The organism is Streptomyces sp. NPDC050528, from assembly GCF_044457795.1.
Taxonomy (GTDB): Bacteria; Actinomycetota; Actinomycetes; order Streptomycetales; family Streptomycetaceae; genus Streptomyces.
Genome location: NZ_JBITHH010000006.1, coordinates 57,672 through 114,475, shown reverse-complemented (window position 1 = coordinate 114,475; position 56,804 = coordinate 57,672). Strand labels below are relative to the sequence as shown.

Annotated in this window: 50 protein-coding genes and 1 pseudogene (1 of these 51 only partly in view); 27 read left to right on the top strand and 24 right to left on the bottom strand. The window is 70.4% G+C overall.

Translation table 11 applies throughout. From position 1 onward, the window contains the following. The 3 genes in view from ACIBK4_RS22080 to ACIBK4_RS22070 are tightly spaced (at most 10 nt apart) and all read left to right on the top strand, a layout consistent with a single transcriptional unit that may run on beyond the window. A protein-coding gene (locus ACIBK4_RS22080) for a ferric reductase-like transmembrane domain-containing protein (protein ID WP_398996640.1) crosses the window boundary here: on the top strand, positions 1-600 show its end. It extends 738 nt beyond the left edge of the window; the window shows 600 of its 1,338 coding nt (coding positions 739-1,338); its start codon lies off the left edge, out of view; it ends in the stop codon at positions 598-600. A 10-nt stretch (positions 601-610) separates the two neighbouring features. Continuing rightward, complete coding sequence (locus tag ACIBK4_RS22075) at positions 611-1,057, top strand: FMN-binding protein (RefSeq protein WP_398996638.1); 447 nt, start codon at positions 611-613, stop codon at positions 1,055-1,057. Between the two features lies 1 nt (position 1,058). Beyond that, entirely contained in the window at positions 1,059-1,790 is a 732-nt protein-coding gene (locus ACIBK4_RS22070) for an FAD:protein FMN transferase (protein WP_398996636.1), read from the top strand. Positions 1,791-1,869: 79 nt separating this feature from the next. On the opposite strand, the gene ACIBK4_RS22065 is transcribed toward ACIBK4_RS22070, so the two are convergent. Both ACIBK4_RS22065 and ACIBK4_RS22060 read right to left on the bottom strand, forming a co-directional pair. Beyond that, a complete protein-coding gene (locus ACIBK4_RS22065; RefSeq protein WP_398996634.1) occupies positions 1,870-4,020 on the bottom strand; it encodes an ArnT family glycosyltransferase in 2,151 nt (716 codons plus the stop codon). Next, positions 4,017-4,859, bottom strand: a complete 843-nt coding sequence (locus ACIBK4_RS22060) for a dolichyl-phosphate beta-glucosyltransferase (protein WP_398996632.1) — start codon at positions 4,857-4,859, stop codon at positions 4,017-4,019. The genes ACIBK4_RS22065 and ACIBK4_RS22060 overlap by 4 nt, the downstream gene beginning before the upstream one ends. A 244-nt stretch (positions 4,860-5,103) precedes the next feature. On the opposite strand from ACIBK4_RS22060, the gene ACIBK4_RS22055 reads away from it, so the two are divergent. Genes ACIBK4_RS22055 through ACIBK4_RS22045 form a run of 3 tightly spaced genes read left to right on the top strand, consistent with a single transcriptional unit; the run spans position 5,104 to position 7,606 of the window. After that, a complete protein-coding gene (locus ACIBK4_RS22055; RefSeq protein ID WP_398996630.1) occupies positions 5,104-6,234 on the top strand; it encodes an ABC transporter ATP-binding protein in 1,131 nt (376 codons plus the stop codon). Further along, entirely contained in the window at positions 6,231-6,941 is a 711-nt protein-coding gene (locus ACIBK4_RS22050; RefSeq protein ID WP_033281458.1) for an ABC transporter permease, read from the top strand. The genes ACIBK4_RS22055 and ACIBK4_RS22050 overlap by 4 nt, the downstream gene beginning before the upstream one ends. Continuing rightward, on the top strand, positions 6,938-7,606 hold the full coding sequence (locus ACIBK4_RS22045; RefSeq protein ID WP_366429404.1) for an ABC transporter permease: 669 nt from the start codon (positions 6,938-6,940) through the stop codon (positions 7,604-7,606). The genes ACIBK4_RS22050 and ACIBK4_RS22045 overlap by 4 nt, the downstream gene beginning before the upstream one ends. A 77-nt stretch (positions 7,607-7,683) precedes the next feature. On the opposite strand, the gene ACIBK4_RS22040 is transcribed toward ACIBK4_RS22045, so the two are convergent. The 4 genes from ACIBK4_RS22040 to ACIBK4_RS22025 are packed head-to-tail and all read right to left on the bottom strand — an operon-like array spanning position 7,684 to position 11,748. Continuing rightward, positions 7,684-8,283, bottom strand: a complete 600-nt coding sequence (locus ACIBK4_RS22040; protein ID WP_033281460.1) for an ATP/GTP-binding protein — start codon at positions 8,281-8,283, stop codon at positions 7,684-7,686. Beyond that, positions 8,270-8,725: a DUF742 domain-containing protein gene (locus ACIBK4_RS22035; RefSeq protein ID WP_365303741.1), complete on the bottom strand. Its 456-nt coding sequence runs from the start codon at positions 8,723-8,725 to the stop codon at positions 8,270-8,272. The genes ACIBK4_RS22040 and ACIBK4_RS22035 overlap by 14 nt, the downstream gene beginning before the upstream one ends. A 36-nt stretch (positions 8,726-8,761) precedes the next feature. After that, positions 8,762-9,238 carry a roadblock/LC7 domain-containing protein gene (locus ACIBK4_RS22030; protein ID WP_019062808.1) on the bottom strand — a complete coding sequence of 159 codons (477 nt, stop codon included), beginning with the start codon at positions 9,236-9,238 and terminating at the stop codon, positions 8,762-8,764. Next, positions 9,235-11,748: an ATP-binding protein gene (locus ACIBK4_RS22025; protein WP_398996626.1), complete on the bottom strand. Its 2,514-nt coding sequence runs from the start codon at positions 11,746-11,748 to the stop codon at positions 9,235-9,237. The genes ACIBK4_RS22030 and ACIBK4_RS22025 overlap by 4 nt, the downstream gene beginning before the upstream one ends. A 364-nt stretch (positions 11,749-12,112) precedes the next feature. On the opposite strand from ACIBK4_RS22025, the gene ACIBK4_RS22020 reads away from it, so the two are divergent. Continuing rightward, positions 12,113-13,075, top strand: coding sequence for an ABC transporter substrate-binding protein (locus tag ACIBK4_RS22020; RefSeq protein WP_366429406.1), 963 nt, complete (start codon positions 12,113-12,115; stop codon positions 13,073-13,075). A gap of 70 nt (positions 13,076-13,145) precedes the next feature. Here ACIBK4_RS22020 and ACIBK4_RS22015 read toward each other — a convergent pair whose 3' ends face one another. The 6 genes from ACIBK4_RS22015 to ACIBK4_RS21990 all read right to left on the bottom strand — a co-directional run bounded on the left by ACIBK4_RS22015 (position 13,146) and on the right by ACIBK4_RS21990 (position 20,877). Further along, positions 13,146-14,543, bottom strand: coding sequence for a glycoside hydrolase family 43 protein (locus ACIBK4_RS22015; protein WP_398996623.1), 1,398 nt, complete (start codon positions 14,541-14,543; stop codon positions 13,146-13,148). Between the two features lie 154 nt (positions 14,544-14,697). Then, positions 14,698-15,633, bottom strand: a complete 936-nt coding sequence (locus ACIBK4_RS22010) for an ROK family protein (RefSeq protein ID WP_398996621.1) — start codon at positions 15,631-15,633, stop codon at positions 14,698-14,700. Then, positions 15,630-17,285 carry a dipeptide ABC transporter ATP-binding protein gene (locus ACIBK4_RS22005; RefSeq protein WP_398996619.1) on the bottom strand — a complete coding sequence of 552 codons (1,656 nt, stop codon included), beginning with the start codon at positions 17,283-17,285 and terminating at the stop codon, positions 15,630-15,632. The genes ACIBK4_RS22010 and ACIBK4_RS22005 overlap by 4 nt, the downstream gene beginning before the upstream one ends. Further along, a complete protein-coding gene (locus ACIBK4_RS22000) occupies positions 17,282-18,130 on the bottom strand; it encodes an ABC transporter permease (protein ID WP_398997289.1) in 849 nt (282 codons plus the stop codon). The genes ACIBK4_RS22005 and ACIBK4_RS22000 overlap by 4 nt, the downstream gene beginning before the upstream one ends. Before the next feature lie 26 nt (positions 18,131-18,156). Continuing rightward, positions 18,157-19,116, bottom strand: coding sequence for an ABC transporter permease (locus ACIBK4_RS21995; RefSeq protein ID WP_366429410.1), 960 nt, complete (start codon positions 19,114-19,116; stop codon positions 18,157-18,159). 3 nt (positions 19,117-19,119) lie between these two features. Beyond that, positions 19,120-20,877 carry a peptide ABC transporter substrate-binding protein gene (locus tag ACIBK4_RS21990; protein ID WP_398996616.1) on the bottom strand — a complete coding sequence of 586 codons (1,758 nt, stop codon included), beginning with the start codon at positions 20,875-20,877 and terminating at the stop codon, positions 19,120-19,122. A 180-nt stretch (positions 20,878-21,057) separates the two neighbouring features. Between ACIBK4_RS21990 and ACIBK4_RS21985 the strand changes: the two genes are divergently transcribed. Further along, positions 21,058-22,257, top strand: a complete 1,200-nt coding sequence (locus ACIBK4_RS21985; RefSeq protein WP_398996614.1) for an ROK family protein — start codon at positions 21,058-21,060, stop codon at positions 22,255-22,257. A 72-nt stretch (positions 22,258-22,329) separates the two neighbouring features. Continuing rightward, positions 22,330-23,838 carry a M81 family metallopeptidase gene (locus ACIBK4_RS21980; RefSeq protein ID WP_398996612.1) on the top strand — a complete coding sequence of 503 codons (1,509 nt, stop codon included), beginning with the start codon at positions 22,330-22,332 and terminating at the stop codon, positions 23,836-23,838. On the opposite strand, the gene ACIBK4_RS21975 is transcribed toward ACIBK4_RS21980, so the two are convergent. The 6 genes from ACIBK4_RS21975 to ACIBK4_RS21950 form a co-directional block, all read right to left on the bottom strand. After that, positions 23,819-24,436, bottom strand: coding sequence for an ATP/GTP-binding protein (locus ACIBK4_RS21975; protein ID WP_019062797.1), 618 nt, complete (start codon positions 24,434-24,436; stop codon positions 23,819-23,821). The genes ACIBK4_RS21980 and ACIBK4_RS21975 overlap by 20 nt on opposite strands. Further along, positions 24,423-24,782, bottom strand: coding sequence for a DUF742 domain-containing protein (locus ACIBK4_RS21970; RefSeq protein WP_398996610.1), 360 nt, complete (start codon positions 24,780-24,782; stop codon positions 24,423-24,425). The genes ACIBK4_RS21975 and ACIBK4_RS21970 overlap by 14 nt, the downstream gene beginning before the upstream one ends. 1 nt (position 24,783) lies before the next feature. Next, the gene (locus tag ACIBK4_RS21965) at positions 24,784-25,215 is read right to left on the bottom strand and encodes a roadblock/LC7 domain-containing protein (protein ID WP_362974363.1); all 432 of its coding nucleotides are present in this window, start codon (positions 25,213-25,215) and stop codon (positions 24,784-24,786) included. 11 nt (positions 25,216-25,226) lie between these two features. Beyond that, the gene (locus ACIBK4_RS21960; protein ID WP_398996607.1) at positions 25,227-27,626 is read right to left on the bottom strand and encodes a nitrate- and nitrite sensing domain-containing protein; all 2,400 of its coding nucleotides are present in this window, start codon (positions 27,624-27,626) and stop codon (positions 25,227-25,229) included. 39 nt (positions 27,627-27,665) lie between these two features. After that, positions 27,666-28,679, bottom strand: coding sequence for a substrate-binding domain-containing protein (locus ACIBK4_RS21955; RefSeq protein ID WP_398996605.1), 1,014 nt, complete (start codon positions 28,677-28,679; stop codon positions 27,666-27,668). Positions 28,680-28,941: 262 nt separating this feature from the next. Then, a complete protein-coding gene (locus ACIBK4_RS21950) occupies positions 28,942-29,397 on the bottom strand; it encodes a tellurite resistance TerB family protein (RefSeq protein WP_033281474.1) in 456 nt (151 codons plus the stop codon). A gap of 147 nt (positions 29,398-29,544) precedes the next feature. On the opposite strand from ACIBK4_RS21950, the gene ACIBK4_RS21945 reads away from it, so the two are divergent. The 3 genes from ACIBK4_RS21945 to tatA are packed head-to-tail and all read left to right on the top strand — an operon-like array spanning position 29,545 to position 32,672. After that, a complete protein-coding gene (locus tag ACIBK4_RS21945) occupies positions 29,545-29,901 on the top strand; it encodes an ArsR/SmtB family transcription factor (protein WP_398996602.1) in 357 nt (118 codons plus the stop codon). Then, a complete protein-coding gene (locus tag ACIBK4_RS21940) occupies positions 29,891-32,368 on the top strand; it encodes an HAD-IC family P-type ATPase (protein ID WP_398996600.1) in 2,478 nt (825 codons plus the stop codon). Before ACIBK4_RS21945 ends, ACIBK4_RS21940 begins: the two co-directional genes overlap by 11 nt. A gap of 31 nt (positions 32,369-32,399) precedes the next feature. After that, positions 32,400-32,672, top strand: coding sequence for a Sec-independent protein translocase subunit TatA (tatA, locus tag ACIBK4_RS21935; RefSeq protein WP_398996598.1), 273 nt, complete (start codon positions 32,400-32,402; stop codon positions 32,670-32,672). A 226-nt stretch (positions 32,673-32,898) separates the two neighbouring features. On the opposite strand, the gene ACIBK4_RS21930 is transcribed toward tatA, so the two are convergent. Continuing rightward, positions 32,899-33,354: a DUF6114 domain-containing protein gene (locus ACIBK4_RS21930; protein ID WP_398996596.1), complete on the bottom strand. Its 456-nt coding sequence runs from the start codon at positions 33,352-33,354 to the stop codon at positions 32,899-32,901. Continuing rightward, on the bottom strand, positions 33,354-34,052 hold the full coding sequence (locus ACIBK4_RS21925; RefSeq protein WP_398996594.1) for a DUF6230 family protein: 699 nt from the start codon (positions 34,050-34,052) through the stop codon (positions 33,354-33,356). Before ACIBK4_RS21925 ends, ACIBK4_RS21930 begins: the two co-directional genes overlap by 1 nt. Positions 34,053-34,764: 712 nt before the next feature. On the opposite strand from ACIBK4_RS21925, the gene ACIBK4_RS21920 reads away from it, so the two are divergent. Further along, complete coding sequence (locus ACIBK4_RS21920) at positions 34,765-35,415, top strand: Tat pathway signal sequence domain protein (protein WP_398996592.1); 651 nt, start codon at positions 34,765-34,767, stop codon at positions 35,413-35,415. Positions 35,416-35,481: 66 nt separating this feature from the next. Here ACIBK4_RS21920 and ACIBK4_RS21915 read toward each other — a convergent pair whose 3' ends face one another. Continuing rightward, positions 35,482-36,426, bottom strand: coding sequence for a lytic polysaccharide monooxygenase (locus ACIBK4_RS21915; RefSeq protein WP_398996590.1), 945 nt, complete (start codon positions 36,424-36,426; stop codon positions 35,482-35,484). Between the two features lie 338 nt (positions 36,427-36,764). Here ACIBK4_RS21915 and ACIBK4_RS21910 point away from each other — a divergent pair. From ACIBK4_RS21910 to ACIBK4_RS21870, 9 genes and pseudogenes are all read left to right on the top strand, one after another. Continuing rightward, positions 36,765-38,228 (top strand): annotated as a pseudogene (locus ACIBK4_RS21910) (S8 family peptidase); the annotation flags it as partial. A 337-nt stretch (positions 38,229-38,565) separates the two neighbouring features. Continuing rightward, positions 38,566-39,213, top strand: coding sequence for a ScbR family autoregulator-binding transcription factor (locus tag ACIBK4_RS21905; RefSeq protein ID WP_398996588.1), 648 nt, complete (start codon positions 38,566-38,568; stop codon positions 39,211-39,213). A 22-nt stretch (positions 39,214-39,235) separates the two neighbouring features. After that, entirely contained in the window at positions 39,236-40,432 is a 1,197-nt protein-coding gene (locus ACIBK4_RS21900) for a damage-control phosphatase ARMT1 family protein (protein ID WP_398996586.1), read from the top strand. Between the two features lie 48 nt (positions 40,433-40,480). Further along, the gene (locus ACIBK4_RS21895; RefSeq protein ID WP_398996584.1) at positions 40,481-41,341 is read left to right on the top strand and encodes an LLM class flavin-dependent oxidoreductase; all 861 of its coding nucleotides are present in this window, start codon (positions 40,481-40,483) and stop codon (positions 41,339-41,341) included. Between the two features lie 57 nt (positions 41,342-41,398). Next, positions 41,399-42,373 carry an ABC transporter substrate-binding protein gene (locus ACIBK4_RS21890; RefSeq protein ID WP_398996582.1) on the top strand — a complete coding sequence of 325 codons (975 nt, stop codon included), beginning with the start codon at positions 41,399-41,401 and terminating at the stop codon, positions 42,371-42,373. Beyond that, positions 42,370-43,434 (top strand): ABC transporter permease, encoded by a 1,065-nt coding sequence (locus ACIBK4_RS21885; RefSeq protein ID WP_398996580.1) that lies wholly within the window; start codon positions 42,370-42,372, stop codon positions 43,432-43,434. Before ACIBK4_RS21890 ends, ACIBK4_RS21885 begins: the two co-directional genes overlap by 4 nt. Further along, positions 43,431-44,297 carry an ABC transporter permease gene (locus ACIBK4_RS21880; RefSeq protein WP_398996578.1) on the top strand — a complete coding sequence of 289 codons (867 nt, stop codon included), beginning with the start codon at positions 43,431-43,433 and terminating at the stop codon, positions 44,295-44,297. The genes ACIBK4_RS21885 and ACIBK4_RS21880 overlap by 4 nt, the downstream gene beginning before the upstream one ends. Beyond that, positions 44,294-45,907, top strand: a complete 1,614-nt coding sequence (mdlC, locus tag ACIBK4_RS21875; protein WP_398996576.1) for a benzoylformate decarboxylase — start codon at positions 44,294-44,296, stop codon at positions 45,905-45,907. Before ACIBK4_RS21880 ends, mdlC begins: the two co-directional genes overlap by 4 nt. A gap of 9 nt (positions 45,908-45,916) precedes the next feature. Continuing rightward, positions 45,917-46,708 carry an ABC transporter ATP-binding protein gene (locus tag ACIBK4_RS21870; RefSeq protein WP_398996574.1) on the top strand — a complete coding sequence of 264 codons (792 nt, stop codon included), beginning with the start codon at positions 45,917-45,919 and terminating at the stop codon, positions 46,706-46,708. Here the strand turns inward: ACIBK4_RS21870 and ACIBK4_RS21865 are convergent. Next, the gene (locus ACIBK4_RS21865; protein WP_398996572.1) at positions 46,662-47,909 is read right to left on the bottom strand and encodes an endonuclease/exonuclease/phosphatase family protein; all 1,248 of its coding nucleotides are present in this window, start codon (positions 47,907-47,909) and stop codon (positions 46,662-46,664) included. The genes ACIBK4_RS21870 and ACIBK4_RS21865 overlap by 47 nt on opposite strands. A gap of 169 nt (positions 47,910-48,078) precedes the next feature. Between ACIBK4_RS21865 and cyc2 the strand changes: the two genes are divergently transcribed. Beyond that, complete coding sequence (gene cyc2, locus ACIBK4_RS21860; RefSeq protein ID WP_398996570.1) at positions 48,079-50,232, top strand: germacradienol/geosmin synthase Cyc2; 2,154 nt, start codon at positions 48,079-48,081, stop codon at positions 50,230-50,232. Between the two features lie 283 nt (positions 50,233-50,515). Here the strand turns inward: cyc2 and ACIBK4_RS21855 are convergent, their stop codons facing one another. Together ACIBK4_RS21855 and ACIBK4_RS21850 are read right to left on the bottom strand one after the other, a co-directional pair. Further along, complete coding sequence (locus tag ACIBK4_RS21855) at positions 50,516-52,048, bottom strand: hypothetical protein (protein WP_398996568.1); 1,533 nt, start codon at positions 52,046-52,048, stop codon at positions 50,516-50,518. Between the two features lie 73 nt (positions 52,049-52,121). After that, a complete protein-coding gene (locus ACIBK4_RS21850; RefSeq protein ID WP_398996566.1) occupies positions 52,122-52,865 on the bottom strand; it encodes a hypothetical protein in 744 nt (247 codons plus the stop codon). Between the two features lie 117 nt (positions 52,866-52,982). Here ACIBK4_RS21850 and ACIBK4_RS21845 point away from each other — a divergent pair, with 117 nt between their 5' ends. The 4 genes from ACIBK4_RS21845 to ACIBK4_RS21830 all read left to right on the top strand — a co-directional run bounded on the left by ACIBK4_RS21845 (position 52,983) and on the right by ACIBK4_RS21830 (position 56,804). After that, positions 52,983-53,849 carry a LysR family transcriptional regulator gene (locus ACIBK4_RS21845; RefSeq protein ID WP_398996564.1) on the top strand — a complete coding sequence of 289 codons (867 nt, stop codon included), beginning with the start codon at positions 52,983-52,985 and terminating at the stop codon, positions 53,847-53,849. A gap of 138 nt (positions 53,850-53,987) precedes the next feature. Then, positions 53,988-54,566 carry a PDZ domain-containing protein gene (locus ACIBK4_RS21840; RefSeq protein WP_398996562.1) on the top strand — a complete coding sequence of 193 codons (579 nt, stop codon included), beginning with the start codon at positions 53,988-53,990 and terminating at the stop codon, positions 54,564-54,566. Positions 54,567-54,693: 127 nt separating this feature from the next. Next, positions 54,694-55,821 (top strand): aminopeptidase P family protein, encoded by a 1,128-nt coding sequence (locus ACIBK4_RS21835; RefSeq protein WP_398996560.1) that lies wholly within the window; start codon positions 54,694-54,696, stop codon positions 55,819-55,821. Positions 55,822-55,865: 44 nt separating this feature from the next. Further along, entirely contained in the window at positions 55,866-56,804 is a 939-nt protein-coding gene (locus ACIBK4_RS21830) for a phosphotransferase family protein (RefSeq protein WP_398996558.1), read from the top strand.

Genomic DNA, 56,804 nt, shown 5'->3' with positions numbered 1-56,804 from the left:
CGCGACCTCCACCAACTCCCGGCCCAGGCAGGTCAGTTCTTCCTCTGGCGGTTCCTGACGAAGGACCGCTGGTGGCAGGCCAACCCGTTCTCCCTCTCGGCCGCCCCCGACGGCACCCGCCTCCGCCTCACCGCCAAGACGGCCGGCGCCGGCACGGCAGCCCTGCGCCACCTCAAGCCCGGCACCCGCGTCTTCGCCGAGGGCCCCTACGGCGCCTTCACCACCCTGCACCGCACGAAGCCGGAGTCCCTGCTCATCGCGGGCGGCGTCGGCGTCACCCCGATCCGCGCCCTGCTGGAGGACCTGGAGGGCCATGCGGTCGTCCTCTACCGCGTCTCCGCCGAACGCGACGCCGTCCTCTACGACGAGCTGGCCGAACTGGCCCGGGCCAAGGGCGCCCAGCTCCACCTGGTCACCGGCCCGCCCGTCCCCGACAAGCTCGCCCCGCGCGAACTCGCCCGCCTGGTACCGGACATCGCCGACCGCGACGTCTTCCTCTGCGGACCGCCGCCGATGATGAACGCGGTGCTGCGCAGCCTCGGCGACATGGGCGTGCCCAAGCAGCAGATCCACTTCGAACGCTTCAGCCTGGCGGGATGAGAGACATATCGTGAAGCGAGTCATACCTGTCCTGGTGCTGTCCGTCGCGGGCCTGATCCCCGTGTGGCGCTACGAGCCGTCGATCGGGACGACGACGAGTTCGGCGAGTACGCCGACCACGGAGGCGGTCTCGACACCGACCCCTACGGCCACCTCCTCGTCGTCGGGCTCCGCGTCGACCCCCTCCACGTCCGCGAAGAAGGTCGTCCAGGGCACCGCGATCAACACCTCCAAGGGCACCGTGCAGGTGCAGGTGACCTTCGAGGGCGACAAGATCAGCTCCGTGAGCATGCTCCAGCAGCCGGACCACCCGCAGACCACGGCGGCCGTCCCGGTACTGATCGAGGAGACCCTCAAGGCGCAGAGTTCGAAGATCGACACGGTGTCCGGCGCCACGATCACGAGCGACGCCTACGTCCAGTCGCTCCAGGCCGCGATCGACGCCAAGGGCGCGTGAGATGCGCCGAGTTGAGCACGTGATGGGTTTCCCGGTGTCGTTGCGCGTCGACGACGAGGGCATCGGGGACGAGGTGGCGGACGCCCTTTTCGCCTGGCTGCGCGAGGTCGACGCCCGCTTCAGCCCGTTCCGCCCGGACAGCGAGGTCTGCCGCTACGACCGGGGCGAGCTGCAACTCCGGGACCTCAGCACGGACTTGACCGAGGTGCTGGACCTCTGCGAGCAGTACCGGCTCGCGACCGGCGGCGCCTTCGACGTCCGGCTGCCCGGCCGGCCCCTCGACCCCTGCGCGGTGGTCAAGGGCTGGTCGGTGCAGCGGGCTGCGGAACTCCTCACCGCCGCCGGTGCCCGGCGCTTCATCCTCAACGCCGGTGGCGACGTGGTCGTGGCCGGCGGTCCGTGGCGGGTGGGCGTACGGCACCCCGAGCACGCCGATCAGCTGTGCACGGTCCTGGAGTTGACCGACGGGGCGGTGGCGACCTCCGCGCGTTACGAGCGCGGCGACCACATCGTCGACGGCCGCACCGGCGAACCCGCGACCGGCCTGCTCAGCATCTCCGTCGTGGCCGCTTCACTGACGGAGGCGGACGCCACGGCCACCGCGGCCTTCGCGATGGGCCCGGAGGGCGTCGACTGGGCCGCCGCCCGGCCCGGCTGCGAGGTGTTCGCGGTCGACGCGGAGCGCCGGGTCCGCCGTACACCGGGATTCCCGGTCGCGACGGTGGCTGCTTAGCGGCTCTCCTCACCCACGACAAGCGGAAGGGCCGCCGGGTTGCCGGCGGCCCTTCCTGTCGGGAAATGTGGCTGGTGGATCAGCTGACGTCGGAGGCGTCCAGGCGGTACAGGCCGCTGCTCGTCGAGGAAGAGGAGCTCGATGAACTGGAGCTGTACGCCGAGGACTTGACCGCCGTGCCGTGGGCCTTGACCCAGGCCGTGATCGCGGAGTTGGTGCCCTGGCCGCCGTCGCTGCTGACGATGATGTAGTGCAACTTGCCTGACTTCACCAGGGACTTGAGCTTGGCGAGGGTCATCGCGTTGTCGCTGCCGGACCAGCCGCCCATGGAGATCACGGGCTGACCCGACTCCAGGATGATCGAGGACGCCGTCTGGTCGGTGGAGACCGCCAGCAGCCAAGTCGCCCCGTCCTGGTGCTTCTTGAGGTAGGCGATCATCTCGGACGAGACCTGGGTGCCGCCGCCCATACCGCCACCGCCACCGGCCTGCTGCGTACCGGACTCGGAACCGGACTCCGAGGAAGTGGAGGAGTTCGAGGAGGTGGAGGAGTTCGAGCTGGACGAAGGCGCCGAACCAGTGCCCGAGGGCCGGGTGCCGGACGGGGCCGAACCACTGGGCTTCGTACCGGACTTGGTGCCGCTCGGCGCGCCGCCCATACCGCCACCGCCGCCGCCACCCATGCCGCCGCCCGTGCTCGGACCGGCCGTCGGGTTCGTGCCGTTGGTCGAAGATGTCGCCGCCGAGACCGAGTAGGCCGCGGGACCGGCGAGCAGGGCGACGACTGCCGCCAACGCCGCGAAGCCCATCAGGCGGTGGCGCTTGGTGAACCGGCCCACCAGCAGGCCCAGGACAGAAGCAATGCCTGCCGCGGCGACCACGATCTCCGCGACCGTGTACACCGTGCCGGAGCCGGAGACCCGCTGGAGCAGGACGACCGCCCAGATGGAGCTGGCCGCGATCGCCGCCGGGAGGACCCAGGCCCACTTGGCCGCCGAACCCTCACGGAAGGCGCGGTAGAGCAGGACCCCGCCTGCACCGGCCAGGGCCGCGATACCGGGTGCCATGGCGGTGACGTAGTACGGGTGGAACGTGCCCTCGGCGAGCGAGAACGTCAGGAAGTGGAGGACGAACCAGCCGCCCCAGAGCATCAGCGCGGCACGCTTGGCGTCCGTGCGGGGAGCGCGGCCGCGCAGGACCAGGCCGCCGACGAGGGCGATCGCCGCGAAGGGGATCAGCCAGGAGATCTGGCCGCCCATGATCTCGTTGAACATCCGGTACAGGCCCGAACTGCCGCCGAACGACGCCCCGTTGCCCTGCGAGCCGACCGAGGAGCTGGCGCCGAAGATGCGGCCGAAGCCGTTGTAGCCGATGACCAGGTCCCACACCGTGTTGTCGGTGGAGCCGCCGATGTAGGGGCGGGAGGACGCGGGGATCAGGTCGACGATCACCATCCACCAGGCGCTGGAGACGACCAGCGCGACGGTGGCGACGGCGAGGTTGCGGATGCGCTTGCCGAGGGAGACGTTCGTGGCCCAGAGGTAGACGAGGAAGAACGCGGGCAGGACGACGTACGCCTGCATCATCTTGGTGTTGAACGCGAAGCCGATCGCGACCGCCGACCAGACCAGCGGCATCAACTTGCCGTTGCGGACCGCCTTCATGAGGGCCGCGGCGCCGAGCATCATCAGCAGGACGAGGATCGGGTCCGGGTTGGTGTCCCGCGTGATGGCGACCGTGATCGGGGTGAGGGTGAGGACGATCGCCGAGATCGTGCCCGCCACCGCTCCGAAGTCCCGCTTCACCTGGCGGTAGAGGAGGGCGACCGAACCCGTGCCCGCCGCGACCATCGGCAGCATCAACTGCCAGGTGCCGTAACCGAATACGCGGGCGGAGAGGCCCATCACCCACAGGGCGAACGGTGGCTTGTCGACCGTGATGAAGCTGCCGGAGTCGAGCGCGCCGAAGAAGAACGCCTTCCAGCTCTTGGTGCCGCTGTAGACGGCCGCGTCGTAGAAGGTGTTGCCGGTGATCGAGGTGAGGTTCCAGGCGTAGAGGGCAGTGGCGAGGAGCAGGATCGCCCACAGGGCCGGGCGGGCCCAGCGCGGGTCGTCCTCCGGGCCCGTGAAGAGCCTTCTGGCACGGGAGTTGAGGCCGCCGTCGGCGGGCGGGCCCGCGCGGTGCGAGCGGCGGGCGCTCTCCTGACTGGGGGGCGGGGCGAGGGTCGTCATGACGCGTACTCCAGGTGTTCCGCGGAAGAGGCGGGCGCCCCGACGGGCAGGACAGGGGTGGTGGTGCGGGTGCGGCGGGGTACGGCGGCGATGCGGGCGCGGCCGGTGACGGACTTCTTGAACATGCGGCGCATGCCCTTGAGGTCGTCGAGGGCGGTGCGGACGATGTCGACACGGCTGTCGGGGTCGTCGGTCCAGTCGACCGGGACCTCGTGGATACGGAGCTTGTTGCGCTGAGCGAGGACGAGGAGTTCGGTGTCGAAGAACCAGGCGGTGTCCTCGATGTGCGGGGCGAGCGCCAGGAACACGTCGGTGCGGACGGCCTTGAAACCGCACTGCGCGTCCGAGAAGCGGGCCGCGAGCCCTGCCTTGAGGAGGAGGTTGTAGGAGCGGGAGATGAACTCCCGCTTGGCGCCGCGCCGTACGGCCGACTGCCGGTGCAGCCGGCTGCCGATCGCCACGTCGCTGTGGCCGGAGAGAAGGGGAGCGACCAGGGGCAGGAACCCTTCGAGGCCGGTGGACAGGTCGACGTCCATGTACGCGACCACGTCCGCTCCGGAGCGACTCCACACGTGCTTCAGCGCGCGGCCCCGGCCCTTGGCGTCGAGGTGCACGGCGTGCACGTGCGGCAGCCGCTGGGTGAGGGCGAGCGCCTCCTCCCAGGTGGAGTCGGTGCTCGCGTTGTCCGCCACGGTGATCGTGAACGGGAACGGGAAGGACGTTTCGAGGTATGCGTGGAGACGGCCGACACTGCCGGCGAGGACGTGCGCCTCGTTGTACACCGGCACCACGATCTCGACCGACCGCTGCCGGACGCCTCCCGCGTTCTGTTCGTTCATGACGGTGACTTTCCGGGCCCTGGCTAGGGCGTTCCTGTGCCTTCGCTGAACGGTCGATGAGAATCAGCGGACTCACAGGAAGGGCACAGTCGATCCGCGTCGAACCCCTAGACAACGGCACCGAAAAGCCCTCAGGTGCCCGCCAAGTTCCCGCAACACAAGCCGTCTAGACTCTCCCCTCAACGGCCAGAGACAGCGGTCAGGAACGGGCAGTTTCTGCCACATCCGAAGGGTATTCGGCGTTTTGATACGGATAGATTCAGTCACCAAGCGGTACCCGGACGGCACGGTGGCGGTCGACCAACTGTCCTTGGACATACCGGACCGCTCGATCACCGTCCTCGTCGGCCCCTCCGGCTGCGGCAAGACGACCACCCTGCGCATGATCAACCGGATGATCGACCCCAGCGAGGGCACGATCTCCCTGGACGGCGCGGACATCACCAAGCAGCCGGTCAACACGCTGCGCCGGTCCATGGGTTACGTCATCCAGAACGCCGGGCTCTTCCAGCACCGCACGATCGTCGACAACATCGCGACCGTGCCCCGCATGCTCGGCTGGGGCAAGGAGAAGGCCAGGGCGCGGGCCACCGAACTCATGGCGCGGGTGGGCCTCGACAGCTCGCTGGCCAAGCGGTACCCGTACCAGCTCTCCGGCGGCCAGCAGCAGCGCGTCGGTGTCGCCCGCGCTCTCGCCGCAGACCCGCCGGTGCTGCTGATGGACGAGCCGTTCTCCGCCGTCGACCCCGTCGTCCGCAAGGGTCTTCAGGACGAACTCCTGCGCCTCCAGGAGGAGTTGGGCAAGACCATCGTCTTCGTCACCCACGACATCGACGAGGCGATCAAGCTCGGCACGATGGTCGCGGTGCTGCGCACCGGCGGCAAGCTCGCCCAATTCGCCCCGCCCGCCGAGCTGTTGTCCGACCCGGCGGACGCTTTCGTGGAGGACTTCCTCGGCACCGACCGGGGCATCCGCCGCCTCTCCTTCTTCTCCTCGGCGGGCCTCGACCTCAAGACGTCCCCCATCGTCGCCGTCGACTCCACCGCCGAGCAGATCGCCGAACGCACCACCCCCGACGTGCCGTACCTCCTCGTCACCGACCTGGACGGCAGGCCGCTCGGCTGGAGCGAGCCCGGCGCGCTGACCGCCGGAGCCGTCGACACCGCCCAACTCCTCGCCTACGGCCGCCCGTTCGAAGCCGGCAAGGACTCGCTGCGGGCCGCGCTGGACGGGGCGGTGCTGTCGCCGACCGGGTGGGCGGTCGGCGTGGACGGCACCGGGCGCGTGGTCGGTGTCGTGTCGCAGGGGGCGGTGGGCGAGGCGATCCGCAGCGCCCACGCGGCGGGCCGCGACGGCACGAAGGCCCTCGGATGAACGACTGGTTCCGCATCCCCAGCGACCTCCAGAACAGCTACCTCGGCCTGATCGGCCTGCACCTGCGCGAGGCCGTCATCCCGGTCCTCGTCGGCCTGGTGGTCGCGCTGCCCATCGCCCAACTCTGCGTGCGGCTGCGCTGGTTGTACCCGCCGGTGCTCTGGGTGACGACCGTGCTCTACGCGATTCCCTCGCTGGCGTTCTTCGTCGTCCTCATCGACTACACCGGCCAGACCGAGACCACCGTGATGATCCCGCTCGGCGTCTACAGCCTCGTGGTGTTCGTCCCGGCGATCGTGGACGGCGTCCGCTCGGTGCCCCAGGAGACCCTGGACGCGGCCACCGCGATGGGCCTCGGGCCCGTACGCCGGTATCTCCAGGTGCAGTTGCCGATCGCCGTGCCCGCGATCATCGCCGGGCTGCGGGTGGCGACCGTGTCCAGCATCTCCCTCGTCAGCGTCGGCATGCTGATCGGCAACCAGGGAGCCCTCGGCAACCTGCTGAACGACGGCCAGATCTACCACCAGCCACGCCTGATCTGGCTCTCCGTGATCACCACGGCCGTCCTCGCCATCGTCGTGGACGCCGTCCTGGTCGGCGTACGGCTGCTCCTCACGCCCTGGATGCCGCGCGGCACCCGCAAGGCCCGCCCCGCCGAGGACCGGCCGGAACCGGCCGAACCCGTACTGGAGGACGCAGCCCGGTGAACGTACTCCACTACATCAACCTGTTCTTCAGCGACAGCAGTCACTGGCACGGCTACGACGGCATCCCCACCCGGCTCGTCGAGCACGTCCGGTACTCGCTGATCGCGCTCGCCATCGCCTCCGCCATCGGCCTCCCCATCGGTCTGCTGACCGGCCACACCGGACGCGGCGGCAACACCCTCTCGCTCATCGCCACCGCCGCCCGCGCCCTGCCGAGCTTCGGGCTGCTGGTGCTGATGTTCGTGCTGATCGGCTTCGGCCTGGTCCCGGTGATGATCCCGCTGGTCGTCCTCGCCGTACCGCCGATCCTGGTCACCACGTACGAGGCGATGCGCTCCGTCGACCCGTCCCCGGTCGACGCGGCCCGCGGCATGGGCATGAACGAGACGAGCGTCCTGTTCCAGGTGGAACTCCCGGTCGCCCTCCCGCTGATCCTCAGCGGCCTGCGCTCGGCCGCCATCCAGATCGTCTCCACGGCCACCATCGCGGCCTACGTCAGCCTCGGCGGCCTCGGCCGCTACATCATCGACGGCCTCTACCAGAAGAACTACGAGAAGGTCGTCGGCGGCGCCACCCTGGTCGCCGGCATGGCGCTGATCACGCTCGGCGTCTTCTGGGGCATCGCACGGCTCGCGGTGTCACCCGGGGTCCGTAGGAGCAACTGAGCCACTGAACACCCGTACACGCAAAGGGAGATGGGGAGGACCCGCGACGGTCCTCCCCATCTCCCTTTCCGCTGCCGTCAGTTCTCCGTGCGCGCCAGCGCCAGCTCCAGCACGACCAGCAACGCGTCCCGCACCGAGCCGCGTTCGCGGGCGTCGAAGGCGAGGACCGGGACGCGTTCGTTGACGTCCAGGGCCCAGCGGACCTCGTCGAGGGAGTGCTCGATCTTGCCGTCGAAGGCGTTCAGGGCGACCGCGAACGGGATCTGCTTGTGCTCGAAGTAGTCGACCGCCGCGTAGCAGTCGTCGAGGCGCCGGGTGTCGACGATGACGAGGCCGCCGACCGCGCCCTCCACGATGTCGTCCCACATGAAGCCGAACCGGTCCTGCCCGGGCGTACCGAACAGATACAGCTTCAGCGTCGGGTCGATGGTGATGCAGCCGAAGTCCATCGCCACCGTGGTGGTGGTCTTGCGCGGGGTGTGGGACAGGTCGTCCACGCCCGCCGCGACCTCGGTGATGGCGGCCTCGGTGGTGAGCGGCTCGATCTCGGAGATCGCGCCCACCGTGGTGGTCTTGCCCACGCCGAAGCCGCCCGCGACGACCATCTTGACCGGCAGCGGCGGTCGTACGACGGTCTGCGCAGCCGCACCGCGGGCGACCGGTTCAGTCGGTGTCACGGAGTACTCCCCGGGAGTTGGGGATGGCGCGGAGGCCATCGATGACCCTTCGCAGGACGGTTGCGTCATGGGTGATGTCGGAGTTGGGCACGTGCACCGTCAACTGCCCGGCGGCACGCAGGTCTTCGGCGAGCACCCGCACCACGTTCAGGTGCAGCCGCAGCCGGGCCGCGATCTCCGCGAGGGACTGCGGCTGCCGGCACGCGGCGACGATGTCGTGCTGCTCGAAGGAGAGCCGGTCGAGCACTTCCAGCCCGGCGGCCGTGGCCACCACCTGGGTCTCGACCGGGATCGGCCGGCCGGAGGCGGCGGCGTCCGCGCCCGCCACCCGGCCCGCGGTGACCAGGAACGGCCGTACGGCGGAAGGCGTGCGCACCGGATCGCGACCCGGGGGTGTGGCCCCGTCCGCGCCGGCACCGCTCGGAGTGCGGCCGTCGGGCATGAGTGGCTGTTCCTCTCTCGACCGGTCGGGGACCGGTCACCGAGCCGAAGCGGCGCCGACGCTGTTCTTCAGCTGGAGCACCAGCTGGGGGTTGAGCGCGGAACCGGCACGGTTGGCGAACAGCGTCATCTCGTAGGCGATGTTGCCGAGCTTGGCCTCCTTGTCGGTGACGACGCCGAGGACGGCGCCGCTGCCGATCGCGGAGACGAGGACGTGACCGCCCTCCAGGTCGATGATGACCTTGTTCAGGCCACCGAGACCGTAGTTGCCGGAGGCTCCGGCGGCGAGGCTGGTGATGCCGGAGACGATGGCCCCGAGCCGCTCCGAGTGGGCGTGTTCACGCAGTTCGGCCACGGCGATCAGCAGGCCGTCGGAGGACACCGCGATGGCGTCGACGACACCCGCGGTCTCCGTCGCGAAACGGTTGAGCAGCCAGTTGAAATCGGCCGCGGCTGCCTGCAGATCGGCCGGCGTGGTGCCCCCCGTGGGAGTGTCACCTGTCGACGTACTCACTGCTCCGCTCCTTTCGGGAGGTGGTTCTGGTCGTGCGGGTGGTTCGCGTCCGGCGCGCGCAGCCCCGTGAGGGTGTCACTGTCGCGATGCGCCTGTTCTACGGCGGCCTCGAACTCTTCGAGGGCCGAGCGGACGGCGTCCGCGTCGGCGGGCCGGGGGGCCTGCCGTGCGGCTTGCTGGGCGGCGGCGTCGGCGCCCGTACGAAGGGTGGCACCCCTGACCCGGCGCCGCAGCGGCCGGGAGCCCCCGGGGGCGTTGTCGGGGGCGTCGGCGGACTCGTCCGCCGGGGAGTACGTGCGCGCCGGTTCCGCCGGGGCCGCTGCGGGGGGCGACTCGTACCGGGAGACCCGGCGGGGGAGCGGGGTGGGCTCGTCGTCGGCGCGCATGTGCTCGGACCCGGTCGGCTCGGGCCTGCTCAGAGTGATCGCCGGGCGCGGACCGGAGTCCGAGGTGGCCCAGGAGGGCGCCGGACGCGGATCGGGGTTCGCGGCGGCGGAGGGCACAAGAGCCTTGTCCGCCACGGCAGTTGACCCGGCGCCCGACCCCAACTCCGTGTAACCGGTGTGGGCGGCCGGACCGGTGGAGGCCAGCGCGCTCATGCGCAGCAACAGGGTCGCCGGGATGGTGATCTCCGCCGTCACACCACCGCCGGGCGTGCGGGCGAGGGTGACGTCGATGTCCCAGCGGCGGGCGAGCGTGCCGACCACGAACAGGCCCAGCACCTTCGTCGGCACCAGGTCGAGACGCTCACGGCGGATCAGCCGGGCGTTCTCCTCGGCGATCCGGTCGGCGCTCATCCCGAGTCCGTGGTCCGCGACGACGATCAGCGCGTCGTCGCCGTCGGTCCGTACGACCACCTCGACGGGGCTGCCCGCAGGCGAGAACGAGACCGCGTTCTCCAGGAGTTCGGCCACCATCAGCGTGAGGTCGCCGATGATGTCGGGCTCCACCATGACCTCGGTGACGGCCCGCAGACTCACCCGCTGGAAGCCCTCGATCTGGCCGAGCGCGGCCCGTACGACGTTGGTGAGCTCGGTGGGTCCGCCGTCCAGCACGGTCTCGCGGATGCCGGCGAGCAGCATCAGGCTGTCCGCGTTGCGGCGCAGACGGACGGCGATGTGGTCGATGGAGTAGAGGCGTTCCAGCAGTGCCGGGTCGGTCTCGCCGCGCTCCACCGCGTCGATCAGGGCGAGTTGACGGGTCGTCAGGTTGCTGACGCGGCGGCCGACGTTGCCGAACATCTCGGCGACGTTGCGGCGGCTGACCACCTGGCGGGCCAGCAGCGCGGCGGCCGTGGTCTGCACATGGTTGAAGGCCTCGGCGAGGTCGCCGATCTCGTCCTTCGCGGTGACCGGCATGTCCCGCAGCAGCGGCGGTCCGTCGTCCTCGGCGTCGTCGTCGGCCACACGAGCCAGCTCACGGCCCGCGACCTCGGCGACCTGCTTGGCGGCGCCCGTGAGGGCCTGCACCGGACGGACCACCGAGCGGCGCACGATCACCACGAAGGCGATCCACAGCGCGAAGGCGAGCAGCGAGAGGTTCAGCAGCAGCCCGGCGCGCCAGGAGGCGGAGCTGGACGCGCTGTCGGCGTGGGTGGCGATCTGGCCGATGAGCGAGGTGGTGATCTTCAGCCGGCTCGCGGCCTGCTGCGGGTAGGAGGGGTAGTCGCTCATGGCGTCCGCGAAGGCCTTGCGGATGGCGCCGGGCGACTCCGCCTGCAGCCCGCTGGGGTCGATCTGCAGCTCGGCGTAGGCCTCGGCGATCAGCCGCTGCGCCGGGGTGTGCTCGATGCCGGAGAGCTGGTCGGCCTGGTCCTCGGTGGCGAACCGGGCGAACCTGGCGGCCTGGTAGGTGTAGAGGTCGTAGGAGCCGACCGCGTTGTTGAACTCGATGAGCGCGTTGCTGTCACCGGTCGTCGCGGAGAACACGCTGGTCTCGAACGAGCTGTGGGCGGCATCGGCCCGCAGCACGGAGTCCAGCAGGTTGCCGGTGAAGGTGGTGGCGAGGTTCGCGTTGTGTTCGAGGTCGAGCCCGTCGATCAGACCGTCGGAGGCGCTGGTGTACGCCGGGTCGATGTTGTCGGCGGGCAGATAGCTCTGCTCGACGGTGTCGCGCAGCGTCTCCAGGCCGTTGATCTCCTTCAGGGCCTGGGCCTCGCTGGCCGGCAACCGGTCGCCGAAGGTGTCGCGCACCTTGTCGACCTGCTTGTCCACGGCCAACTGGGCGGCCCGGTAGGCGCTCTGCGAGGGGGTGCCGCCGTCGTTGGTGGCCTCGAAACGGACGGAGAGCAGGATGGCCTGCTGGTGCTCCGCCTCCACGAGGTTCACCAGCCTGGCGACCTGCCCGCTGTCGCGGACGAGTTGGGCCGCGTCGCTCGCATCCGTCGACTGCCCGATCTCGTCCGAGATGAGATACGCCAGCAGCGCCGCGACCACCGCGAGCGGCACGCCGACCAGCAGATTGAGCTTGCGCCTGAAGGGCCAACGGTCTGCGAAGCCCCGTATGGACACCAGGCCTCCTTCGTGGGGTGTTGTCACGGAACACGTAGCGACGCGCGTGACTGTTTTTGATCCAAGCGGCCCCCGCACACCGCTGTGACCGACGCCAACTCCGGGGAGACTACCGCCTCTTTGAACGATCAAGTGCGTCGCCCTACGTCAAGAATCAATTACAAAGCGCCTGTGTTCGTGACCGGTCTGTTTACGTTGCCTTCACAACTGGGCACCCATTGAGGCCAATCGGTGACCAGAGTTCTCTTGACTGACCAAGAACCGGCTGGATTGGATCAGCGGAGTGCGGCGTTCACGCCCCGCGCGTCGACGCCACCGCCATGCCTGCACGCCTGTGCCAACATCCGAGCCCGGAACGGGAATTGTGACTTCTAAAGCGAAGAACAGCTGGTCCAGCACTAGGTACCCCGGCGCGGCCGCCATCGCGCTCGCCGCGACGGCTGCGCTTGTCACGGGATGTGGTTCGTCCTCCGACAGCAAGTCCGACAACCCCCTCTCGGGCGGCAAGGCGAGCGGCGACACCGTCGTCGTCGGCTCCAACAACTTCGCCGAGAGCATCCTGATCGCCGACATCTACGGCGAGGCCCTCAAGGCCAAGGGCGTCAAGGTCACTTACAAGCCGAACATCGGCAGCCGTGAGACGACCTACGGCCTGCTCAAGAACGGCACGATCACCGTGCTGCCCGAGTACAACGGCGCGCTGCTGGCCTACCTCGACCCGAAGGCCACCCCGGCGACCCTCGCCGCGACCACGGCCGCGATCAACGCCAAGCTGGACACCAAGCTGACGCTGCTGGACCCGGCGGCCGCGGAGGACAAGGACACGGTCACGCTCAACGCGGAGACCGCGAAGAAGTACAACCTCACGTCCGACTCCTCCATCGCGGACCTCAAGTCCATCGCGAAGGACCTGGTCATCGGCGCCTCGCCGGAGTTCCAGACCCGGCAGCAGGGCCTGCTGGGCCTGAAGTCCGTCTACGGCCTGGAGTTCAAGTCCTTCAAGGCGCTGGACGCGGGCGGCCCGCTGACGGCGGCCGCGCTGAAGAAGAACACGGTGCAGGCGGCCGACCTCTTCAGCACGGACCCGACCATCGTCAAGGAGAAGCACGTCACGCTCCAGGACCCGAAGAAGCTCTTCGGTTTCGAGAACGTGCAGCCCCTCGTCTACAAGAGCGGCCTCTCCGCGGCCGGCGTAGCAGCGTTGAACGCGGTCTCCGCGAAGCTCGACACGGCGACCCTGCTGGACCTCGACACCCAGGTGCAGTCCCAGAACAAGGACCCGCTGGACGTCGCGAAGGCCTGGCTGAAGACGGCCGGCCTGAGCTGACCTCCTCCGACACCGACGCGGGTGCCTCCGTTTCTCCGGGAGACACCCGCGTCGGCGTGTCCGTCGGGCTTCAGTACCCGACGTAGAACGTCGCGTCCTGCTGATCCGTGGCCGTGGAGATCGGGTCGATCCGCAGGACGTAGTTGGAGTGCCGGATGTAGCGCGTCGGATTGTTGTACGACCGGAACGACGCCCAGGAGGAGTCCGCGAGCCCCGCGGTCCGGTAGAACGTCGCGTCCCCGGCGAACGTCGACGTGCCGTCGTTCACGTCGAGTTGGAGCGCGTAGTCGTAGTGCCGCAGATACCGGGTCGGGTAGTTGACCGACTGGAAGGACACCCCGGTCGAGTCCGCGAGACCCGGCACCAGGGTCCACTGCGAGTCGGTGTACGGGTCGAAGGCGTACTCGTCGATCCGCCCGACGAAATTCGAGTGCCGGACGTAACGCGCCGGATAGTTGTAGGACTTGAGCCGGTTCCAGGCCGGAGTGCCCCACTTGGCGATGAGGTTGTTGTACTCGGCCGTGGTGATCGGCTGGATGCCGCAGTGCTTGGAGTTGAGCGGCTGGGTGTAGAGCTTCTGGTCGACGGCCGTCCAGGTACCGGCGGCGAGACTGCTGGACTGCCAGGCGTAGAAGACACCGTTCGGATCCCAGGTATCACCCCAAAGGAACCAAGTACCGCTCGACGCAAGGGACTTGACCAACGTCGGCGCCTCGGTGCCGTTGTGCGAGACCGCCGTGCTGAACTCGGTGAAACTACCCGGGTCCAGTGAGTTGGAGCGGGCACCGACCAGCGTCGAATTCTTCTTGAAGTAGAGGTAGTTGACCCCGTTCACACCCACGGCGAGGTCACCGTCGATGACGTCGTACCCGGGGTCGAAGAACACCTGCGGATCACCGGCGGTCACGAAGTCGCTGGTGTAGTTGACCATGATGACGTTGTGGCCGCTGTCGTTGACGGCCGAGTAGATCACCCCGTACTGCCCGCGCCCCGCGTCCCAGAACGACTCCGGCGCCCAGGCGTGGGTGTCCAGGTCGTGCACCTTCATCCGCCGGTACCCGGTGAAGGTACGCAGATCGGCGGAGTCCCAGACATGGATGTACTGGCTGACGTACGACCAGTCGGTGCCGTTGAGGTCGGTCGCGAGGACCACGAACGTGCCGTCCTGCTTGCGCAGGATGAACGGGTCGCGCAGGCCCAGGGAGCCCGCGGTGGGGGTCGCGACGGGGGCGTTCTGGTTGAGCGGGGTCCACTGCAGACCGTCGGGGCTGACGGCCAGGTGCAGGCCGTAGTTGGCGCCCAGGAACGTCGGCGACTCGGTGAAGTAGCACATGACGTAAGCCGAGTTGGTCGCGGCCTGCGCGCTGCCCGCGCCGAGCGTGAGCGCGCCGGTGGCCGCGAGCGGCACGGTCGCGGCCATGCCGAGGAAGAGCCGGCGGGACGGGTGGGGGAGAGGGGGGACGGCCATGTGTTCTCCAGGGGGTGACGAGCGGCCCGATACTTCCTGTCGTTCGACTTATCGAACGGGGTTCGGTAAGTCGATCAGAAGGTAGAGATGAGGCGTGTGCGCGTCAATCACACGGTCGTGCTTGGCCGGTTCTCGTCGTTCACGTAGGTGTCCGCTACGAGCCTCCTGTGTGGATCGGCAGTTCCGCCCGCGCCCGGGCCGCAGCCCCGATCGCCACCGCGTCCCCGCCCAGCAGTGCCGGCAACACCCGCACCGGATGACCACTCACCGGCGGCTCCAGCGCCAACGTCTCCTGTACGGCGGCCTCGACCAGCGCCCACGAGCGGCTGACACCCCCGCCGATCACGCAGGTCGTGACATCCAGCAGCCCCGCCGTGATCAGCAGCGCACGGGCGACTCCTTGCCCCACCGCCGCGTACACGGCACCCGCGTCCGGATCACCGAGCCGGGCCGCCTCGGCGACCTCACGGGCGGTCCGCCGACGCCCCGTCCGCTCCTCGTACCGCGCGGCGATCGACCGCCCCGAGGCCAGCGTCTCCAGATGCCCTCGTCCCCCACACGTACACGGCAGTTCACCGAACCCGGGCACGTGGCCGATCTCGCCCGCGGCCCCGCGCGGCCCGTCGTAAAGGGCGCCATTCAGCCACAGTGCGCCGCCCACGCCGGTGCCGAGGGTCATCCCGAGCACGTTCTCCTCACCCGCGACCGCACCTCGTGCCACTTCCCCGCGCAGAAACGCGTTGACGTCGTTGTCGAGGAACGCCGGTACGCCCAGGGCCTGTTGGACTCCGGCCGTCACCTCGAACCCGGCCCAGTCGCGAAAGGAGTCGCTCGCCACGAGAATCCGCCCGGCCCGCACATCCACGAGCCCGGCCGCACCGACACCGACGCCGAGCAACCGGGCGGGCGTACGGTCCAGCAGCAGCCGTAGCGCGGAGAGGGCGGCGGCGAGCATGGCAGCACCGCCCTCACTCGCCGGGGTCGGCACCTCCGTCCGGTCCAGGACGTCGAGTCGGTCCGTGCACAGCACGACCTGGGTGGTCGTGCCGCCGATGTCGACGCCGACGACCACCTGGGGAGCGTCGCTCACGCGCCGGCCCCCGTCCCCAACGCCAACCGGCGCTCTCTGCGCTCCCGTTGGACCACCGGATCGGGTACGGGCACGGCGGCGATGAGCCGACGCGTGTACGCGGTCTCCGGGTGCAGCAACGTGCGCATGGTCGGCCCCTGTTCCTCGACCCGTCCGCCCCGCATCACGACGACCCGCCCCGCGAACCGCTGCACGACGGCGAGGTCGTGCGAGACGAAGAGACAGGCGAACCCGAGTTCCTTCTGCAACTCGGCGATCACTTCCAACACGGTCTGCTGCACACTCACGTCCAGCGCGCTGGTCGGCTCGTCCGCGACCAGCAGCCGGGGTTCGAGGACGAGGGCCCGCGCGAGACTGACGCGCTGCCGCTGCCCGCCGGACAGTTCACGCGGCCCACGCCGAGCCAACTCCCGTGGCAACCGCACCAGTTCAAGAACGTCGGCAACCCGCTCGCGCCGCTCGGCGGCACCCATCCCACGCCGGTGCACCCGCAACGGCTCGGCCACACACTCCGCGACACTCATCCGCGCGTCCAACGAGGCCACCGGATCCTGCAACACCACACCGACCCCGGCCAACAGCGCCCGACGGGCCCGCCCCCGCGCCTTGCGCAGATCGGCCCCGAAGAGCGAAACACTTCCAGAGTCCGGCGCGACGAGCCCGAGAGCCACCCGGGCCGCAGTGGACTTCCCCGACCCGGACTCCCCGACAAGCCCCACGGTCTCGCCGGCCCGCACGGTGAGGGACACCTCCTCCAACGCCCGCACGGCATGGGGCCCACGCCCGAACCGCACGCTGACATCCCGCAGTTCGACCACAGCAGCCGTGGCGGCGGGCTCACGCACCGCGGCACCCACCGGCTCACTCACGGCCAACCGAGGCACAGCGGCCAGCAATCGCCGCGTGTACTCATGCGTGGGCCGCAACAACACGTCCTCCACCGCCCCCGTCTCCACGACCTCCCCCTCCAGCATCACAGCGACCCGATCGGCGAAGTCCGCGACGACCCCCATGTTGTGCGTGACCAGCAGCACGCCGGTTCCCGAGTCGGCGGCCAACGCCCGCAACAGATCAAGGATTTCGGCCTGCACGGTGACGTCGAGCGCGGTGGTCGGCTCATCCGCCACGAGCAACCCGGGCGAGTTGGCGATGGCCATGGCGATGACAACCCGCTGCCGCTGCCCACCGGACAACTGAAACGGAAAGGCGGAGGCCCGCCGCTCAGGCTCGGGAATCCCGACCCGACGCAACAAGGCGACGGCTTCAACCGCCGCCTCCTGCCGGGAGACGTCCCGATGATTCCGCACAACTTCCGCTATCTGCTCGCCGATTCGGGTCAGCGGATCCAGCGCGGTGGCCGGCTCCTGGAACACCATCGAGGCGGTACGCCCCCGCAGCCGAGCGAGTTCGGCCTCACCGGCGCCCACGACATCCGTACCGCCGACCGAAACGCCCCCGGAAGCACGGGAGTTGCCGGGCAACAACCCGAGCGCGGCAAGCGCCACGGTCGACTTCCCGGACCCTGACTCCCCGACGAGGGCAAGGGTCTCGCCGGGCGCGACCCGCAGCGAAACTCCACGCACGGCGGGCACATCACCGCTCTCGGTGGAAAAGACGACACCCAGATTCTCTATCTCAAGGATGCTGTTCATCCCCGTCCCTTCACGTCGAACGCGTCACGAAGCCCGTCACCGATCGCGTTGAACGCACACACGACGAGAATGATCGCGAGCCCCGGCGGAACGATCAGCCACCAGCGCCCCGAATAGGCGGCCGTCAGCCCCGCCGAGAGCATGCCGCCCCAGTCGGTCGACGGCGGCTGAACTCCCAGCCCCAGATAGGACACATAGGCGACGAGCAGAATCGCGTCGGCGACTTGAAAGGTGGCCGCGACGACGATCGTAGACACGGAATTGGGCAGGATATGCCGAGCGATGGCCCGCCCATGCGTACCGCCGATGGCCCGCAAGGTCAGCACATAATCCCGGTTTTTCAAGGTCAAGGTCTCCGCCCGCACCAACCGCGAAGGCACCAGCCAGGACACCACCCCGAGAATCACAATCAGCCCGGGCACACCAGGCGTGGTGATGGCAGACACGACGAGCAGAATGAACAACGCGGGAATCGCGATCCCGGCATCCACCACCCGCATCATCACGGCGTCGACCCACCCACCCGCATACCCGGCGACAGCCCCCCAGAGCGTCCCGATCACGGTGGCAAGCACACCGGCGGCCAGCCCAACGAGCAACGACACCTTCCCGCCGTACATGAGCCGCCCCAACTCATCATGCCCAACGGCATCGGTACCGAGCCAATGCGCTCCGCTGGGATGGAGATTGACCTGCGTGAGGTCGGTGTGTATCTGATCGGTGGAGTAAAGAAGCGGCCCCACAAAGCAGAACAGAAAAAAGAGGATGACGACTAGAAGTCCGGCAACAGCGAGTTTATTGCGCGCGAAGCGCGCTTTCAGGGGCGCGGGGAACTGCGCGAGCAACCCCCACCGGCCGGCACTTTGAACACTCACGCCCGACCCCCCTTGACCCGAGGATCAACAACCCTCTGAACGACATCCGCGAGCAGTGTCCCCACCACAGTAGCGACGGAAATAACGAGCACACATCCCAGCAACACCGGGTAATCCGAAGACTGGGCCGCACTCCAGAACAACAGCCCCATCCCGGGGTAGTTGAACAGCTGCTCAACAACCAGCGCACCCCCGAACAACACCGGCACGTAATACCCCAACATCGCAATCACCGGCGTAAGCGAGTTACGGAAAACGTGCTTGAAAAGAATCGCCCGCTGCCGAGAACCCCCCGCCCGAGCAGTCCGCACATAGTCCTCGGACAGATTCTCCAACGTCGAAGCCCGCATGTACCGACTGAACACGGCAACCATCGAGGCCGCCCCGGTCACCACAGGCAGCACCAACGCGACCGGATCCGCGAAGACTTGAGCCACGGTGTCCCCTTGCGGCGCCTGCGAAGGAAACCACCGCAACACCTGAGTGAAGACCAGCACGAGCACAAGTCCCAGGAAGTACACGGGAGTCGAGTACGCGACGAAGCTCAAGGTCGTGATGACATAGTCGGCCGGCTTGTTCCGCCGAACGGCCTGCCACATGCCCAACGGAATCGCGAGCACCAGCCCGAGAACCGCGGACAACACGGTCAACACCAGTGTCTTCGGCAGCCGTTGCTCGATGAGCCGGGACACCGCCTCGTTGAGCGTGTACGACGTCCCGAGGTCCCCGTGCAGCAACTGCCGCAAGTAGTACAGGTACTGCACGGGCAGCGGCCGATCGAGCCCCTGATCGTGGTTGAACAGCGTGATCTGCTGAGGCGTGGCCTGCGGCCCGAGGATCCCGCGCGCGGGACCCCCCGGCAGCGCGTGCAGCAGACCGAACACCACGACCGTCACGATGAGGATCACGACCAGCGCCTGCGCGATCCGCCGGGTCAGATACAGAAGGGTGTCCATGCCTCAGCTGGTCCACTTCCACTGGGCCGGGTGGAAGTTGGCGAGCGGGTCCTGCGAGAAGCCGCCGAGGCCGTTCTTGACGACGGAGATCTGGTAGTCCGGCTCGGGCAGCCAGATCACCGGCAGATCCTTGGCGAGAGCCGCGCTGTACTCCTGGATCTCCTTCGTCGAACTCGACGTCGTGGACGAGGAGATGAGCTTGTCGACGTCCGCGTTGGAGTAGTTGCCGAAGTTCGCGCCGCCCTTCGTCTGGAAGAGCGAGTCACCGGTCGGGAAGGCGGGGAAGTACCAACTGCCCGCCGTACCGAAGAAGGACAGCTGCCACTTGCAGATCGACTGCGAGGCCGTGCACTGCGGTGTCTGCGACAGCACGGAGTTGACCGGCGCGGTCTTGATGGAGAACTTGATGCCGGTCTTCGCGAGCGAGGACTGGATCGCGCTCATCATGTTGTCGGTCACCGTCGAACCGGACTGCGACAGCACCTGCATCTGGAACTTCGTCCCCTTGGCGACCCCGTCACCGCACTGCGCGGCACCCGTGCCCGGGCTGGTGCAGGTCATGACCCCACCCTGCTCGCTCCAACCATGGCTGCTCAGAAGGGACTTGGCGGCCGAGGTCGAGAACGGATACGGGTCGGACTTCTGCGTGGCCGACAGGAACGACGACGTCTGCGCCTGCGGGATCGGCCCGTACCCGGGCACCGCCGTACCGTTGAAGATGACCTTCGCCAACGAGCTCTGGTCGATGGACTTCTGCACGGCCTGCCGGGCGTAGAGCTGCTTGAACACGGCACCCATGGAAGGGTTGTTGAAGTTGTAGGGCATGTAGGTGATCGCCCAGCCCGACCACGGCTTCACGGTGTAGCCCTGCGCGGTGAAGCTCGCCTTCTGGTCGAGGTCGGTCGCCTCGATGTAGCCGTAGTCGACGCTCCCGGACCGCAGCGCGTTCTTCTCGGCGTCCGCCGTCGTGAAGGGGAGGAGGTTCACGGTGGGGATGCCGGGCTTCTCGCCGCCGTCGTACTTCGCGTTGGCGGTCAGGACGACCTTGCCGGCCGTGGAGAAGGACTTCACGGTGTACGGGCCGCTGACCGTCTTCCACAGGGCGTTCGTCGCGTAACCGCTGATGTTCTTGGCCGCGTTGTTGAGGTACGTCCAGTCCTTCTCGGCGTCCCCGGCCTTGTCCCAGACGTGCTGGGGGAGCGGGTTGATCTGGCTCAACTCGTTGGCCAGCATCCACTGCGGGTTGTAGGCCTTGTCGAAGGTGATCGTGAAGTGCGTGGCGTCCACGGTCTTGAAGGAAGTCCAGTTGTCCGGCGCCTTGCCGGGGTTGTAGCCCGCCCACTGCGCCTTGTTCGCCTTGATGAGGTCGAACCAGAACTTCACGTCGGCGGAGGTGATCGGCTTCCCGTCGCTCCAGTGCCGGTCGCCGAGGGTGATCGTGACGCTCTTGTTGTCGGCCGCGAAGTCGGCGGCGGTCGCCACCGAGCCCTTCTTGTTCCAGCCCATGCTGCCGGTCGAGCCGTCGTAGGCGATCAGCGGCTCCCACAGCGTGCTCGCGATGGCGACGTTGTTGCTGTTGAGGTGGGCCGCGGTGCCGATCGGGAGGATCCAGTTCGGGGTGAAGTTCGCGGGCAGCGCGTAGTTGATCGAGTCGTGCGACCCGGACGACGACGTGCCGCTCGACCCGGAACAGCCCGCGAGCAGCAGCGAGGCCGCGGTCAGGGAGGCACCGGCGAGGAGTCTCGTGCGAACAGGGGACATGGTTCTCCTCGGAAAAAGAGGGGCGGAGGCGGGAGTGAGGACAGTCAACGACTCCTGGTGTCGAAGAAACAGGCGTGCCGCTGTAAAAAGCCTGTTTCTGCTGTTCTGAAAAAAGCGGACAGGGCATCCGAGTGACTTACGCTCGTCGCCTCGATCGCCGATCCGGAAGTAACTTCCTCTATGCCTGAAAAAAGTGCGCACCGCCGGAAGAGCAGCTCGGGCGTCTCCTCACTGGCCGAGCACGTCCTCGAACTCCTCGCCTCCGGGCAGGCCGCCACCCGCACCGAACTCGCCGAACTGCTCGGCGCCGCGCCCTCGACGATCTCCCTCGCCGTCGGCCAGCTGGTGTCCCTCGGGCTGGTCGCCGAGCACGGCACGCGTTCCTCCACCGGCGGCCGCCCGCGCAAGGTGCTCCGGCTGGGCGGCAGCGACGGGTTCGCGGTGGCGGCCGAGCTGGGCGGGAAGCACGCGCACGTGGGGGTCGTACTCCCCGGCGGAGGCCTCACCGACGTCTCGACCGTGCCCTTCCCCACGGCGGACGGCCCCGAGGCCGCGCTGCCGGGCCTCGCCGAGACACTCACCGCCCTCGCCGACCGACACGGGCGCGAACGACTCCGGGGTGTGGGCCTGTGCCTGCCCGGCCCGGTCGACATCGCCTCCGGAACCGTCACGCTGCCCGCCCGCATGCCCGGCTGGAACAAGTTCCCCATCCGCGACTGGCTCACCGACCGCTTCGAGGTCCCGGCCGCCGTCGAGAACGACGCCAACTGCATGGCCGTGGGCGAACACACCGTCCAGCCCGCCGAACGCCGCCAGTCGATCATGGTCAAGGTCGGCACCGGCATCGGCGCGGGCGTCATCGCCGACGGCCGCCTGTACCGCGGCGGCACGGGCGCGGCAGGCGAGATCACCCACGTCCGCGTCGAGGCCGCCCAGGACACCCCTTGCTCCTGCGGCAACACCGGCTGCCTGGAAACCGTCGCGTCGGGCGCCGCCCTGGTCCGCATCCTGCGCGGCCACGGCCTGGACGTGACGACCACGGAGGACGTCGTACGCCTGGCCACCGACGCCCACCCCGAGACAACCCGAGCAGTCCGCCAGGCCGGCCGCTACCTGGGCCAAGTCCTCGCAGCCAACGTCAACTTCTTCAACCCCGACGCCGTGTACCTCGGCGGCATCCTCTCCACCCTGGAACCTTTCGTAGCGGCAGTACGCAGCCAGCTCTACGAGGGCTGCCACCCCCTGGTCACCGAGCACCTGGTGATCGAACGCGCGAGCCTGGGTGCGGACGCGGGCCTGGTGGGCGCAGGCCAGTTCGCCCTACAGAGGGCTTTGGCGCAGGCATTGCAGACGGTCACAGACAAACCGGGGACGCGCTAGGTCTTTAGGGGCGCGGGGAACTGCGCGACCAGCCACAACGAATCCGCAGACAACACACGACTTGGAGAACCCGTGCCTTCATCCCGCCCCACCATCGCAATCGCCGGCCTAGGCATCGAGTCCTCAACCTTTTCCCCAGCCCGCACAGAAGCCCCGGCCTTCCACCCCCAACGCGGCCCCGAAGTCCTCACCCGCTACCCCTTCCTGGCCCCCGGCACCCCCCTCCGGGAAGCCGCGGACTGGCAAGGCGCCCTCGTAGGCAAGGCCCTCCCCGGCGGCACAGTAACGGCAGCCGCGTACACAGAGCTCACCGACGAACTCATCGCACGGCTACGGCAGTTGGGTCCGGTAGACGGCCTCTGGTACGACATCCACGGCGCGATGACAGTAGAGGGCATAGACGACGCCGAAGCCCTCCTCCTCACCCGCATCCGAGAGACCGTAGGTCCAGAAACCCGCGTGTCCACCTCCATGGACCTGCACGGCAACGTCTCCCGAGAACTGGTCCACCAGAGCGACCTGATCACCTGCTACCGCATGGCCCCCCACGAGGACGCCATGGACACAAAGGAACGCGCCGCCCGCAACCTCGTAGCCCTCCTGACAAGCGGCGCCCCCCGCCCGGTCAAGGCCTGGATCCCGGTCCCGGTACTCCTCGCAGGCGAACAGACCTCCACCCGCATCGAACCGGCGAAGAGCGTCTACGCGGCCGTGGAAAAAGTAGAAGCAACCGAGGGAGTCACCGACGCGGCGATCTGGGTCGGCTACGCCTGGGCGGACGAGCCCCGCAACCGCGCCGCAGTCGTCGTGACCGGCCCGTCAGAGCCCCAAGTCCGAGCCGGCGCAGAACAGTTGGCCCGCGGCTTCTGGGAGGCAAGGCACGACTTCGAGTTCGTGGCCCCGACCGGCACCCTGACCGACTGCCTGGACGAGGCCCTCGCTTCCCTCGCCCGCCCGTACTTCATCAGCGACACCGGCGACAACCCAACGGCCGGCGGCGCGGGCGACGTCACCTGGGGCCTCCAACAGGTCCTGGAACGCCCGGAGTTCAAGGACGAGAGCGGCCCTACGGTCATCTACGCGTCGCTGCCCGGCCCGGCCGCCGTAGCCACCGCCGTAGAAGCCGGTGTGGGCGCCACCGTCACCGTCACAGCGGGCGCCGAGGTGGACGACCGCCACGCAAGCCCCCTCACCCTCACCGGAGTTGTCCACTCGATCCGGCACGGCGACCGGGACGCGGAGACCGAGGTGGTCCTCAGAGTGGGGAGCGTGCACGTCGTCCTGACCCGGCTCCGGAAGCCGTACCACCACGAACACGACTTCACCGACCTGGAGTTGGACCCGCGCAACGCCGACCTCGTGCTCGTCAAGATCGGCTATCTCGAACCCGAACTCTTCGCCATGGCCGCCGACTGGAAGATGGCGCTCACCCCGGGAGGGGTGGACCAGGACCTGACCCGGCTCGGCCATCACCGCATCCGGCGGCCGATGTTCCCCTTCGACCGGGACATGCCCGACCCGGACCTCACGGCCCGGGTCGTCGCCGCGTCCGACGAGCCGCTCACCGGGGCGGACGAGTGAGCTTGCCGCCGCCCCCGTCCTCGATGGCGGCGGCTATCAACTGGTCGAGCAGCGCGATCAGTACGTTCCGGCACGAGTCGCGCTCACGGGCGTCGCAGAGCAGCACGCGGACGTCCTCGGGGAGGGCCAGCGCCTCGCGCACCGCCTCCGCGGGGTAGGGGTGTTCGCCGTAGAAGCCGTTCACGCCCACCACGAACGGGATGCCACGGCGTTCGAAGAAGTCGACGGCCGCGAAGCTGGACTTCGGGCGGCGGACGTCGATCAGGACGACCGCGCCCAGCGCGCCGAGGGCGAGGTCGTTCCACATGAACCAGAAGCGCTGCTGGCCCGGGGTGCCGAACAGGTAGAGCACCAGGTCCTGGCCGATGGTGATGCGGCCGAAGTCCAGGGCCACGGTGGTGGCCCGTTTCTCCTCGATGCCGTCGAGGTCGTCGACGGCGAGGCCCGCCACGGTCAGCGGTTCCTCGGTGCGCAGCGGCGCGATCTCGCTCACCGAACCGACCATGGTGGTCTTGCCGACGCCGAAGCCCCCCGCGATCAGGATCTTGACCGTCTCCGGCGGCGCGGGTGCCGGAGCGATGGTGTCAGAGCCGGCCAAGGCCCTCCCTCACTTTCTGCAGCAGGTCCATGTCCGGGCTGGTACGGGAGACCGGGTGCGGTGGCCGGGCCGTGATCAGGCCCGCCTCCAGCAGATCGCAAAGCATGATCACTACCACGCTCACCGGAAGGTCGACAAGAGCGGCGACCTCCGCCACCGCCAGCGGCTCGGCGCACAACCGCAGGATGCGGGCCTGCTCCGGCTGTGGCCGGGGTGCCCGCGTGGGCGCCGGATCGACCGCGGTCACCGTGGTGATGAGGGTGAAATCGGCGCGGCTGGGCCGGGTTCTGCCACCGGTCAGCGTGAACGGCCGTACGAGCCGCCCCGCCGCGTCGCCACCGCTCACCTCACTCGCCGGAGCCGGCCGCGGGGCCGACGTTGGCCCGCGGTGCGGCGCTGAGATGCTCGCCTATCTTCTTCACCAGCATGTTCATCTGGTACGCCACGACCCCGACGTCCGCGCCCGGACCGGTCAGGACGACCAGATGGGCGCCGGGGCCCGCCGCGGTGAGGATCAGATAGCTGTTCGCCATCTCGATCAGCGCCTGGCGCACCGGACCGCCCCGGAAGTCCATGCTGACCCCCTTGCTGAGGCTCATCAGCCCGGACGCGGTGGCCGCGAGCCGCTCGGCGTCGTCGCGCAGGAACCCGGTGGACTTGCTGACGACCAGCCCGTCCTCGGACAGCACGACGGCCTGGTTCACCTCGGCCACCCGGTCCACGAGTCCGGTGAGCAACTGGTCGAGCTGGGTGTGCGTGGCGGGGACGGGTCGTGTCATGGCGGAGTCCTTCATGAGCGGTCGGCGGGCGGATTGGGGGAGGCTGCTGCTTCCTCCCGGTCGTACTGCGAGGGCGCGTCGTCGTCGATGGAGTCCCGCGCCTGGAACGTGCCGCGCTGGAACCCGGCCAGCGAGGAGGCCGCACGCTCCGCGGTGAAGTCTTCCAGCTCCGTGTCCTCCTCGACCGCCCCGGCCTCCTCCCGCAACTCACTGGCCAGACTGGTCTGCGGCACCCGCCGCGGCAATGGGGTCAGCCCGCCCAATCCGGCGGTGACCGGTTCGGGCTCGGGCGAGCGGGCCGGGGGAATGCCCGGCAGGCTCTCGGCCACCGGACTCGGCACCCTGCCCGCCCGCTCGGCCAACGCCGCGGCCTTCTTCGCCGCCCCGGCCCCGGTGCCGCCCGCGACCTCGTCGGCTTCGGTGGCGTCGACGTTCCGTGCGGCACCCGGCGCGGACTCGTCGGCCGGCTCGGGTACGACGATGTCGTGCGGGATGAGCACGATCGCGGTCGTGCCGCCGTACGGCGAGGAGCGCAGGGTCACCGCGATGCGGTGCCGGGTGGCGAGCCGGGAGATCACGAACATGCCGAGCCGCAGGTCGTCGGCGAGGGCGACCACGTCGAACTGCGGGGCCACCGCCAGCTGTTCGTTGAGCGAGGCGTAGTCCTCCTCCGACATGCCGAGGCCGCGGTCCTCGACCTCGATGACGAGTCCCTTGGCGACCATGGCCGCCCGCACCCCGACCGGGCTCGGCGCGGGGGAGTACACGGTCGCGTTGTCGATCAGCTCGGCCAGCAGGTGGATCACGTCCGCGACCGCGGGCGGCGCCAGGCACACCTCCTCCTCGGTGTGCACCTCCACCCGCTGGTACTCGGCGACCTCACCGACGGCGCTGCGCAGGATGTCGATCAGCGCGACCGGCTCGGTCCAGCTGCGGCGCGGCTGCTCGCCGCTGATGACGACGAGGTTCTCCTCGTAGCGGCGCAACTGGCTTGCGGTGGAGTCCAGTTCGTACAGGCCGCGCAGGACCTCGGGGTCGTCGTGCCGGCGCTCCAGCTGGTCGAGCTTGGTGAGCTGGAGGTTGACCAGGTTCTGGCTCTGTCGCGCGATGCCGAGGATGACCTTCTGGAAACCCCGCCGGGTGTCGGCGAGTTCGACCGCGGTGTGCACGGCGGTGCGCTGCGCGGTGTTGAACGCCTGGGCCACCTGGCCGAGTTCGTCGTTTCCGTAGTCCAGGGGCGGGGTCGCCGACTCGACGTCGATCTTCTCGCCCCGGTTCAACCGGGCGACCACATCGGGGAGTCGGTCCTCGGCGAGGCCCAGGGTGGCGATCTTCAGGCCGCGCAGCCGGCGGGACAGGGAGCGGGTGATCCGCCAGGACATGCCCACGCACAGCAGCAGGGCGGCGAGTCCGCCGGCGCTCAGCGAGGCGGCCGTGACGAGCAGGTTGTGGGCCTTGTCGGAGCTGCGGTCGAGGAGTCCGGACGTCTGCTGGCGGATCAACGCCGTGTACTGGTCGGCGACTTGGGACAGGGCCGCGTTCCACTGCTTCTGCTCGGCGGGCAGCGCGATCCGGCCGGCCGAGCCGTCGTCGGGATCGGCCTTGCCCGCCGTACCGGCCCGGAGCACCGCGTCCTCCACGGACTCCAGGGTGCTCCACTCGACGCTCTGCAGAACGTGCTCGATCTTCGTCTTGGTGGCGCCCTGGAACCCGGTGGCGATCTGGTCCTCGACCAACCAGCGCCGGGCGTGCACCAGTTGGGCGAACCGTTCCCACGACTCGTTGTCGAGGTGCCCGGAGTGCCAGGCCAGCGTCAGCTGCGCGTCCTCCTGGGAGACCAGCTCGGCGCCGTGCTCCAGGGCGACGAGCGGTTCCGCCTGCGAGGTGAGGTCGCCGTCGTCGACCTGGGACAGCTCCTGGAAGGCCTGGATCTGGTCGTCGATGATCGCGGTGTACTGGTCCAGCACCTGCTGGGCCGTGATGTCGGTGGGCTTGTCCACCTGGCTGCGGTAGTACTCCAGGCTGTCGACCGACGCGACGACCGAGTACATCCGGTCCCTGATGCGGGTGGGCGCCTTCTTGATCGCGCCCGACTGGCCCACGAGTTGGGCCACCGCCTTGTCCGTCGCCGTGCGCTGGGCCTCCAACGCCGCTTCGGAGCCATGGGGGTTGGCCATCCACGCCGCCGAGAGGCTGCGCTCCTTCTGGAGCGCCAGCGCGGCCTCGGTGCCCATGGCGCCGGTCGACCTGCTCAACTCCGTCTGGGAGCGCAGCCGTAGACCCTCCGCGAACATCTGGGTCGTCGTCACGCCCCACATGGCGGCCAGCGTGACGCTGGGGACCAGGGCGAGCAGGATCAGGGAAAGACGTATGGAACCGACGCGGCGCCGGGCACCTGTCCGTGGAGACATCGTGGTCGTCCTCGCTACATCCTCGTACGAAGTGTCCGGTCAGCGCGTTCCGTTGGCCGCGAACTTCGCGACCGCGCCGACGTTCGTCTTCGTCACGAACGCCGGGCCGGTGAGCACGGGAGCCGCCCCGCCGCCACTGATGTTGCCGTTGGTCTTGTACAGCCACAACGAGTCCACGGCCAGATAGCCTTGCAGATACGGCTGTTGATCGACGGCGAACTGAATGTTCCCGTTCTGCACGGCCCTGACCAGGTCCTGGTTGAGGTCGAAGGTCGCGACCTTGGCCTTGCTGCCCGCCGCCTTCACGGACTTGACCGCCGCCAGTGCGAAATCGGCGCCCATCATGACCACTTCGTCGATGCTGGGGTCCTGCTTCAGCCGGTCCGTGACCCCCGCGGACACGGCGTCCATGTCGGTGCCGTCCACGTAGAGCATGTCGGTCTCGCCGGTGAACGCCTTCTTGACGCCCGCGCAGCGTGCCTCCAGGGCGACATTGCCCCGCTCGTGGATCACGCACAGGGCGTGCTTGGCCTGGAGGGCGTCGAGTTTCTGGCCGACGGCGCGGCCCGCGACGCTCTCGTCCTGCCCGAAGAACTCCAGGACGCCCTCCGACTGCCATGAATCGATACCGGAGTTGAGGCCGACCACCGGGATGTCGGCGGCCTTGGCCTCCTTGATGGGTGCCTTCATCGCGTCCGGTTTGGCGAGCGTCAGCGCGATGCCGTCGACCCCGTCCTTGATCGAGTCCCGCACCAGCTCCGCCTGCCCGGTGGCGTCGGGGTCGCTCGCGTACGTCAGGTCGACGTCGTCCTTGGCCGCGGCGGCCTCGGCGCCCTTCTGCACCAACTGCCAGAAGGCGTCGCCCTTGCTCGCGTGGGTGACCAGCGCGATCTTGAGCCGACCGGTGTGCGCGGCACCGGTCGTGTCCTTGCCGGAGTCGGAACCGACGCTCAACGAGCAGCCGGAGAGCAGCAGGGAGCCCGCCACGGCGACGGTGAGCGCCGTGCCGCGTATGCGTCGGGAGGGGGCGTGCGATGAGGGTGGAGTGGTCATGGGGGGTGCGGCACCTCGCTGTGCGGCCGAGCCTGAGGACGGGGAGAGTGCGCTCGGAGCCGTATGAGGTGCGCCGACCGGGTTACTCCCGTTGGGCCGGAGCCAATCGCGTGTGACCGCTGGTAGTCAAGTGAGCAGCGACATGGAGTGAGTTGTTGCTGCCGCATTGTGATCATCTCGGCGGCGTACGGGAGTTGCCGGAGATGTGAAGGTTACATAAGAGCAGACGGGCCGTTGCCGCAGAGGTGGGGATGAGGGCCGGTCAGAGGTCGAACTCGTGCGGCGGCAGGTCGAGCGAGAAGCAGGCCTCGCGGACCACGGCCTGCTCGGTCTTGTCGAAGTCGCCGTCCGCGCCGCCGATCACGATGCCGATCTGGATCACGGCACGCGCCTCGGCGGGCTTCTTCTTCGCCTTGGCGATCTCCTGCAACACGCTGACCTTGCCGAACGCGAAGTCGGCCGTCAGCTTGTTCAGGTTCTCGTCGAAACGGCGCTGGAGGTCCGTCGCGTCGAAGTTCTGCAGCACCTCGTTGCTCGCGATGAGCTGGGCGACGCGCTGCCGCTCCGACGGATCGACCGTGCCGTCGGCGGCGGCCACGAGCGCGCACATCGCCATGCTCGCGTCGCGGAACGCCCCGCTCTTCAGGTCGTTCTTCTTCGCCACGAGCTGGGTCTGCATCGTCGACGCGGACTCCTTGAAGCGGTCCCACAGGGCCATGCGAACTCCATCTGTAGTAAGTCGTGCGTCACGTGGACAGTCGTGCGTCTGCGGCACCGTGGAAACTCCCCGGACCGGGGAGAAGTTCCGGCCGCCTAGACTGGGCGGTTCACGAACGGGACCGGCCAGGGACGGGAGGCGAGCACGGTGACGGCAGCCGGCAGCGGCTTCGAGGACCCGTCCGCCGACGTGCTCGCGGACGCCGCCGCGGCCTTCGGGCTGCTGGCCTCGCCCGCCCGGCTGCACATCGTGTGGGCGCTGGCGCAGGGCGAGAGCGATGTCACCGGGCTCGCGGAGCGGGTCGGCGGCGCGCTGCCCGCGGTCAGCCAGCACCTCACCAAACTCAAGCTCGCCGGCCTGGTCCGGTCCCGCCGCGAGGGCCGCCGCCAGGTGTACTTCGTCGACGACCCCGACGTGGTCGACGTCGTCCGGCTCGCGGTCACCCGCATCGGCGCCCGCGCCGAGCGCTCCGACCTGCCCGCCCCCCGACTCCGTGGCCTCTGACACCGCCGCCCACCGGCACACCCCGCTCCAGGTGCTACGGCACCTCGACACCGGCCCGCGCGGACTGACCGACCCGGAGGCCGCCGCCCGGCTCGCGGCCACCGGCGAGAACACGGTCCCCCAGCGCCGTACGACCTCCTGGCCCCGCCTCTTCCTGCGCAGCCTGCGCGACCCCTTCACCGCCGTCCTGCTCTGCCTCGGACTGGTCTCGGCGCTCGTCGCCTCCTGGGGCACCGCAGCGGTGATCCTCGCCCTGGTCGCGGTGAGCTGCGCGCTGCGCACCAGTGGGGAGCACCGGGCCGACCGCTCCCTGCACGACCTGCGCGAGCTGGTCGGCGCCACCGCGAGCGTGCTGCGCCGTACGGACGCCGACGCCCCGGTACGGGCCCGGGAGACACCGGTCGCCGAGCTGGTGCCGGGCGATGTGATCCGGCTCGGGCCGGGCGACCTCGTCCCCGCCGACGTACGACTGCTGCGCGCGACCGGACTCACCGTGCACCAGGCCGCCCTCACCGGCGAGTCCGCGCCGGTCGCCAAGGCGGCCGTGGAGCTGCCCGGGGTGGCGGACGAAGGGCCGTTCGCGCGGCCGGAGTTGTGCTTTCAGGGCAGCGGGGTCGTGTCGGGGAGTGCGACGGCGGTGGTGGTGGCGACGGGGGCGCGGACCCGGTTCGCGGCCGCGCACGAGGGGCCGGTGCGGCGGGAGGCGAGCGCGTTCGACCGGTCCGTGCACGGGATTTCGTGGGTGCTGATCCGGTTCATGCTGCTGACGCCCCCGCTGGTCCTGATGGCCAACGCGGCGCTGCGCGGGCGGGGTCTGGCGACGCTGCCGTTCGCCGTCGCGGTGGCGGTCGGGCTGACGCCCGAGATGCTCCCGGTGATCGTCACGACGTGCCTCGCGCGCGGGGCCGCGCTGCTCGCCCGTACGCACGGCGTCGTCGTCCGACGGCTCCCCGCGCTGCACGACCTCGGCGCCGTGGACGTCCTCTGCCTCGACAAGACCGGCACCCTCACCCAGGACCGCCCGGTCGTGGAACGCGCCCTGGGCCCCGACGGCCTCGACGACCCGGATGTCCTGCGCCTGGCCGCCACAGCCGCCTGGTGGACCCTCCAGCTCGCCGAGGCACCCGTGCCGGACGCGCTCGACGAGGCGCTCCTGGAGGCGGCGGGGCCGGTGGGGGAGACGTACGACGGGGTCGGGGCGGTGCCTTTCGATCCGGTACGGCGGCTCGCGACGGCGGTGGTGCGGGGGGAGGCGCTCGGCACGCACACGCTGATCGTCAAGGGCGCGGTGGAGGACGTACTGGAGCGGTGCGTGCTCGAACAGGCCGAGCGCGAGCGGCTGTTGGGCCTGGCCGGGCGGGAGGCGGAGTCCGGGCTGCGGCTGCTGGCGGTCGCCACCGCCGAACGTCCCGCCCGCGCGCGTGGCTACGGCCCGGCCGATGAACGCGGCCTGGTCTTCCGGGGGTTGGTGACGTTCCACGACGCCCTGAACCCGGATGCCGGAGAAGCGCTACGGGCGCTCGCCGACCTGGGGATCGGCGTGCGGATCCTCACGGGGGACCATCCGGCCACGGCGGCGCGGGTGTGCCGGGAGCTGGGGCTGGCGCCGGGGGAGGTGCGGGTCGCCGCGCGCTGCACGCCCCAGGACAAGGCCCGCGCGGTCACCGCACTGCGCGCCGCCGGCCACACGGTCGGCTTCCTCGGGGACGGGCTGAACGACGTGCCCGCGCTGCGCGCCGCCGACGTCGGGATCGCACCCCGGGCCGCCGTGGACGTGGCGCGGGAGGCCGCCGACGTCGTGCTCGCCGGCAAGGACCTCGCCGCGATCCGGCACGCGGTCACGGCCGGGCGGCACAGCAGCGCGAACATCGCCTCGTATCTGCGGATCACGCTCTCCTCGAACCTCGGCAACGTCATCGCGATGCTCGCCGCCGGCCTGCTGCTGCCCTTCCTGCCGATGCTCCCGGCCCAGGTCCTCGCCCAGAACCTCTGCTTCGACGCGGCCCAACTGGCCTTCGCCCACGACCGTCCCGGCGCCGAGGCGCTGCGCCGCCCGACCGTGCTGCGGCCGCGGGCGTTCCTGCGGTTCATCACCGGGTTCGGGGTGCTGAACGCGGTCGCCGACCTCGCCACCTTCGCGGTGCTGGCGCTCGCGCTGCGCGGTCCGGACGCCGTGGACGACGAAGTGCTGTTCCACTCGGCCTGGTTCACCGAGAACCTGCTCACCCAGGCGCTGGTGATGCTGCTCCTGCGGACCGGGGGCGGTACGCCGGGCCCGGTGGGGCGGGCCGCCGCCGCGCTCGCCGCCGCAGGCGTGCTGCTGCCGCTGAGTCCGCTGGGCGGGGCGCTCGGCATGACGGCGCTGGCCCTCCCGTACTACCTGCTGCTGGCCGCCGTGCTCGGTGTGTATGCCCTGGCCCTGAGGGGTCTCCGAGCCACCTCAGGGTTGTACAGTTGCGCAACATAGCAACTGTTGTGAGGGAAGAGAGGGCGCGGTCATGCTCCGCAACGGACTGGAACCTTGGCACCTGCTGGTCGTGGCGATCGTCGTCATCCTGCTGTTCGGCTCGAAGAAGCTTCCCGAGGCCGCGCGCGGACTGGGCAAGTCGATGCGCATCCTCAAGAGCGAGGCGAAGGCGATGAAGACCGACGACCTGGCCACCGCGGCGCCGGCGGAGCCGACGTCGGTGCAGAAGGCGACGGAGCCGGCCGCGACCCCCGCACAGCCGGAGCCCAGGACGGCCCCCGAGCCGACCGGCACGGCCGGCTGAGGCCATCGAGCGGACTCGTCTCCGTACGCAGATCCATGTCTTCGGAGTGTCCGGCCGCCGCGGCACGGTACTCATCGTCGACAAAGCGTCGGCGGACCTGGCCGAGCAGGTCGACATGCTGCGGGAGCTGCAGGGAACCGGCGCGGTTCTGCCGGACTGAACAGTCTCTGGCCCGAACATGGGGAAGAGGCGGACCGAGGGTCGTCGGCCCGCCTCTTGCGCGGATTCAGGCCGGCTCTCCCGCACCGTCCCCGATGCCCTGCGCGGCAGCCCGCGCGGCCTCGCGCCGCTTGCGCCGGCTCACCCGCGGTTCCTGGTCCGGCAGCCAGCCGAAGATCATGCAGCTGCCGACGGCCCCGAGGATGAGGCCGACGAAGAAGCCGCCCAGGTTGGAGGTGACCCAGCTGCCCAGGGAGCACAGGATGCCGACGACGGAGTAGAAGAGGCGTTGCGAGGGGCTGAAGAGGGTCAGCAGGCCGCACAGCACCATGACCGCCGGCAGCAGATAGCCCGCCACACCCTGCATGCCGACATGGATGATGACCGCCAGGGATGCCTTCTCGGTGAGCAGGATCCAGCAGCCGCCCAGGGTCAGCAGCAGGCCGCCGAGGAAGGGCCGATGGGCCCGCCAACTACGGAAGGCGGGCCGCCACCCCTGATCCGGAGTGTCTGTGCCGGACATCAGCAACCCGTGTCGCTGAAGCTGAGTTTCAGGCCGGGAAGCGTGAACGTCCCAGCGGTCGTCTTGTAGTTGGTCTGCCGCAGGTTGTCGATGTGCACGGTGTCGGCCTGCTGGCTGAAGACGCCCGGCGGTCCCTGGACCCCGGCCTTGTCGAGGGTGCTCGCGTCGTTGCCGATCTCGATGTTGTTGAACGACGCGTCGCCCGACAACAGGGTCGAGTCGGTGGTCAGATCGTTCGCCTGCACCTTCGACGAGCCGCTGCCCGCCTTGATGAGCAGGTTGACGCCGCCGAGGTCGACACTCTGGCACAGGCTGTCCAGCGTCGCCTTCTTGATCGCGGAGGTGACGACCAGCACATCGCCGCCGGTGTCACCGGCGTTCGGGCTGTCCTTGATCATGTGGTCGAGCGCACCGAACTGCTCGAAGCCGGTGCCGTCGAGCGACTTGGCGGTGACCGTGAAGGGCATGCCGGAGATGTACAGCGACACCCCGAGTGCCCCCTGGGCGGTCAGGATCGCGAGGCCGGCGAGGACCGCGGTGGCCGGGACGGCCATCACGGCGGCCCGGCGGCCCCGGACCCGTCCCCGTCTTGGTGTCCCTCCGGTGCCCCCGGTGGTGTCTGGTGTTTCGGAAAGAGAACCGCTTCCCGGGTTCTCAGGCGTGTTGTCGGCGGACGAAATGTCCGGGGACTCGGCCATGTCTGCTCCCATGTGCTGCTCTGGTTCAACGCGAGTCGATATCGAAGTGGCGCGTTGTCCTGGCGCGGACAGCGAGTGCGGCGCAGCCCTCCTCGCAACTCCCGGCGGGTGCAAGGGCTTTCAGGTTACGCAGCAGTAGCCGTCGAAGAAGTTACCGGGGGTTACATTCGAGGGTCAAGGGAGTTGTGAAAAAAGGGTGTTGGTCATGCGCCACCTGTGAGGCAAGCCCTTCCCGGACTTCCGCAAAGCCTCGACTTGTACATCAACTTGGCCTGCATGCCTTGACGTTGACGGACACTCAGGTCTACAACTCTCCCTTGTTTGCCGGATCCGTGGCGCCGGATCCGCCGCGCGGCACGAGCCGCGTTCCCGGACTTCCCTTTCCACCAGGGCACTTCACGCCCGCAGAGTCCGAACCCCGCGGCCCGGCACGGCCGCTTCCCCCCTTGGTCGTGCCGTCCGCCCCACCGCCCGGCCCGGCCGGAGACCCTCAACCCCCGCGGGCCTCCGGCCGGTCACCGGCAGGCTGCCGCCCCGGCCCGTCACGTACGGAGAAGGCGTCACGGGCCGGCGGCGGCGAACTCACGCCGGCCGGCGGCGGTGGCTCGCGCCACGGCAGACGGCGGTGGCTCGCGCCCTCAACCCCCAGTTCCCCCACCCCCCGAGAACCCCCCGGTTCGACCCTCCACTTCGAAAGAAGAGGTACACCCGCATGCGCACTCGCACCGTCCTCACCCTCGTCGGCTCCGTCGCCGCGCTCACCCTCCCCTTCATCGCCCCGGCGTCGGCGGCCGACACCGTGCTCACCACCGGCAGCCTCGGCGGTACCGCCGTCGCCGTCGGCGATGTGCTGACCGCGCCCCTGGCCACCGGCACCACCGCCACCCTGTACTCCAGCGCGACCGGTACCAGCGGCATCAAGTGCACGACGTCCCAGTTCACGGCGACCGTCACCGACAACCCGACCGCGCCGGGCACCGCCACCGAGTCCGTCTCCGGGCAGAGCTTCGACAGCAGCAGCTGCACGAGCAACGTCCTCGGCGTCACCGGTGTCACCAGCATCACGGTCGACAACCTGCCGTACACCACCGCGGCCGTCTCGGACGGCACCCTGACCGTCACCCCGGCCAGCGGTTCCACCATCCAGACCACGGTCAAGCTGACCACCCTGCTGGGCAGCATCACCTGCGTCTACCAGGCGCCCAGCCTGACCGGCACGGCGAGCAACACCGACACCAGCATCAACTTCACCAGCCAGGCCTTCACCAAGACCTCCGGCTCGTCCCTGTGCTTCAGCGCCGGCTACTTCACCGCGAAGTACGCCCCGGTGACGGACGGCGGCGTGCCGGTCTACACCAACTAGAGGAGAGCCGACCTCGAAACAGGTCGACCAGTGAGCAAATAGGGCCTGTACGCGTCGAGTTGGAGGTCAGCGTCGACGCAGTCGCAGGGCCAGGGCGGCGCCCCCGGTGAGTACGAGCACCGCGGCGGCGCCGCCCGCCATCATGGGCGCCGAAGGGCCACTGGACGCGGCATCGGTGTCGGACGCCACCGGGCTGCTGCCCGGCGTGGTGCTCTCCTCGGCCGGGGACGCCTTCTGGGCCGTGGCCGATGCCGGTGCCTTCGCCGAACTGCTCGCCGCGGCAGGGGACTTGGTCGCGGACGACGACGGGCTCGCCGTCTTCCCCTTCGACCCGGCCGTCCCTGTCTTGGGCGTCGGCGAAGCGGCGGTGCCCCCGGGGAACACCACGTCCGAGCACGAGTAATAGGTGTCCTCGGTACTGCTGTTCTGCCAGATGGTGTAGATCAGTTGGCGTCCGGTCCGGCCCGTCGGCAGGGTCGCCTTGATGCGGTACGCGCCGCCGGTCAGCGGCGGGTCCTTCACCTCGGCGAACGGCGTCGTCGGCAGGTCGGACCAGGTGAGCGGCTTCGACGCGTCGTAACCGGCCTTCGTCAGATACAACTTGAACGTGCCGGTGTGCGCGATCGTCGACGCGTACGTCATCGTCAGCTTCGCCCCCGGGGTCAGTCGCGTCGACGGCCAGTCGGTGCGGGCGAGGTTGAGCCCCTTGTAGTCGGACAGGCCACCGCTGCACAGCTTCCCGTCGGGGATCAACTGCCGGTCGCGGCCGTTGATGTCGGGGACCCGGAGGTTGTCCCAGTAGGTGAAGGGCGCCCCGTTCGCGGCGATCGCCGCCTTGCACGCGGCCGAACCGGCCTGGCTGCCGCCCTGCGGTGAGCAGGCGTAGACCCGGCTGACCGGATACGTCGGCGCCCCGTGCGCCTGCGCCGGACCCGCCGCCCAGACGGTGAGCAGCAGCGGAGCGGTGGCGGCGGCCGCCATGGCGGTGCGATGTGCGGTCGTCCGGGACATCCGGATCGTCTCCTCGGCCGGGGCGGGAACGGTCTGTTCGTGCAATACGGGAACCAGGCCCGGCGCGTTCAGTCCGCCTCCTCGCCGCCGTGAACCAGGACGTTTCCGGTCAACTGCCCGACAATCAGGGGTGGTTTCCGGCCTGATCGAGGGTTTCCCCCGTATCCCTATGACCTTCTCTTTGCCTATCGTTTGACCACAGCTGACCCACAGGCAACCCCTGTTGTGGCAGCCGCCCGCGCCCGGCGCTCTTCGGCTCGACCCCCCACCGCTTCGACGGCGAAGCGCATCGACCGCCGCTCCGCGCTGCGCGGAGTACGGCCACGAAAGGCAAGCCCTTGCGCACTCCCAAGGCATTCCCCACCGGACGGACCCTGATATCCGTCGCCGCGGCCTCCGCGGCCCTCCTCGCCACGGTCGCCACCTCGGCCGCCGTCGCCCAGGTGCCCCCCACCCAGGCCGCCGCCCCGGCCCTGTCCGGACAGACCGAGGCCGCCCCCGGCGCCCTCGCCGAGCGCCTCATCGTCGGCTACAAGTCCGGTGCCGCAGAAGCGAGTTCGAACCGGGCCGCCGAGGCCGACGCCACCGCCAAGGGCCAACAGACCGGCGAGAGCGTCGACTTCGAGCGCCGCCTCGGCACCGGCGCCGCCCTCGTCGGCCTCGGCGACGCGCACAGCACCACCGAAGTCGCCGACGTCATCGCCGAGTTCAGATCCGACCCGCAGGTCTCCTACGTCGTACCGGACCGGCTGAACACCCCGCAGGCCGACCCGAACGACACCGGGTACAGCAAGCAGTGGGACCTCTTCGAGTCCACGGCCGGGATGAACGTGCCCGCCGCGTGGCCGACGTCGACCGGCAGCGGGGTCACCGTCGCCGTCATCGACACCGGTTACGTCACGCACTCCGACCTCGCCGCGAACATCGTCGCCGGCTACGACTTCATCAGCGACACCGCCGTGTCCGTCGACGGCAACGGGCGCGACAGCAACCCGGCCGACCCCGGCGACTACTACGCCGCCAACGAGTGCGGCGCGGGCATCCCGGCCAGCCCCTCCTCCTGGCACGGCACCCATGTCGCCGGCACCATCGCCGCGGCCACCAACAACAGCAAGGGCATCGCGGGCATCGCCTACGGCGCGAAGATCTCCCCGCTGCGCGTCCTCGGCAAGTGCGGCGGCTACGACTCCGACATCATCGACGCCATCACCTGGGCGTCGGGCGGCACTGTCTCCGGCGTCCCCGCCAACGCCAACATCGCCAAGGTCATCAACATGAGCCTGGGCGGCGACGGCGCCTGCACCTCGGCCACCCAGAGCGCGATCACCGCCGCCGTGAACCGGGGTACGACAGTCGTCGTCGCCGCCGGGAACGACAACGACAACGTCGCGAACCACTCCCCGGGCAACTGCGCCAACGTCATCTCGGTCGCCGCCACCAACCGCGCCGGCGCCAAGGCGTCCTACTCCAACTACGGTTCCGCCGTGGACATCTCGGCCCCGGGTGGCCAGACAAGTACTGGCACCGCCAACGGCATCTACTCCACGCTGAACTCCGGCACCAAGACGCCGTCCACCGAGTCGTACGCCTACTACCAGGGCACCAGCATGGCCACCCCGCACATCGCGGGCCTGGTCGCGCTCATGAAGTCCGCCGACTCCACGCTCACCCCGGCCCGGATCGAGGCGGCCATCAAGGCCAATGCCCGCGCCCTGCCCGGCAGTTGCTCCGGCGGCTGCGGCGCGGGACTCGCGGACGCGGCCAAGACCGTGCAAGCAGTGAGCGCCGGCGCCCTCAACGGTTCGTAGCGCACGCTCCGGCAACAGGCCCTGCGGCACAGGGTGTTCACAGAAACAGACCGACTGACCCGTAAGGTGAGGCGCGTCCCCAGGGGCGCCTCACCGGGGCGGTCGGTCTTCTGTTTGGCCGGGAACCGGCGCTGACACGTGCCACAGCCACCGAAAGTGGTCAAGAGTCGGGGCTCGGGGGACACAGAGGCGCAAGTGATGGGAACGTGAGGGGTGTTGGCGGTCTTCGAGTGCAAGGTCGACACCGCCGTACGGTGAGCTACTGTGTACAGGGGGTAAGAAAAAAACGGCATGGGCCGTTGTTTTTCCTTCATCGGGAGTGTTTCAGTCGATGGTGAGGCAGCTACGGGCCGAACAGACCCGCACAACGATCATCACGGCCGCCGCCGAGCTGTTCGACCGGCAGGGCTATGAATCCACCAGCCTGAGCGACATCGTCGACCAAGCCCAGGTCACCAAGGGCGCCCTGTACTTCCACTTCGCGGCCAAGGAAGACCTGGCCCACACCATCCTGGAGATGCAGGCCACGGCCTCGCGCCGACTCTCCAAGGAGATGGACGACAGGGGCTACTCCTCACTGGAGACGTTGATACGTGTCACGTTCGGCATGACCCGCCTGGCCGTCGAGGGCCCCATCCCGCGCGCCGGACTCCGGCTCGCCGCGGGGGAGATCGAGGTCCGGCCCCCGATGCCGCACCCCTTCACCGAGTGGGTCGACATCGCCTCCCGCAAACTCACCGGCGCGGTCGCGGAGGCCGACGCCCACCCCGACACCGACGTGGACGCGGTGGCCCGCACCCTCGTCGGCCTCTTCGTGGGCATCCGCGTCGTGGGCCGCACCCTCGAACCGGTCGCGTTACAGCCGCGCAGAACCGCCGAGATGTGGCACCTGGTGATCCGCGGCCTGGTCCCCGTGCCCCGCCGCGCCCGCTATCTCAGCCTCGCGGCGCGTCTGGAGCGGGAGATCGAAGCCGACTGACCCGCCCGGTACGGTGAGCCGCATGCCCGACACCCCCACCGCGCCCGTGATCCTCGGCAACGAGCCCGGCTCGTTCCCCCGCAGCGTGCTGGCCGAACGGCACCCCGCGATCATCCACCAGGTACGCGACGCCTTCCCCTACGGCCCCGAGCAGCACCGCGCCCTCGACGCCCTCCTCGAGAACTGCACCGAGGGCACGATCGAACCCCTCCCTCCTGGCGCCCCCGACCGTGACCAATGGGCGGCGTGGGGCACCGACAAGTACGCCGGACAGCCCTGGTACGACGTCCCCTGGCTCTGGTCCGAGAGCTACTTCTACCGCCAACTCCTCGAAGCCGTCGGCTACTTCGGCCCCGGCGCCTGGCAGGGCATCGACCCGTTCCGCCCCTTCAAGCGCGCCGAACTCGACGCCCCCGAGACGGACGAGGAACTCGCCGCACTCGACGAACTGGAGACCAAGCCGCCGGAGGAACGCGCCAACTCCCTTCTCCACGGCTCCCTTTGGGGCAACCGCGCGGACCTCGGCTTCCGCTTCTCGGCAGCGGGAACGGCCGAGGCCCCGACCCCGGTCCCGGCCCTGGTCGCCGACGACAGCGAACGGCTCTGGTCCCTCCTCTCCGGCACCGGCACCCTCTGCCTCGTCGCCGACAACGCGGGCCGCGAACTCATCCCCGATCTGCTGCTGTTGGCCCACCTCCTCGACCAACGGCGCGTCGAACGCGCGGTGTTGCACATCAAGCCGCACCCGTACTACGTCTCCGACGCCACGACCGCCGACGTGGTCGACGCCCTGCACCGCCTCGTCGGAGCGCCGGGTGCGGCGGCGACGTACGGCCGCGGCCTCTGGTCGGCCCTGGCGGACGGCCGCCTCACCGTGCGCGCCCACCCCTTCTCCTGCGCCCCGCTGCCGTACGCCGACATGCCCGCCGACCTCCGCGCCGAGTTCGCCGCGGCCACCCTCACGATCATGAAGGGCGACCTCAACTACCGCCGCCTGGTGGGCGATTGCCTCTGGGCGCCCACGACGTCGTTCGCGGACGTCACCGCCTGCTTCCCGGGCCCGGTGGCCGCCCTGCGCACCCTCAAGTCCGACGTGATCACGGGCCTGGACGCCGGCACGGAGACCGCGCTGGTCGCGGCGGAGGGGCAACTCTGGCGCACGGGCGGCACGCATGCGCTGATCCAGGTGCGGGGGGTGTCCTCGGCGCGCGTCGTGTAGTTGGGTCGGTGACCGACGTTCCTGTCGCACGAGGGGAGTACGACCGAGATGCGTATCGGAGTGGCACCGCACCGGCTGTGGCCCGACACCGAGGGGGAGTTGGACGACGTCCTCCAAACCGCCGTCAGGGCCGAGGAGTTGGGACTCGACCATGTCTTCGCGAGCGGCCACGCGGTGGCCGGCGCGTCGGGCGTGACCCCGGACCCGCTGATCCTGCTGGCCGCGATCGCCGGGGCGACCCGGCGGATCGGGCTGGTCACCAGCGTCCTGGTCCTGCCGCTGTACAACCCGCTCGTCCTGGCCCACCAGACCGCCACCCTCGACCGCCTCTCCGGAGGCCGTTTCACCCTGGGCGTCGGCACCGGCTGGGACGCCGAGGAGTTCGCGGCCGTAGGCGTCCCGTTCGCGGGCCGGGGCCACCGGATGGACGAACAGCTCGCTCTCGTACGGCAGTTGTGGCGCGGCGAGGGTGCGCCGCGGCTCGGGGTGCTGCCGCGCACCGAGGGCGGTCCGCGGGTGTGGATCGGCGGACAGAGCGACGCGGCACTGCGCCGGGCCCTGCGGTTCGGCGACGCGTGGCACGGGTCCGGCGTCGACGCCGAGGCGCTCACCGGAGTACGGGCGCGGCTGGACGTGCTCGGCGACGAAGTGGGCCGCGATCCGGGGACGTTGGGGCTGACGGCGGGGCTGTTCCTCGTACCGCCCGGGTTCACTCCGTCGGTGAAGGTGCCGGGCCGGCCGCTGGGCGGGGACGACGCGAGCGCCGAGAACGTACGGGACGAGCTGGGCCGGCTGTCCGACGTCGGGCTCGTCTCCGCGTCGCTGTGGCTGCCGGTGGCCACGGAGGCGCTGCCGGACGCGCTCGCGTGGGTCGGCGAGGAACTGGTTTCGCATTTTTCCAAAGCGTGAATCTTTGTCCGACACGCGTGTGGTGATCATGCCCAAACGCTGGTATTCCTTGCTCGCATGACGACTTCACGTCCATTACGAACGGGAACAGGGAGGCTGGCGGCGGGCGCGGCCGTACTGGCACTCGTGCTCGCCGCCTGCGGTGACGGCGGGGACTCCGGCTCCTCCGGCGACGGACGGCAGAAGGTCACCGTGGCCGCCCTGCCGCTGACGGACGCGGCGGCGCTGTACATCGCGCGGGACCGCGGACTGTTCGTCAAGGAGGGCCTGGACGTCTCCATCCAGCCCGTCCAGCAGAGCATCCAGGCCCTGCCCGCCCTCTCCAAGGGTCAGGTCGACATGATCGCGAGCGCGAACTACGTCACCTTCCTCCAGGCCGACGAACAGGGCACCCTCGACCTCCGCATCCTCGCCGAGGGGGTCCGTACGGCACCGCACATGATGGACGTCCTCGTCCCGAAGGACTCACCGATCAAGACCGCCGCCGACCTCAAGGGCAAAACGGTCGCCGTGAACATCCTCAACAACATCCAGTCGCTCACCCTCGACGCGATCCTCGACCAACAGGGCGCCGGACACCCCGTCTACCGGCAGATCGCGTTCCCGCAGATGGGCCCCGCCCTGCAGAAGGGCCAGGTCGACGCCGTCCACGCGGTCGAGCCCTTCGACAGCGCGATCCAGGGCGAGTTGAAGGCCCGGGTGCTGCTCGACGGCGGGTCCGCGCCCGTCCGGTCCCTGCCGATCAGCGGCTACGTCACGACAGGCGCCTTCGCCGAGAAGCACGCCAAGACGGCGCGGGCGTTCCAGCGGGCGATCGAGGCGGCGTCGAAGATCGCAGCCCAGGACCCCGCCGCCGTACGCGCCGAACTCCCCAAGTACACCAAGGTGACCGCGGACCAGGCCAAGACCATCAACCTGCCCGCCTACCCGGCCAGCACTGACGCCGCCCAACTCCGTCGGCTCGTCGAACTCATGCGGAAACAGGGGCTGTTGAAGAAGCCGCTCGACCCGGCCACGCTCCTCGTCAAGTGAACCGCCGCCAGGACATCGCCCTCGGCGCACTCGGGGTCCTCCTGGCCTTCGGCGCCTGCGAGGCGATCGGGAGGGCGGGCGTCGTACGACGCGGCTATCTGCCGCCGGCGTCCGAAGTCCTGGCCCGCGCGGTCGAGTTGGCGGCCGACCGCACCTTCCTGGACGGGGTGGCGGTCACCCTCCGGGCGTGGGCGCTCGGGCTCGCCCTTGCCTCCGCGATCGCGATTCCGCTGGGTCTGCTGCTGGGCAGCGTGCCGGTGATCGACGAAGCGGTACGCGCGGTGATCGAGTTCCTGCGCCCGCTCCCGTCCGTGGCGTTGATCCCCCTCGTCTCCCTCCTCCTCGGCTCCGGCACCGGGACCGAGGTCGCGCTGATCACCTACGCGTCGGTCTGGCCGATCCTCTTCAACACCGTGCACGGCCTGTCCGAGACCGACCCCGTGGCCAAGGACACGCTGCGCGCCTTCGGCTTCGGCCGCCTCGCGGTCCTGCTGCACGTCGAACTCCCCGCCACCGCGCCCTTCATCGCCGCCGGCCTCCGTATCTCGGCGGCCACCGCCCTGATCCTCGCCATCGCCACCGAACTCCTCTCCGGCTTCGGCCAGGGCCTCGGCATCTTCATCGCCCAGGCCCAACTGGCCACCGACGGAACACGGGACGTGCTGGCGGGGGTGGTGTGGGCGGGGGTGCTGGGGCTGGTGATCAACGGGGTGCTGGTGCGGTTGGAGCGGCTGGCGTTTCCGTGGACGGCGGGGCGCCGAGGGCGGAACGGCTCCGGTGGGGTGCGGCGGGGCGGGCTCGCTGTCGCGTGGTGGGGCGGAGGGGGCGGTGCTGGGCGGGATGGGCTGGGCGGTGCCGGGTGGGAGGGACCGGGCGGTGCCGGGCGGGGTGGGGCGGACGGTGCCCGGCGGGACGGATCCGCTCCCGCACGGCGGGACGGCTCCGGTGATCGCCGGTCGGAGAGCGGCGGCGGTGCGGGAGCGGGCGGGACGGGAGCGGATGGTGCGGCGGCGGACGGGACGAGAGCGAGCGGGACGGCAGCGGGCGAGGCCCTGCCATGAGCCACCCGCCCCTCTCTGCGACGCGCCGCCCGTCAGACCGTAGAACCCTCCCGGTCCGCGGCGCTCTCCTGCGCTGGCTGGTCCTCGTACTCGCCCTCGCCGCTTGGGAGTTGGCCGCTCGTGCGCACGGCAGTGTCTACTTCCCGCCGCCCGTCCGTATCGTGCGCCACGCCTACAACCTGTGGTTCTCGGGGCCTGTCGGGCATGTGTTCCTCACCTCGGCCGCCGTCGACACGATCCTGCCCAGCCTCGGTCGGATGGCCGCCGGGTTCGTGCTCGCTGCCGTCGCGGGGATCGCCCTCGGGGTCGCGGTCGGCCGGTCGCGCCGGGCCTACGCCCTGTGCGACCCGGTGCTGCAATTTGCCCGCGCGGTGCCGCCGCCCGCGCTCGTGCCGGTGTTCGTCGTCGTGTTCGACTTCGGTACGCCGATGCAGCTGGCGTCGATCGTGTTCAGCGCGGTCTGGCCGGTGCTGATCAACACGGCGGAGGGCGCCCGCGACGTCGACCCGCTGCGGCTCGACGTCGCCGCCGTACTGCGGCTGACCCCGCTCGAACGGCTCTGGTTCCTGCTGCTGCCCTCCGCGCTGCCCCGGATCTTCGCGGGCCTGCGGCTGAGCCTCTCGCTCTGTCTCGTCCTGATGGTGTTCTCCGAACTGCTGCCGGGCACCGCGAACGGCATCGGCTTCGCGCTCACCGACGCCCAGTCGCGCTCCGACCTGCTGACCGTGTGGGCGGTACTGGTCCTGCTCGGCGCCCTGGGGTTTCTGCTCAACACCGGCCTGCTGGCGGTCGAGAAGCGGCTCACCGGCAGAGGGAGCCACAACGGAAGCAGCAAGGGAAGCAGCAAGGGAAGGTCCGCATGAAGGGAACCGTTCTGGACGCCGTCGTCCAGCTCCTCCGTGACACCGGGATGACCACCGTCTTCGGCAACCCGGGCTCCACCGAACTGCGCATGTTCCGCGACTGGCCCGACGACTTCACCTACGTCCTCGGGCTCCAGGAGTCCACGGCCGTCGCCATGGCCGCGGGCCACGCGCTCGGCACCCGGCGCGCCGCGTTCGTCAGCCTGCACTCGGCCGGCGGTGTCGGCCACGCGCTCGGCGCCGTCTTCAACGCCCACCGCGACCGCGTCCCGCTGGTCGTCGTCGCGGGCCAGCAGGCACGCTCCCTGCTGCAACTGCGCCCCTTCCTCGGCGCCGACCGCCCGGCCGAATTCCCGCGCCCCTACGTCAAGTTCGCCCACCAGCCGGAGCGCGCCGCCGACGTGCCCGCCGTCCTCGCCGAGGCCCACCGCATCGCGATGACACCGCCCCGCGGACCAGTGTTCGTCTCCGTCCCCGAGGACGACTGGGACCAGCCGGCGCGGCCCGTCGAACCACGCACCGTGCACACCGGGTTCACCGCCGACCCGTACGCGCTGTCCGCCCTCGCGGCCCGTCTGGACGACTGCGCCCGCCCCGCCCTCGTCGTCGGCCCCGGCGTCGACGACGAGGACGCCCTCCCCGAGGTCCGCGAGCTGGCCGAACGCACCCGCGCCGCCGTCTGGATCAGCCCGCTCTCCGGCCGCTCCGGCTTCCCCGAGTCCCACCCTCTCTTCCAGGGCTTCCTGCCACCGGTCGCCGGTCAACTGGCCGCGCGGCTGAGGCCGTTCGACGTCGTCGTGGCGCTCGGCGCGCCCGTCTTCACCTACCACGTCGACGACGGCGGACCGCTTCTGCACCCCGGTACCGAACTCCACCACCTGGACTGCGACCCCGCGCAGGCGGCCTGGCTGCCCACCGGCACCAGCATCGTCACCACCCTCAAGCCCGCCCTCGCCCACCTCACCGCACTGCTCAAGACGACCGACCGCGAACCGCCCCCGCCCCGCCCGGCACCCCCGCCGCCGGAGACCGGCAGCGGTCTCACCGCAGAACTGGTCCTCGACCACCTCCGCACCCGGGTGCCCGGAGACCGCGCCCTCGTCCTCGTCGAGGAGGCCCCCAGTCACCGGGACGCCCTCCACGCGCGCGTGCCCGTCGACAGCTCCGGGGGCTTCCTCACCACGGGCAGCGGAGCCCTCGGCTGGGGACTGCCGCTCGCGGTCGGCCGCGCGCTCGCCGACCGGCGCCGGCTGGTCTGCGTCATCGGCGACGGCTCCGCGCTCTACTCGGTGCAGGCCCTGTGGACGGCGGCTCAGCACCGGGCGCCGGTGACCTACGTCGTCCTCGACAACGGCGGCTATGCGGCCGTCCGCGCCCTGGGCCGCCGGATCGGCATCGCCCCCGTCCCGGGCACCGACATCGGAGGCGTCGACTTCGTCGGCCTCGCCCGGTCCTTCGGCTGCCCGGCGACCTACGTCGACGACCCCGCCGTACTCCCCGAAGCCCTCGACCGCACCCTGCGCGCGCCCGACGAGGACGGCCCGCACCTGCTGCACGTCCGGGTCGCCGCAGGCGACGGCGCGCTCTACACCGAACCCTGGGCCAGGTGATCGACCGCGATGCTCCGCCTCGACGCCCTGAGTCAGTCCTACGGCGATCAGCCCGTCCTGCGCGACCTCACCCTCACCGTGCCGGACGGTCAACTCCTGTGCGTGGTGGGCCCGTCGGGCTGCGGCAAGTCCACGCTGCTGCGCACGGTCGCCTGTCTGCTGCCCGCGCGCGGGGGCACGATCACGATCGACGACCGGCCCGTCACCGGCGTACCGGACCGCCTCGCCGTGGTCTTCCAGGACTACGGCCGCTCGTTGCTGCCCTGGCTCACCGTCCGCGACAACGTCGCCCTGCCGCTGCGCCGCCAGGGATTGCGCCGGGCCGAGCGGCGCGCCGAGGCGGAACGCATCCTGGACCGCGTCGGCCTGACCGGCGCCGCCCGCCGGCACCCCTGGCAGCTGTCCGGAGGCATGCAGCAGCGCGTGGCCATCGCCCGCGCCCTGGTCTGCCGCCCCTCCCTGCTGCTGATGGACGAACCCTTCGGCTCCCTCGACGCCCAGACCCGCGAGGACCTGGAGGACCTCCTCCTGGAGGTGCACCGCACCGACCGCACGACGATCGTCTTCGTCACCCACGACATCGACGAAAGCGTTTACGTCGGCGACCGTGTCGTCGTCCTGACCCCGGGCCCGGGGGCGCGGGTGGCCCTGGACCTACCGGTCGAACTCCCTTGCCCCCGCGACCAGATCGGCACGCGCGGACTGCCGGAGTTCGTGGCCCTGCGCACCCGGGTGGGCCGCGCGGTGCGCACGCCTAGCCCAGCCGTACGTCCTGCCACACCATCCGGTGGTCGGACGTGACGACCGTGGTGCCGTCGCCGACCAGGCGGTACAGCGGGTCGTCCGAGGTCGGCCAGAAGACGCCGTTGCGGCCGGGGAGCAGTCCCTTGGACGGCAGGACGTGGTCCACGCGCAGATTGCCCGGTGCCGTGTCGCTGAAGTCGCCCGTGTCGTAGGCCGGGTTGCCGATCTGGCCGACGTTCGCACCGCCCTGGAGCTTCGCGGCCTCGACCCCGCCCGCGCTGGCCGGCGGCCTGGCGGGGAGGTTGATCGCCGGGTGGTCGAGGAGCTGCCGTACGGCGTGGTCGTAGCTGTCGCCGTCGTACGGATCGGCGTTCTGGTCGCCCGCGATCACGAACCGCGAGCCGGGCCGCAGCCCGCCCCGGACGCCCTTGTCGTCGTAGAGATAGGCGCTGCGCGCGTGGCCGCCGATGTAGTCCGCCCAGAGGCGGATCTCGTCGTGGTTGCGGCGGCCGTTGCGGTCCTCGGTGCCGTCGAAGGTGGGCGGTGTCGGGTGCGAGACCAGGAAGTGCACGGTCTCGTGGCCGAGCCGGATCGGCACGTCCCAGTGGCTCTTGGAGGAGAGCCGGAAGATCGCGCGGGCCGCGTCGCTGTAGTACCCGGGAGGGATCACGTTGCCCGGCATGTCCTTCCACAGGAAGTGCTGGAAGGTGCGCACCGCGCGGGTGTCGATCGGGAACTTGGAGAGCACGACCATGCCGTACTGGCCCGGGAAGAAGCCGTAGCCGAACGCGTCCTGACCGTAGGCGTCCGAACCCGGCGTCGTCACCACGCCGTTCTTGCCGTCGAGGTCGACGCCGGACGGTACACCCGTGTTCACCGGGCCGGTGAAGTGGTGCGGGAAGTGGATCGGGCGGGAGTCGTTGTGGCCCCGGGACAGGTAGTTGTCGAGGAACAGGCGGACCGCTCCGCCGCTCTCCACGTAGTCGAACTCGTTGATCAGCAGGATGTCCGGGTTCACCCGCTGGATGGTCTCGGCGACGTTCTGCGCCTGGGCGTTGTCGGGCGTCGACAGGTCCGTGACCAGCGCGCCCTCGGTGGCGCGGTTCAGCGAGGCGTTGAAGGTGGCGAACCGTACGGTCCGGCCGTACCGCCCGCGCTGCTCGGATGCCGACGCGCGCACGGTGGCGGTACCGGCCAGCGCCGCTCCGGCCAGGGAGGCGAGCGTGGCGCGGCGGGAGAAGGTTCGGGAGTGGTTCATCGGGGCTCCGGCCAAGGGAGGGGACACGTGAACCCCCGTAGTCTGCGCGCGTAGAAGTGAACGTCACAAGATGCGGGCGAAACTCATGGGTTCACTCCTGATTCACGCGATGGTGTGATCATGTCCCTTGCCCGGGATGGCCGTTGAGGGCCGCGGGTAGGGCCCGGCCATGACCCAGCCGTTCGAACTCCCGCACTTCTACATGCCGTATCCCGCGCGCCTCAACCCGCATCTGGACGAGGCCCGTGCCCACTCCTCCGTGTGGGCGCGCGAGATGGGCATGCTGGAAGGCTCCGGGATCTGGGAGCAGGCCGACCTCGACGCGCACGACTACGGCCTGCTCTGCGCCTACACCCACCCCGACTGCGACGGGCCCGCCCTGTCGCTGATCACCGACTGGTACGTGTGGGTGTTCTTCTTCGACGACCACTTCCTGGAGACCTTCAAGCGCAGCCAGGACCGCGCCGGCGGCAAGGCCTACCTGGACCGGCTGCCGCTGTTCATGCCGCTGGACCTCTCAACTCCCGTACCGGAGCCGGAGAATCCGGTCGAGGCGGGGCTCGCCGACCTGTGGGCGCGCACCGTGCCCTCGATGTCCGTCGACTGGCGACGCCGCTTCGCCGTCTCCACCGAGCATCTGCTCAACGAGTCCCTGTGGGAGCTGTCCAACATCAACGAGGGGCGGGTCGCCAACCCCGTCGAGTACATCGAGATGCGCCGCAAGGTGGGCGGTGCGCCCTGGTCGGCGGGGCTCGTGGAGTACGCGACCTCCGAAGTGCCCGCGTCCGTCGCCGAGGAGCGGCCGCTGCGGGTGCTGATGGAGACCTTCTCCGACGGCGTCCACCTGCGCAACGACCTCTTCTCCTACCAGCGGGAGGTCGAGGACGAGGGCGAGTTGAGCAACGGCGTGCTCGTCCTGGAGTCCTTCTTCGGCTGCACCACCCAGGAGGCCGCCGACACCGTCAACGACGTACTGACCTCGCGGCTCCACCAGTTCGAGCACACCGCGTTAACCGAAGTGCCCGCCGTGGCCCTGGAGAAAGGTCTCACCCCGGACGAGGTCAGGGCCGTCGCCGCCTACGCCCAGGGCTTGCAGGACTGGCAGTCCGGCGGCCACGAGTGGCATCTGCGCTCGAGCCGCTACATGAACGAAGGCGCCCTGGACAACTCGCCGTTGAACGGCCCGACCGGCATCGGCACCTCCGCCGCCGACATCGGCGCCCTGCTCGCCTCGGCCGGCGCCGAACGGCTGCGCGCCTACACGCACGTGCCCTTCCAGAAGGTCGGTCCTTCTCAACTCCCCGACTTCTACATGCCGTTCCAGGTCGAGCTCAGCCCGCACCTGGACGGCGCCCGCCTCCGCCTCGTCGACTGGGCGCACGCGATGGGCATCCTGGAGGAGGGAGTCTGGGACGAGGAGAAACTCGCCGCCGCCGACCTCCCGCTCTGCTCCGCCGGCATCGACCCGGACGCCACCGAGGCGGCCCTCGACCTCAGCTCCCGCTGGCTCGCCTGGGGGACCTACGGCGACGACTACTACCCCCTCGTCTACGGCATCCGCGGTGACCTCGCCGCCGCCCGGGTCACCACGGCCCGCCTCTCGGACTGCATGCCCATCGAGGGACCGGCGGTCGTCGTGCCGGTCAATGGAATGGAGCGCGGGCTCATCGACCTGTGGGCCCTCACAACCGCCGAGATGCCTGTGGACGACCGGCGCACCCTGAAGACCGCGATCAACAAGATGACCGAGAGCTGGGTCTGGGAGCTGTCCAACCAGATCCAGCACCGCGTCCCCGACCCGATCGACTACCTGGAGATGCGCCGCGCCACCTTCGGCTCCGACCTCACCCTCAGCATGTGCCGCATGGGCCACGGCCCGAAGGTCCCGCCAGAGGTCTACCGCACCGGCCCCGTCCGCGCCCTGGAGAACGCGGCCATCGACTACGCCTGCCTCCTCAACGACGTCTTCTCCTACCAGAAGGAGATCGAGTACGAGGGCGAGGTCCACAACGCGATCCTCGTCGTACAGAACTTCTTCGGCATCGACTACCCGACCGCACTCGGCGTCGTCCACGACCTGATGACCCAGCGCATGCACCAGTTCGAACACGTCGCCGCGAACGAACTGCCCATCGTCTACGACGACTTCGACCTCTCGGACGAGGCCCGCGAGATCATGAAGGGCTATGTGACCGACCTCCAGCACTGGATGGCGGGCATCCTGAACTGGCACAGCGAGGTCGACCGCTACAAGGCGGAGTACCTGGCGAAGCGGTCGCACGGGTTCGTACCGGACCGGGTGCCGGTGTTGCCGTTCGGTTGAGGGTGACGCGGGCGGGGTGTTGGGGCCGTGACGGCCGTTCGGCCGGGGTTTCGCGGGGAGTTGGCGGTCGGTCGGGGGGCGGGTCTGGTGATGGCCCGGCTGTTCGGCTGCCGGAGGCTTGTGATGTGGCCGTCGTTCGGCGGCCGGAGCCCTGGTGGTGTGATGGCCCGTCGGCCGGGATTTCGGGGGCTTGAGGCAGCCGCCGAGCCGGGATCCCGGCGGGCCTGAGACCGAGCCTGAGGCTGCCCTCCGATCGACAACCGGAGGGCGCTGACGCAGCCGCTCAGTCGAGATCCCGCGCGTCCCCGACCCGCTCCGCGACCTCAACGGCGAGCTCTCGTACGGCTGTTGCCGCCGGTCCCGAGAGCTCGCCGCTTATCTCCTCGGCGGCGGCCAGGGTCGCGCGGGCCTCCTCCGGGAGGTTCGCGTCGGCCAGGTCGCGGGCCAGGGAGTAGTGCTCCTTGGCGATGAACCGGCCGAGGTTCACGTCCTGCCAGTGCCGGAGGGTGTCGTCGCCGGGGGCGGCCAGGATCTCCCGTAGGACCGTCAACGTCCGTCCTGCTTGGGGGAGTTGACCCGTCTCGCGCTCCAGGCGGGCCTGGGTCAGCCGGGCCGAGACGCGGTCCCATGCCGTGTCCTGGAGGGCGGCGCAGAGGCGTTGGGCGCGCAATGCCTGGGGGAGATCGCCCAGTTGCTCGAAGTCGTGGGCGAGCGAGGACAGGGGAGAGGTGTCCAGCGTCTTCGGCGCGTCCGGTCGCCGCAGCGTGCCCTGGTCCAGCTCGATCGCGTCGAGCCTGCGGATCAGGGCGGTCCGGGCCAGCTCGGTCAGGCCCTGGTCGGCGGCCAGTTCGGTCCAGGTGTCCGACGGCTCGTCGGACGGGTCCGTACCGAAGAAGACCTCGTCGAGACCGAGCGCCCACTCCCGCAGGGCCGCTCCGTCCGCGCCGGGCCGCGGCATCTCGCTCAGCCCGCACGCGGTGTCGAAGTCCGTCTCCCGCACCTCGTCCAGCAACGACAGATCCTCGGGGTGGCCCTGTAGCCCCACCAGCACGGCGGCGAGCCGCAGTTCGTCCGTCATCGACGAGCGTGCCTCGTGCCGCAGCAGATACCGCAGCACCTCCAGATCACTGTCCGCGCGGTCGAACTGCGCGGCCCGCAGGGCGAGTCGACGCCTCACGGGGTCCTCGGCCGTCGCGTCCCACACCGTACGGTCGCCCGCGCGCAGTGCCGCGAGATCCGCCCGTCCCTGGGCGAGCACCGGCTCCCACAGTGGGGGACGGGGATGCCGGTCCAGGAGGTCGTAGGCGCAGCCCTCTTCGGCGTTCAGGAGCAGGAAGTCGGGCTCGGTGCGCAGCAGGGCGGTGTGCAGCATGCCGATCAGCTCGACCGGCGAACGCTCGGACAGGCCCAGGGCGGCGCGGAGTTGAGGCCTCGCCTCGTCGATGCCGTAGTCCTCGCGGAACTCCTCCTCCGTCTCCGCGACCCGGGCCAGGATCTTCTCCGGGCCGTCGGCCGGGGACAGGTCCAGATGGTCGCGCCAGCCCGGCAGGCCGATCACGATCTCCAACGCCTCGTCGACACTGGAGCCGATGATCCCGGCCGAGCCCTCGGAGTCGGCGTACAGCACCGAACCGTCCGCGCACACGAAGTACGTACCGCCCGCCCCGTCACCCGCGACCGGACGCAGCGGACCGCCCGAGGCCAGCCGCACCGGCTCGACGTGGTCGGCCCGGTCCAGGTCGAAGTCGAAGGGGAACGCGGCCAGTTCGGCCAGGTGGGCGTGGTGCCGGAGCAGCCGCAGGGCGTGATCGGTCATGTCACAGAACGTAACAGCCGCCACTGACAACGGGGTCGGGCGGCGAGCTGCCGGGCGGTGAGGTGCTGGGCGGTCAGACGGCCGCCCCCTGCTCCCGCCCCGCGTGCTCCACCGCCGCCCGCGCCAGCGCCCGCACCACCGGGTGCGGGCGCGAGCCGTCGCCGGACAGTTCCGGCTGGAAGAGGGTGGCCAGGAAGAAGGGGTGGCCGGGGAGTTCGGCGATCCGGACGTGACCGTCCTCGTCGTGGCCGGAGAAGCGCAGGCCGTGGGCGCGCAGGGTGTCGAGGTGGCGGGTCGGGCCGTAGGAGCAGAAGTAGCGCTCGACCGTGCGCTCCGAGCCGATCGCGGACTCGGCGAGCGAGCCCGGCTCGATCGTGACGGCGGCCTCGTGGCCGACGAGGGAACAGGCCAGCGGTTCGATGAGGAGGTCCTCGGCGTCGGGGTCGTTCTCGGCGTGCGCGACCCGGGTCAGCCCGCACACGTCACGGGCGTACTCCAGCAGCGCGTGCTGGAAACCGCCGCACGTGCCCAGGAACGGAACGCCCTCCACGCGCGCGGTGCGGATCGCGGACAGGACGCCGGCCTCGCTGCGGTAGGGGCTGCCCGGCAGCACCCACACGGCGTCGAACCCGCGCACCGCGTCCGGTGCCTCGGCGTCCTCGGACGGGATCCAGTAGGCGTCGAGGACGAGCCGGTCGTGCTCGGCGAGGGCGTCGAGGATGAGCGGGAGACGGCTGTGCGAGACGACGTTGGGGGAGCGGTCGCCGACCAGGGCGATACGGGCGGTGCGTGCGGTCTGATCTGCGGTGTTCATCATGCCGTTCATCCTGGGCGCGACCCGGTGTTCGCGTCCAACGATGATTTCTGCACTCTCGATAAGCAGAGCTGATGTGGAGGCGTCCGGGAGTCGGTGTCGTACGGCATTCTGTCCGGCATGGACCCGCATCTCCTGCGTACGTACGTCACCGTGGCCAGGCTCGCCTCCTTCTCGGAGGCCGCGCGCGAGCTGGGCTACACCCAGTCCGCGGTGTCCCAGCACATCGCCGCCCTGGAGCAGGACCTCGGCGCCCCGCTGCTCACCCGGCGCCCGGTCACGCCGACGGCGGCGGGCGAGCGGCTCCTCGAACACGCGGCCCCGTTGCTGCTGCGCCTGGACGCCGCCCGCGCGGACGTCGTCCGGATGGCCGCCGCCCCCGAACGCGGGCTCACCCTCGCCACCGCGCCGACCGCACTCGGGCCACGCGTCCTGACCGCCCTCCCGCGCGCGGGCGTGACGCTGCGTGTGCTCACCCGGGACGCGGTGCCGGTCGCCGTCGCCACCGGCACCGCGGACCTCGGCCTGGTCGACGGGATCGCGGCCCCCAACGATCCGCTACGGCTGCCCGACGTGGCCCCGCTGACCACCCACGGCGTCGCCGAGGAACCGGTCTGCGTCCTGCTCCCCGACACCCATCCCCTCGCCGGCCGCCCCGCCCTGCGCCTCGGCGACCTCGCCGCCGCCCGCTGGCTCGACGCCCCCGACGCGGGCGTGCCTCTCGCCCGGCTCCGGGCCGCGAACGGCGGCGGCGCCTTCCGCCCGGCCCTGCGCTACGACGGCACCGACATCCGCGTCCTCACGGCCCTCGCCGCCGCCGGCCACGGCCTGACCCTGCTGCCCCGCTCGGCGGCCACCGGGGTACCGGGCGCGGTCGCCGTCCCGCTCGCCGAACCACGCGTCGTGCACCGTACGGAACTGGTGTACGGGGGTGCGCCGCGAGGGGCGGCGGCGCGGTTGGTGGGGCGGCTGGTGGAACGGGGGTGAGGCCGGTGACGTGGAGGTGAGGCGTCACGCGTGCGTGCGGTGCGCGCCGCTTCCCTCTCCTGACCCTCGGTCAGTCTCACTCGTTCGTGGCACGTCGGGCGCCGGTGCGCCGGGTAGAGCATCTGCCGGAGGCGATCCATGGAACAGACTGCGTTGCGTCCCAAGCCGATGCCCGGTCAGGAACCCGGCGACGGCATCAAGCCCGGCGGCCCCCGGCGCCCGCACGCCGCGCGGCGCCGCGGCCGACGGCTCGTCACCCTGCTGTTCAGCCTGTTCGTCGGGACCGTCCTGGTGCTGTCGGGGGTCGGACTCGGCACGGTCGGCGCCACGGTGATCGGCATGAGCAAACTCGCCGAGATGCAGCGCCAGGCGGCCGGGCAACCGGCGCCTTCGGCCCGTCCCACCGACCGGCCCGCGCCCTCCGCGAGCTCCTCGCCGTCACCCACGCCCGCCGCCGCGACCCTCGGGGTGGAGGCCGTGGACGCCGAGAAAGCGGGCGCCCTGATCGTCGGCGTCCACATCCCCGGCCCCGGCTACACGGCGGGCCTGATCCGCGGCGACGTCCTGCTCACGTTCGGCCGCAGCCGTGTCGACTCGGCCGCCGACCTCGCGCGCGCGGTCGCGCGTGCCCACCCCGGGGACGAGGTCACGATCACCGTGCGCCACAACAGCGGCGGCTTCCAGCAGTTCACCGTGGTGCCCGGGTACGTCGTCTGACACCGCGGCGCCCGGGTCGTCCACCGCGCGTCCGGGGCCGGGAGTCCCGCCGATCGGCTCGCGCGGCCTCCCAGGTCCGGGCAGGATGCTGACCGTAGCCCCGTTCCGTCCGCCCCCGGAGGCCTGAATGACCGGTAGCCCGCCCGCGCCCTTCACCGCCGCCGACTACAGGGCCCGCATGGACCGCGCGGCCCAGGCCGCCGCCGACGCCGGGCTCGCGGGGCTGCTGGTCGCGCCGGGACCGGACCTGGTGTGGCTCACCGGCTACGCGCCCACCGCGATCACCGAACGGCTCACCGTGCTCGTCCTGGCCCCCGGCCGCTCCCCGGTCCTCGTCGTGCCCACCCTGGAGGCCCCGGACGCGGCCAAGGCGCCCGGCGCCGACGCCCTCACCCTGCGCGACTGGACCGACGGCAAGGACCCGTACGGCGCCACCGCCGCCCTCCTCGACGCGACGGGCCGCTTCGGGATCAGCGACAACGCCTGGTCGATGCATCTGCTGGGCCTGCAGAAGACGCTGCCCGACACCACCTACGCCTCCCTCACCGACGCACTGCCGATGCTCCGCGCGGTGAAGGACGCGGCCGAACTGGACCTCATGGCGGCCGCCGGAGCGGCCGCCGACGCAACGTACGAGGAGATCCGGAAGGTTCCCTTCGCCGGCCGCCGCGAGTCCGACGTCGGCGCCGATCTCGCCGATCTGCTACGGCAGTTCGGGCACTCCCAGGTCGACTTCACGATCGTCGCCTCGGGCCCCAACGGAGCCAACCCGCACCACGAGGTCGGCGAACGCGTCATCCAGCAGGGCGACATGATCGTCCTCGACTTCGGCGGCCTCAAGGACGGCTACGGCTCCGACACCTCGCGCACGGTCCACGTCGGCGAGCCCACCGAGGAGGAACAGCGCGTCCACGACCTCGTCCGCGAGGCCCAGGAGGCAGGGGTCCGCGCGGTCCGCCCCGGAGTCGCCTGCCAGGAGGTCGACCGCGCCGCCCGCGCGGTCATCGACGCCGCCGGATACGGCCCCTACTTCATCCACCGCACCGGCCACGGCATCGGCGTCACCACGCACGAGCCGCCGTACATGATCGAGGGCGAGGAACAGCCCCTCGTGCCCGGGATGTGCTTCTCCGTGGAGCCCGGCATCTATCTGCCCGGCCGCTTCGGGGTACGCATCGAGGACATCGTCACGGTGACCGAGCACGGTGGCCGTCGGCTCAACAACACGGTTCGCGAGATGGCCCTGGTGGACTGACGACGACCAGGAGCCCCGACACCCCGAACGGCGACGGCCCGACCATGACCCAGGCACCGACACCCACCGCGGACACCGTCCGCCAGCTGGTCCGTTCCCTGCTCAAGGACGGCACGGCCGACGGTGCCGGCCTCGAGATCACGCCCGTCACCGAGGGCGGCGGGCACGCCACCTGGTGGGTCGGCTCCCGCCATGTCCTGCGCCTCGCCTCGAACCGCGCGGCCACCGTGCGCCAGCGCCGCGAACTGCGCCTGCGCGACCTCGTACGGCCGTATCTCCCCGTCGCCGTTCCGACGAGTGTGGCGCACGGCGAGTGGGCGCCCGGGCTCACCTACACGCTGGACACGAAGGTGCCCGGCCGTTCCGGCGAGGACCAGGACGTCTCCGCCGTCGGCGAGGCCGACCTGGCCGGGCTGCTCACCGGGCTGCGCGAGGTGCCCGCCCGGCAGGCCGAGTCGCTCGGGATCCCGCGCGCCGCACCACGCTCCCTGGAGGAGTTGCGCCGCACCGCCGAGGAGGCCGCCGAACGGCTCGCCGCCGCCGACGAGTTCGACGCCGCCCGCCTCCACCAGCTCACCCAGCCCGGCGCGATCCAGCTCGCCGCGCAGCCCGGTACCGCGGTCCTCGTCCACCACGGCCTCAAGGGCGAACACCTCGTGGTCAGCGCCGACGGCCGGGTGCGCGGTGTCCTGGACTGGACCGACGCGGTCCTCGGCGACCCCGCCGAGGACATCGCCGGGCTCGCCCTGGCGGTCGGTTCCCCCGCCGCCGTACGCGCCGCCACCCTCGCCGGCTACGGCGCCCGCCCCTGCCTGCGCGGCCTCTGGCTCGCCCGCTGCGACACCGTCGTCCGCCTCGCCGACCACCTCAAGGACCGCGACACCGGGCCCGTCCCACTCCTCAGAACCCAACTGCGCCGCAGCTGGGAGGCGATCCTGCTGGAACGGGTGACGGAACTCAGGGAAGGGGACGGGGAGTTGTAG

Excerpts from the sequence above, each read along its gene's own strand:
- ACIBK4_RS22070 (WP_398996636.1), top strand. The coding sequence starts at position 1,059 with ATGCGCCGAGTTGAGCACGTGATGGGTTTCCCGGTGTCGTTGCGCGTC.
- ACIBK4_RS22065 (WP_398996634.1), bottom strand. The coding sequence starts at position 4,020 with ATGACGACCCTCGCCCCGCCCCCCAGTCAGGAGAGCGCCCGCCGCTCG.
- ACIBK4_RS22060 (WP_398996632.1), bottom strand. The coding sequence starts at position 4,859 with ATGAACGAACAGAACGCGGGAGGCGTCCGGCAGCGGTCGGTCGAGATC.
- ACIBK4_RS22050 (WP_033281458.1), top strand. The coding sequence starts at position 6,231 with ATGAACGACTGGTTCCGCATCCCCAGCGACCTCCAGAACAGCTACCTC.
- ACIBK4_RS22035 (WP_365303741.1), bottom strand. The coding sequence starts at position 8,725 with ATGCCCGACGGCCGCACTCCGAGCGGTGCCGGCGCGGACGGGGCCACA.
- ACIBK4_RS22015 (WP_398996623.1), bottom strand. The coding sequence starts at position 14,543 with ATGGCCGTCCCCCCTCTCCCCCACCCGTCCCGCCGGCTCTTCCTCGGC.
- ACIBK4_RS22005 (WP_398996619.1), bottom strand. The coding sequence starts at position 17,285 with ATGAACAGCATCCTTGAGATAGAGAATCTGGGTGTCGTCTTTTCCACC.
- ACIBK4_RS21995 (WP_366429410.1), bottom strand. The coding sequence starts at position 19,116 with ATGGACACCCTTCTGTATCTGACCCGGCGGATCGCGCAGGCGCTGGTC.
- ACIBK4_RS21990 (WP_398996616.1), bottom strand. The coding sequence starts at position 20,877 with ATGTCCCCTGTTCGCACGAGACTCCTCGCCGGTGCCTCCCTGACCGCG.
- ACIBK4_RS21985 (WP_398996614.1), top strand. The coding sequence starts at position 21,058 with ATGCCTGAAAAAAGTGCGCACCGCCGGAAGAGCAGCTCGGGCGTCTCC.
- ACIBK4_RS21965 (WP_362974363.1), bottom strand. The coding sequence starts at position 25,215 with ATGACACGACCCGTCCCCGCCACGCACACCCAGCTCGACCAGTTGCTC.
- ACIBK4_RS21960 (WP_398996607.1), bottom strand. The coding sequence starts at position 27,626 with ATGTCTCCACGGACAGGTGCCCGGCGCCGCGTCGGTTCCATACGTCTT.
- ACIBK4_RS21955 (WP_398996605.1), bottom strand. The coding sequence starts at position 28,679 with ATGACCACTCCACCCTCATCGCACGCCCCCTCCCGACGCATACGCGGC.
- ACIBK4_RS21950 (WP_033281474.1), bottom strand. The coding sequence starts at position 29,397 with ATGGCCCTGTGGGACCGCTTCAAGGAGTCCGCGTCGACGATGCAGACC.
- tatA (WP_398996598.1), top strand. The coding sequence starts at position 32,400 with ATGCTCCGCAACGGACTGGAACCTTGGCACCTGCTGGTCGTGGCGATC.
- ACIBK4_RS21930 (WP_398996596.1), bottom strand. The coding sequence starts at position 33,354 with ATGTCCGGCACAGACACTCCGGATCAGGGGTGGCGGCCCGCCTTCCGT.
- ACIBK4_RS21925 (WP_398996594.1), bottom strand. The coding sequence starts at position 34,052 with ATGGCCGAGTCCCCGGACATTTCGTCCGCCGACAACACGCCTGAGAAC.
- ACIBK4_RS21920 (WP_398996592.1), top strand. The coding sequence starts at position 34,765 with ATGCGCACTCGCACCGTCCTCACCCTCGTCGGCTCCGTCGCCGCGCTC.
- ACIBK4_RS21915 (WP_398996590.1), bottom strand. The coding sequence starts at position 36,426 with ATGTCCCGGACGACCGCACATCGCACCGCCATGGCGGCCGCCGCCACC.
- ACIBK4_RS21905 (WP_398996588.1), top strand. The coding sequence starts at position 38,566 with ATGGTGAGGCAGCTACGGGCCGAACAGACCCGCACAACGATCATCACG.
- ACIBK4_RS21900 (WP_398996586.1), top strand. The coding sequence starts at position 39,236 with ATGCCCGACACCCCCACCGCGCCCGTGATCCTCGGCAACGAGCCCGGC.
- ACIBK4_RS21895 (WP_398996584.1), top strand. The coding sequence starts at position 40,481 with ATGCGTATCGGAGTGGCACCGCACCGGCTGTGGCCCGACACCGAGGGG.
- ACIBK4_RS21890 (WP_398996582.1), top strand. The coding sequence starts at position 41,399 with ATGACGACTTCACGTCCATTACGAACGGGAACAGGGAGGCTGGCGGCG.
- ACIBK4_RS21880 (WP_398996578.1), top strand. The coding sequence starts at position 43,431 with ATGAGCCACCCGCCCCTCTCTGCGACGCGCCGCCCGTCAGACCGTAGA.
- mdlC (WP_398996576.1), top strand. The coding sequence starts at position 44,294 with ATGAAGGGAACCGTTCTGGACGCCGTCGTCCAGCTCCTCCGTGACACC.
- ACIBK4_RS21870 (WP_398996574.1), top strand. The coding sequence starts at position 45,917 with ATGCTCCGCCTCGACGCCCTGAGTCAGTCCTACGGCGATCAGCCCGTC.
- ACIBK4_RS21865 (WP_398996572.1), bottom strand. The coding sequence starts at position 47,909 with ATGAACCACTCCCGAACCTTCTCCCGCCGCGCCACGCTCGCCTCCCTG.
- cyc2 (WP_398996570.1), top strand. The coding sequence starts at position 48,079 with ATGACCCAGCCGTTCGAACTCCCGCACTTCTACATGCCGTATCCCGCG.
- ACIBK4_RS21855 (WP_398996568.1), bottom strand. The coding sequence starts at position 52,048 with ATGACCGATCACGCCCTGCGGCTGCTCCGGCACCACGCCCACCTGGCC.
- ACIBK4_RS21850 (WP_398996566.1), bottom strand. The coding sequence starts at position 52,865 with ATGATGAACACCGCAGATCAGACCGCACGCACCGCCCGTATCGCCCTG.
- ACIBK4_RS21845 (WP_398996564.1), top strand. The coding sequence starts at position 52,983 with ATGGACCCGCATCTCCTGCGTACGTACGTCACCGTGGCCAGGCTCGCC.
- ACIBK4_RS21840 (WP_398996562.1), top strand. The coding sequence starts at position 53,988 with ATGGAACAGACTGCGTTGCGTCCCAAGCCGATGCCCGGTCAGGAACCC.
- ACIBK4_RS21835 (WP_398996560.1), top strand. The coding sequence starts at position 54,694 with ATGACCGGTAGCCCGCCCGCGCCCTTCACCGCCGCCGACTACAGGGCC.
- ACIBK4_RS21830 (WP_398996558.1), top strand. The coding sequence starts at position 55,866 with ATGACCCAGGCACCGACACCCACCGCGGACACCGTCCGCCAGCTGGTC.